The sequence below is a fragment of the Pseudarthrobacter adonitolis genome (genome assembly GCF_055412845.1).
In genome coordinates this window covers 1-56,523 of sequence record NZ_JBVAYW010000012.1, presented here as the reverse complement: position 1 = coordinate 56,523, position 56,523 = coordinate 1, and the positions used below count along the sequence as shown (strand labels likewise).

Below are 56,523 nucleotides of genomic sequence, written 5' to 3'. Positions count from 1 at the left end.
GCGATGGCCCATTCGGTTGCTTCAATGGGCCTGGCAGTTGTCCCGGTGAAGTGTGGCGCGACGTGGCGTGCGAGGAGTTGCATGCTGCGGTCTGTCTTTTCCCACGAGGTCCAGTCGGCGACATAGACCAGTAGGGTGCCGAAGCCGCCTGAGCGTTCCTGCAGTGTCCGGATGCCTTCGATGACGTCGTCGACTGAGCCGACGAGTGCGCCGCCCGATTCGACCCGGGCCTCAAGCATCTTGGAGCGCGGGATGTCGGGGCTGTGGACTTCGCGCCCGGCCACGCGTCCGAAGTAGTCGAAGATCCATCGGTCGTAGCCCTCCCGGACGTCGTTGAATGCCTCTTCTCGGGTTTCGGCAACGTGGACGGGGAGTGCGACCCGCCAGTCGTTCCGGTCCATTGTCTGTCCGTACTCTTCTGCTGCTTCGACGGCGTGGTTCCACTGATCCGCCAAGCCCATGTGTGCCGGCGCCCCGGGTGTGAGCAGGGCAAACGGCAGGGCGAAGGAGACCATGCTGAGCCCATAGCGGCCGGCGAGCCGTGGACTCGTGCTGGAGGTTCCGCTCGTTGCCATTGCCATTTCAATGCCCTGGGGGCTGAAGCGTGGAAGCTGCAGTTTCGCACCGCGGAGGGTGTACCAGTCCGTTTCGTCGGTGATTCTGTTTTCTCCGTTGACCAGTTCCATGACGGTGGGTAGCGCCTCGTCCAGACGTTTTCGCTGCGTCGGCTGGTCCACGCCGAACATCGACGCGTCGAAGGGGACCCCCGGGCCAACCCCGAGGATGTACCGTCCGCGGGTCAGGTGATCGAGATGGACGGCCCGTGAGGCGACATGGAACGGATTGTGTGACGAGAGTGGGGATACCCCGTTCGCGAGCTTGATCTGTCGCGTTCGCTGGGATGCCGCTGCGATCAGGGTCTCGGGGGCGCCCGTGAGGCCCCAGCCCATTGACTGATGCTCGCCGAACCAGGCTTCGTCGAAGTTCAGTTCGTCGAGCTTTTCCACAAGGTCTAGGCTCCGTTTGAGGGCAAGATGGGGGTCCTGCCCTGTTTCGTGGACAGGTGAAAGGAAGGCGCCGATGTTGCTGTGCATGATGATGCTCCTGTGTGGTCTGGGATGAGTTGGTCTGTGATCTTCAGTGACGACCGCTGAAGGGTCAGATGACCTGGTAGACGGAGTCCTTGAGCCGGCGAATTTCCGTGTAGTCCTTGTCGAGCTCTTCCTGACTGTCTGACGTGAGAAACACCCGCAGGGGCGTCGTCAGCAAATCAACTGTCTTGAAGATCCGGGACCCGGGCCGGAGCTTGACGCTGGCCAGATAGACGCTGTCCAGCTCTTCGATGTGCTTGACCACGTCTTGGTTGATGCCCTCGACGGTTCCTTCGAGGGCGGACGGTGCGTTGTAGACGGTCGCCGGCTGCCGCCGGGTGTAAATCCGTTGACTGGCCAAATCGTTGAATTCTTCGGGCCGAAGGAACGCCGCGGCGCTCAGGGCGGCTTGGTTGTGCCCGAGACAGACGTCGTGGAACCCCGGGTGCATGTTTCCGTTGAGCCGGGCACCGATCTCCACTAGGACGGGGCCGTCGTCCGTGAGGATCACCTCGGCATGCGCGGGGCCCCACCGGATGTCCAGAGCGCGGAGGACATCGAAGACGTAGTACGCCAGGCCTGGGCCGACGGCGTCCGTGGAATCAACCAGGATGTCCTTGTCGTAGATGTTCTGACCTGTCGGCAAGAGCTCCTTCTGGTATTTCCAGATGCCGCATACGTAGTTTCGTCCGTCACTGCTGACGGTGTCGACGATGTATTCGGGCCCTTTGAGGTACTCCTGAATCAGGACTTCTGTGTTCTCGTTTCCGAAGATATCGGGCGCCTTGAGAACTCGTTCGGCGGCTGCGAGGACCTCCAGCCTGTCAGCGCAGATGAAGACACCGTCGGTGGCCGCGGAGCTCAGTGGCTTGATAACGGCGGGATATCCGGTTGTCGCGTCTGCCCAGTCCGCCAGGTCCGCCGGGACGGATCCCTTGAACTGCCGCGCGCAAGGCACTCCCGCACGGCGCAGGGCCTCAATCATTTCGTACTTGTTCCGCCGGGCGACGGAAAGCGCGGTGCCGTTTGTGGGCAGTCCAAGCTTCTCCCCAAGCTCGTCCGCCAGTGCTACCGCTGATTCCTGGCCCGCAATGACGCAGACTGGTGCATACGCACGAAGACGGTCGAGCGCTTCGCTGTCGAGGGCCCCGTTGGTCAGAATAACGTTGTCGGCATATCGGCTAAGGTCCGGGGCCAGCATTGTCGACATCAATTCCGTGGTGCTTTGGACATGTACGAGCCGGGTCCCGAGCGGGCTGAATGCGTCCGCGAAGAAGTTACCGGCGGAATACCCGTCCACGACGATGGCTATCTTCGGTGCCGTTGATTCACTCACAGCGACCCCGCCGTCTCGACCGTCTTGCCTGCATCGGCCGTTTCTTTGATGAACCGGGCAAGTCGCGCGATTCCGGCCCTGATTGCGTCCGGCTGAAGGTTGCTGATGCCCAGTCGCATGGCCTGCTTTCCCCCGCGGTTTGTGTAGAACATGCGCATTGGGGCCCAGCTGACCCCGTAGTCGCGGGCCGAGCGTTCCATGCACGCCATGTCCGCCTCGAAGGGGACCTGCAGGACAAGGAAGAAGCCCCCTCTCGGAGTGTTCCATGTGACCCCGTGCTGACCGTGGTCTGCCGGCGGAAAGTGCTCAGACAATGCGCTGACGGCGGTGTCGAGTCGTTCGATGTACACGTCCCTGGACGCCTTCGTCGCGCTGCGAAGGTCATAGTCGTGGGCCTGCAGCAGGCCACCGATAACGGCCTGGGAAATGGATGAAGTGCCTACGCTGAACATCGCCTTGGCTGTGGAGAGTTCCTCGGCGAGGAAACGCGGCCTTCCATCGACGCCAGGTACTATCTGGTCCGCGACGAGGAACCCTATCCTTGCGCCGGGAAATGCCGACTTTGCGAAGGACCCCAGATAGATGACGCGCCGGTTTTCATCGAGGGATTTGATCGTGGGCAGTTCCTCACCTTCCCGGGCAAACAGGCCATATGGATTGTCCTCGAGGATGATCAGGTCTTCTTTCTCGGCGAGATCGAGAAGCTGCAGGCGCGTTTGGGCAGGAATCACCGTGCCAGAAGGGTTTGAAAAGTCCGGGATCAGATAAAGGGCCCTGGGGCGTCGACCGGTTGCCCGCACTCTACGCACCGCTGTTTCTACAGCGTCCGGTTCCAGGCCTTCAGGTCCCTCAATCACTCCTTCGACCGGGATGTTGAGCATGCGCGCTGCCCCCAGAACGCCGACGTAGGCAGGGGAAACGGTGAGCAGCACATCGTCCGGAGATACGAAGATTCCTCGCAGGGCGATAAGCAATGCCTCCTGGAAGCCGTTTGTGACCATGATCGACTTCGGGTCGGCGTCGATAGCTTCATAGCCCTCGAGCATCCGCGAGATCTCGGGAAGAATGAATCCGTTGACGGGACCGTAGTGGAACATCCTGCGGGTGATGGCAGCCTCGGACATTCCCGATGCCCGCAGATGCTGCAGATAGCGTTCGATGTGGTGATTGATCTGCGCCAGATCGTAGTCGCCGTCGTAGGGCGCCCCTGAAGAGAAGGAGAGGGCGTCGGGGAACGCCATGGCGGTTTCGCTCAGAATCCGCATTGAATCCATTTGCGGGTCGAGGATCCCGGGGTGGAGGGATTCCAGCGTCAAGCCCTCGGTGACTGCCGTGTGTGCGTGCTCGCCCGCGGCGGTGTGAAGGTCAGTGGTCAATGTTTCGTGTGTCATTACTGATTTCCGTCTTTCGTGGCTTGCGGCATCAGAGGTACTTGGCCGCGGGGGCGGTGTCGGAAGTTGGGCGTCCGGCAGCCGCCAGCTGGGGTGCCAGCGACCCCTTTCCCGGAGCCCAGACGACGACACTCAAGTCGGCGACGACCCCGGCGATGATGTAAGGCTCGTTGTCCAGAACGTTTTGCAGCTGATCGCGATCATCCGCTTCGTAGATCAAAAGTCCCGCGTTTTCCTCCGGCAGCGGGCCGGCCAGCAGGAGGACTCCCTGCTCGGACAAATCATGGAGGTAGGCAGCATGGGCGCCGTGGTGGGCCTGCCGTTCAGCCTTTGAAACGTTGTAGCGGAGTGTTACGGCAAAAAATGCCATGGGTGGTCCTTTCAGAGAGGAGGCGCAGTTACATGTACAGTCCGCCGTTGATGTCGATCGTTGTTCCGGTGGTGAATCCGGCGCTGGCGGAGCTGAGGTAAAGGACGCTGCCGACGGCTTCCTGCACGGTTCCCATGCGACGCATCGGGAGTTTGGAGAGGACTGCGTCTTTCTGGGACTGCTCCCGGCGTTCCCAGGCGCCGGCAACACGGGCAGTCGTGATGGGTCCGTGTGCCACGACGTTAAGTACGACGCCGGTTTCTGCCAGTTCGTAGGCGATCTGCTTAGTCATGCCGATGACGGCTGCCTTTGCGGCGACGTATCCGGCGTTGTTGAAGTGGCTGAACGTGCGGCCACCGGCGGAGGCAAAGTTGACGATCCGGCCGTAGCCCGCCTTGACCATTGCGGGCGCGACGGCTTTGATTGCCGTGAATGTGCTGATGACGTTTTCCAGGTAGGCGGATTCGAAGTGGTCCTGGGTGAGGTCGTCGTATCGAATGACCCTGGTGTCTCCGCCCACGCCGTTGATCAGTATTGTGGGCAGGTGGGTGACAAGCATCTCTGAAAGCAGTGCTTCTGCGGCGGCGGTGTCGGTGATGTCGCCGACGATGACGTGTACTTTAGTGCGGGTCCTGAGCCGCTCCGCCAGCGCGGATACGGTTTCTGCGTTCTTGTCGAAGAGGACGAGCTGGTGTCCGGCATTGGCGAGCTCTTCGGCTACTTCCTGAAGGATGCCGCCTGCTGCGCCGATCAGGAGTGCTGTCTGGGTGGGGTTCATGAGGTGGTGCTCACTTTCTCGTGTGCGGTTGAAATCCATTGGCGGAGTGTTGCGCTCGGGGTGAGCCCAAGGCCGGGTCCTTGGATTGGTTTGACTGTGTACTCGTTGCGATCAACCTCGTTTCGTGGGATCGTCAGCGGGTCCGGGAACCATTGATCGTGTTTTCCCGCTTCGACTGTTGTGAGTCCGGTGACGGAACAGGCGAGGAGACGTCCGGCGGACCACAGGGGTCCGATCTCGCCTACGTGAACGCCGAGTTGGGACTTGAGGCCGAGAGCTTTGGCTGTCTTGAGCATGCGTAGGGTAGGGAACATCCCGCCGCATTTGCTGACTCTGATGTTGACGTAGTCGGCGGCGCCGCTGACCACGGCCTCGCGGAGATCCGTCTCGGAAGAGCAGGATTCGTCGATCATGACGGACATGCCGGATTCTCTGATGGCCCGCATCGCGTCCCAGTCCCGCGGCGCAACGGGTTCTTCGAGCCACGCCACCCGGGCGGTGGCTAGCAGGGACGATGCCCGAACGGCTTCGTCCTGGTTCCAGGCGCCGTTGACGTCGACGGAAAGCTGAGTCGCGGGTCCGAAGGCGTTCCGGATCTGGGCGACTCTGTCGGCGCTGTCCCGGACATCCGAATTGGCTTTTATTTTGACGTGCCGGATCGATGCGATGGTGTGCGCGCTGATGCCTCTGAGTTGGCTGTCCACATCGTTGGCGAGGTCCACGACGAAAGACACCGGTACTTCCCGCTCTGTCGTGCGGAGCAAGCACCCGTACTCCGGAACTGCATGCAGTGCCTCTATTGCGGTGTGATTGTGGAGGCGGCAGAGGAAATCGAACGTGGCGATTTCCAGAGCAGCCCTAGCAGCCGGCATGGAGCCGCCGCCGAGCAGAAGGCCGGTATCCAACGCTGCCAGGGAACGCATCGACTCCTCGAAACCGCTGAAATCGATGGCCGCGTTGAGGTCGTCAAGGTCAACGCGCTCCAGTGCGGTGACAACTGTTTGAAGGGTTTCGCCCGTGACGTAGTTTCGGGGCGCCCCTTCGCCCCACCCCGTCACTGTTCCGGAGGAAAGCTCCACGAGGACGGATGCTGTTGATCTTCGGGAGGCAGTGGCATGGACGAAGGGCCGTGCCATCGTGATCGTAGCCATGGATGTGCGCATCGACTCGATCAATGCGCCACCAATGATGACTCGATGGCCGGAGCGGACGAGATGGCCTTGTACAGCCATTTCCAGTACTCTCTGCGTGAGCCTGAGAATTCGAGGTAGTGACGTCGTTCGGAATAGGTGGTCGTTTCGAAGGTTCCATGAAGGTCTTTGAGGACTTTCTCCGCGGACGCAAGGTCAATTATGGGATCGGAGAGCGGCCTGACGTAGTGGACCGGGTGTTTGCAGCCGGCGGACTTTCCGATATACATGTCCTCAAGGGCGACCATGGCCGCGCGGGTGCGCATGGTGATCTGCCGGAGCATGTGATGGTCATTGGCCATCATCTCCAGGTAGCGGCCCTTGTCTGTGTAGTCCTCGTCGGCCAGGCCCAAAGGCCAGTAGTCGGTTCCGGTGAGATTTCGGGAATTCCCGAGAGCTTCTGGATCCAGGCGTGCCCGTTGCTGGCCCAGAGCCGGGGTGCAGTAGATGATTTGGTCTGCTTCGGGCAGTCCCTCGACGGCCATCGCTGCGACAATGCTTGCTCCGAAACTCTGGCCAAGAACTGTCAGGGGCACTTCCTCGGTTTGGCGTCGCGCTTCTATTAGCCCGTGCCGATAGTCGTCAAGGGCGACACGGGCGGAGGGCATGTCGCCGGGGGTGCCTTCACTTCGTCCTGATCCGTGCCGGTCGAGGGCGACCGTGACGACACCGTGTTTGGCAAGGGCCGGTCCGGTTTCCAGCAGCCAACCGGCGTGGCTCTGGATGCCATGGACGTAATAGAGAACACCGGTTACTGGAGTGTGCGGCAACGGCCGCCAGGTGTGGAGGGCCAGTGAAGTGCCATCCGATCCGCGTAGCGGCGTCATTGAGTAGCGTGATTTGGTCATTTGTGATCCTGATATCCGTTGGTTAGGGGAGTAGCCAGGGCTGCATGGCGGCGCTGTCCAGGTAGGTGAGTACGTCGCTGTTGCGCTGGATCCAGTAGTGCTTCAGTTGCGCCGGCGAGGCCCCGCCGAGCCGGCGGCTTTCTTCTATGCGGTTGAACGCGCCCGGCTTCACCAGGCGAAGGCTGATGGGCGTCAGCCGTTCGGTACGGCGTTTTTCCGCGTACTCCACGTTCAGACGTTGAAGTTCGGCCTCAACGTTGGCCGCGAATCTTCCGGGGGTGAGCGGGAAACTGTCGTCCCATTCGATGAGGATGGTGTATCCAGGTGGAGTCCCCCAGACCGGGACGCAGGTGAAGAGCTGCCGCGAGGACCAGAAGTTGCCGCCCGCGTTGCGGACGGCCGTGTGGATGTCCTCTTCGGTCAGTTTTTCGCCGGTGAAAGAGCTGCCGAATCCGGCTCTTTCGGCGAATTCCAGGCGGGGCAGTTTGCCGATGCGGTCCAGTACCCGGTAGCGGTCTCCGAGGTCGTACCGGTACAACCCGCTGGCCTGGCTCATCACGACGTTGTAGGTGCAGCCGACTTCTAATTCGCGGTAACTGACCGTCTCCGCGTCGGGGGCAAGATCGGATCCATCGTCCTCGGATGAAACCGGTACGAACTCATACACACCCAAATCGACGGAGAGCGGCCCGGCGGAGGGATGCCCGTCGATCGGGATGGTGACGATTCCTTCTGTCCCCGTTGAACTGAAAGGAAGCTTCGCGATGCCGGGGGTTACTTCTTCCAACCAGGTCGAGTAGAGCGCGGCGGACGCCGAGTTCCACGACACGACCAACTCGATGCCGGGCCAGAGGTCTGCGAGTCGCAGCCCCGTTCCGTTGCTCCGCATGATCTGAGCCAGTGTGCTCGCGCGGTCGAAATCCGGAGTGTCGACGCGGTGTTTCCCGTTCAGGATTCCGTGTCGGATGTCGGAGACGAGGTCTTCGCTCTTGTTGGCCAGCACGTCAGCGAGCCCAATGATTTTCGATGGATTGAGTGCCACGATCGCACGAACGTCCGACCTCGCGAGGAGCCGGAGTTTTCGGTAGAGGGACGATCGGTAGTCTTCATCGTCAGAACCCTTGAACCAGGCCTCGTGGTACCACGGCGGCAGCCAGTCACCGCTGCTGACGGCTGCCGGACGCTGGCTGATCGAGTATTGCTGGGTTGCTTCAAGTCCGTTCGGGACGCTGGACCGTTCCCAGGACAGGTCAAGTACAGAGGCATTCCTGGAGCGTTCCGCCCCGATGTGTTTGAAGTACAGTCCCCACTGCGAGTACAAGGCCCGTCCGCGGTACACATCACGCCAGTGCCTGGTCGTGGGTACCAGCTTCGGCTTTCCTGTCGAACCCGAGGTTTTCAGGAGGGCGTAAGGGGTGCTTTTTGTAAGAACGTTGATATCACCGTCGACGATTTTGTCAATGTAGGGTACGTAGTCGGGATAGCAGAGGATCGGGACGGCCTTTTTCCAATCCTCAATCGAGTGCACCGACGACAGCCCGTGTTTTCGCCCAAAATATGTATCCTGCGACTGATCGAGAATGTCTTTGAAAACGGCGTCGGCCGCGTCTTCAGGGTGCTCGCAGAGCTGACGCCGGTTCTTAAGCCCTTCTTGTGATTTGCGCAGAAATGAATCGGTGATGACCGACGTGTTTGCGCGCTGCTGTTGCAGGGCCTGCGTGATTGAGGTCGTGGTGGCCAGAGTCACTGTTTGTTTTCCCCTTATTAAGTCTGTGTCCCGGATCTGGGATCAGATTTTCGCCTCGTCCGGTACGGCATTGAAGTTTGGTATTTTCACGAGAAGTTTGAAGCCGATCGCCCCCGCGACTCCGACGACGAACGTCGCAGTCCAGAGCACTGGGTAGCCAAGGCTGTCCGCCACGACTATTCCGAGCGGGCCACCGACCATGAATGCGGCATTCCAGGCGAAGAAGAACGATCCCTGGTAGCTGCCCATCTGACCGTCGGGGGCTCGTTTCGCCAGGAAAGTTGCCGACATGGGGGCCCAGAGAACCTCGCCAAGCGTCCAGATGAACAGGGCAGAGGCGAAGGTGACCATGTCATTGGCCAAGGCATTGAGGCCGAACCCGACTCCCAGCAGCAAGGCGGCAAGGGCGAGGGGAGACTCGTCGGACCATTTGCCGACCAACCGTGGAACCAACGGCAGCAGCGCGATGGACAGTACGGCGTTGATCGCCAGCACTATGCCGATCCCGACTGACGTCAGACCTTCGGCGCGCATATGCAGCGGCAGACTCGAATTGACCTGTAAGTAGACGCTCGCCAAAAGGAAGCACAGAACCAGGAATCCGAGCAATACAGGCGAACGGTATGGGGCAATGATTCCCTTCGCGATGCCCCTAGGCGACAGCGTGACGCCCCCGTCGCGACGGATGGGGAGATCTTGCGGTAGCGCCCGGGCGAACAAGGCATAACAGAGGCTCGAGCCGGCCCAAACAAGAAATATCCCTTGCGGGAATACCTCGAGCAGGACTCCGGCCAGGACCGGGCTCAGAGTCATTCCGACGTTGAAGCCCATCAGGTACAGGCTGTAGGCGCGGGAAAATTCATCCTGAGTCACCATGTTGGAGATGAGACCGGCCCCGGCCGGACGGTCCACCGTCGACAGGAAGCCCGTGATGAAGGCGAGCACCCCGACTAGGGTGGGATCCTGAACAAGCAGGTAGAGCAGCGCGGTGCCGATGGCTACAGGCTGAGCGCAGAGTATTACACGCCGTGGACCGACGGCGTCGGCGATGACACCTCCGATCAGGCCCGCAATGAGAACACCTGCGCCGAATAGGCCGACGAACACAGCGGTATGGTCGGTGGTAAGAATGTTGCTGTCCTGCATGTAAATGACCAGGAATGCTGGTGACAGGATGCCGATACGGTTCAGTATCTGGCCGGTCCAAAGGAACCAGTACGGTCGGGGAAGGTTCATCGCAGGCGCCCGTGATTGCCGTCGGTATCCGCTGCAAGCAAGACCCGGCGGATTCGTGCCAAGGAATGAGTTTCTTTGGGAGTTCTGCAGGTGCGTGGTCCGGCGAACCGAAGATTCATGGGGGACCACCCCAGGCATAGGAACAGTCCCTGCACGAAGCTACCGAATATGAGCTTGATTCCCCAGTTCCGGATCCGAAGCCGCTCGCGCGCTGGAACGGAGAACCTGCCAATGACGGCGAATGTCGCAGCGAAACCTACGAACGAGACGATTAGTGACATGGGATCTCGTACCTCTCCTGACCAGGCTGATGCTTAGGGACGTTTCTTGACCGTTTCTCGTGGCGCGGCATTTCAGAGACGGCCATTGCTGACTGCAGTTTCGGACACGCTTTGAGTTTGCCCTTCTGACCTGCTGAGGAGTTCGCGACGAGTTCCGGTCCACGAATTTGGGACGCTCACCTTGATCCGACCCTGACTGATGAGGATCGACAGGATCACTACCGCGCCGCCGACAACTTCGTTCCAATGAATGACCTCCCCGAGAACCAGGATTCCGAGAAGCACTCCTCCGATCGGAGTGAGATAAGTAACCGTGGACGCCGCTGTCGCGCCCCAGGCGTTGATCACGTTCGTGTACCAGATGTAGGCGATCCCGGTTCCGACGGCGCCCAGAACGAGAATGCTGATGAGAGTCGGTGGCGTCAGGTTCACCGGGCCCAGACCGATGAAGGGGGTGAGTGCAAACATCACCAACGCACCCATACAGATTTGGCTGGAAGCAACTGTCGTCGAGTCGAAGTCATGACCGCGGAAGAATCGGCGGGTGTACGTGAAACCAAGGCCGTAGCAGGTTGTTGCGCCGAGACAGGCGGCCTGCGCGAGGAGGAACTGGGACGACTGCACTTGTGCGAACATCTGCCAGGGGGCTACGACCAGAATGATGCCGCCGGCGGCGGCGAACATCGCGGTCATTTTCAATCGGGTCAGGCGTTCTTCCGGAAGGACAGCCAACGCGATGAGCATCGTAGCAATGGGCGTCGTCGCGTTGTAGATGCTCGACAGCCCGGACGGAAGGTACTGCGCCGCCCAGGAGAACAGGAGGAAGGGCGCCACGCACATGAGGACACCGATTGCTGTCAGATGCAGCCAAACCTTCAGGCCGCGGGGCCAGCGACGTTTGGTGAAGAGCATGATCAGCGCGAGAACGATGGCGCCGCCCAACAGCCGTCCGAGAACTACTTGGGCCGGCGACATTCCGCCTACCGCTACTTTGATGAACAAGAAGCTGGCTCCCCAGACACCCGCCGCTGCGACATATTGAACGCCTATCGGCAGACCGCGTGGTGATGTTCCAAGTGACGCGTGATCGGTCATGGAAGCCTCCTTGGCTGTTGCTTCAAGACTTCGCCATGCCGCATGATGAAACAAATACATAAACTAGATGACTGCATGAAGGAAACTCATGAGCGCAACATTGAAGCAGCTGGCCGCATTCGTAGCTGTGGTTGAGCAAGGCGGATTCGGTGCCGCCGCGGACGAGCTTCTGATGAGTCAATCAGCGGTTTCCCACACACTGGCAGCCATGGAGCGTTCTGTCGGCGCAACCTTGATCAATCGCTCGCCGAAGATAGAGCCGACGGGCATCGGACGCATGATCCTTCCGCATGCACGTGCGGCCCTATCCGCCGCCCGCGCGGTCAACAGCCTCATCGACAGTTATCAGGGTAAGAAGCTCAGAGGGGCAGTTCGCGTGGCAGCGTCCCCCACCGCTTCTCATCGGCTGGTTCCACGCCTGCTGTCGCTGTGGCACGAAGTTCTTCCCGATATCGATATCCGAATCCTGGAGGGCGGCGACGATGAGCTGGACGAATGGCTTGAAACCGGCGCGGTGGACTGCGCCGTCTTGGTTGACCCGGAAGCGACGGCTTCGGGAAGTGTCGAGCTGATCAGGGACTACTTTCAGGCCGTCCTCCGCACGGACCATCCGTTCAGCGCGTTAAGAAGTATTGAGCTTGCCGAGCTCGTCGAGGATCCCCTGCTGGTATCGTCAAGCGGTTGCGAGCCTCAGATCAAGAAGATTCACAAGATGAGCGGCGTCCGGTTCCACCCCTCGCAACGGGTGCGGGAAGTGTCAACCCTGCTCAGCATGGTCGAAAGCAACCTCGGCGTGGCAATAATGCCGTCGTTGGCTGCAAGTATGCTCCCTGAGAGCCTCATGATGGTTGATCTCGAGCCCAAACTGGAACGCCGACTGGTCTTTGCCGGTCCGAAGAATCGGCCATGGCACCCGTACGTGACACGAATGAGGGACATCGCGGCGGAAAACACCCCGGCAAACATCGTTCCGGCTCAGACGCCACGGTTGCTCCCGGCGTCGTAGCGGCAAAGCAAACGAACGCGCAGCCTTAGCCCTGCACCGATTAGCGATGGAAGACTATCCAGGCGGGAAGAAAGGAGTCCCTCGTAAAGCTCTACGACGCCGCAGAGGACCTGGAATCCATCGCGTTCGACTTGATGATGCAGGCCGAAAAGCTCCAGAAATCCTTCGATCACTCACCGACACCGAAGCCGAGGATCTTCGCGGATACTAAGACGATATTGAGTAGGACCTGAACAGACGTTGGCAGGGTCCCGAGTAAGTAGCGCCGACCAGGATCCCCAGTTGCAGCTTGACGCTCTGAACTCCGAAGGCTGCCTGAAGATCTACAAAGACACCGCGACCGGGACCAAGGCCGACCGCCCCCAATGGAGCCTATGCCTGAATGATCTGCGCCCGGGAGACACCTTGGTGGTCTGGAAAATCGACCGGCTCGGACGAAACCTGCGCGACCTCATCGACATCGTCACCACCCTTGACGGCCGTGAAGTCGGGGTGCAGTCATTGACCAACGGGATGGTGGGCACCACCACTGCGCACGGCAAACTCGTCTTTGGCATGTTCGCTCTGATGGCCGAATACGAAGCTGCGCTGATCCGCGAACGCACCCAGGCCGGGCTTATCGCTTGATAGCGAAGCTTTGGGGGATTTATGGGCTGCCGGGACCGACAGACTCATCGCCTGCAGAAAAGTGCCTAACGTTTTTGAGCCGCCAAATTCTGGCTCCCACGAGGATGCGATGTGGGAGCGTGCCCAAGCCGCCTGTCCCAAACAACCCCATTTAGGGCGCTCCCCCGACCGCTTTCAAAGGCCGATAATGACCTTATGTATCGCGCAGGCTGGCAACTCAAAACCGGAGGACTCCTGGAAGCGGTTCTCCGGGGATACACGTTGCCAAGGATTGATCAGCCGATTCTCGCATCGGCGAAGGAACCCGCTTTCAGACGTCGTGCTGTCCTTGTGTGAACCAAGGTCAAGGCGATGGCAGAGAGGGCGAGAAGGCCAGCTCCGATGAGGGCAGGTGCCTGAACGGAAACATCGACCAACGTTGCCCCTCCTGCCGACCCGGCAGCAATTCCTGCGTTGAAGGCAACGACTGCAGCTCCGGATGCGACCGTCTGTTTTCCCAGGGATCGATCGAGAATTTCTGATTGCATCAGGGTAGGGAGTAATCCGAAGCAGCTTCCAGCCAATGTCGCGGTCACGAGCAGGATTGCTGGGCCGGGCAGGAGGGCGGTGACAAGGAGAACGACCCCTTCTGCGACCAGAACGATCACGGCGCGCTGCAGGCGGCGCTTCCCGGCAAGGCGGCCTGAAAGTGCGGTCGCGATGATGACGGCACCTCCATATACGGCGAGGACGAGGGACGGTTGGACGGCCTCATTGGTCGCCAGGGGCGCCAGGAACGTGTAGTAGGAGAAGTGGCCGGCCAAGGCCAAAGCGAAGATGACTGCGATGGCCACGATTCCGCCTTGGAGACTGCGGGTCTCGGCAGTCTCGGTCGGCTGATTTCTCGGCGCCGGGTGAGGGGCAAAGAGCACGGAGGCGAAGACTCCGCAGGATGCCAGCGCGATGGGGATGCGCCAATCTATGGATCCGAGCGCTTCTGATGCTGGAACACCGATGGCGAGGGCACACCCGTTCCCCAGGAGTACTCTCGCGACCGCTTTGCCTGTGTTGTTGGGCGCGGCCGCGGCGGCCAGGGCAAGGACCAAGGGGAAGAATGCGCCGTGGGCGGCTCCGTGGATTGATCGGAGAACCAGGTAGGAGGATATGTCTGGTGCGGCACTGGTTGCCAGGCCGAGGACTGCGAAAATGGCGCCGGCAAGGATGGTTGCTTTCCGCAGGTCGAAGCGTTGAGCGAAGCTGGCAAGCGGCAGGGCCAATACCGCTGTACTGAGGGCGTAAAGGCTGGACCCTGCAGCAGCTGCCCCGATGTCTGCATCGAAGGCAGCCGAGATGTGTTCGACGGCTCCTGCGGGGGCCATTTCGACGGTAACGGCAAAGAAGAGTGCGAGGGGTAGGGCCCATGCGGTGAAAGGCTCTACCCCCCGCGTCTCAAATGGCACGTTCACTTTCCGGAAGTTCCGGGACCCGTGCCGGTAGGTGTTGGGTGACCGTCTCAGGGTAAGTCCGGATACTCAGCACAGCTGTTTCGGAGACAGCTCTCAGAATGCTGAGCTCATGGGCCGGCGCCAGAAGGAGTGATCCGGCTGCCAGGGGTTGTCCTTGTATTTCGGCCTCACCGGAGAGCACAACCAGGGCTTCGTGCACCCCTTGTTCCCCGAAGTTCAGAACTTGCTCCGGGGCAAGGGTCCAGTGTTCGATCGCTTCGGTTTCGCTGTGAAGCATGCCGCGGCGAATCAGGCAGTTCCAGTAGTCTCCACGGTCCAGGGTGCTGATGATCATGGCGCCGGGGTCCTGAGCTCGACGGTGAACAGTTCGACGTCGGAGGCCGTGGTGAGGGTCGCGGGGGAACCGTTCGGAACGAGGAACGATGTCGGTGCTTCAATGTCCGCAGTGGACCCAGCGAAGGACAGTGTCGCCGTGCCTTTGTTCAGGAAACCTGCGATCTCGGTGCCTTCCTTTCCGAGATTGAGGGTCTGCCCGGTGGCGAGGGTATGGCGTTCAATACTGGCCAGGGGTCCGTCGAAGGCGCCGTGGGTTTCGACACGGGGGGTGGTGTTGAGGTCGTGGATCTGTGCTGGCATCGGTGAGCTCTCTGTGTGGGTGGTGCCTTCGAGAACGGTTTGGGTGTGGGGCGTGAGGGTCTCGATGACCCACCAGTTCAGGGTCGAGTGCCCGGTGTTCCGAAGACCGTGGGTATTCCCTGGTGTCGTCAGTGCCAGTGTCCCCGGGCGGACGGGGTGTGGTTGCCCGTTGAGGAAGAACTCCCCGGTCCCGTTCAGGATCAGGTAGATCTCCTCGGTTCGGGAGTGGAGGTGTTCACCGCTGACGGCTCCCGAAGGCAGGGTCGCCCATTCGATGGCCTCTGTGGCGGATTCAAGTTCGCGGCGGGTGTAGAAGGCTTTCCATCCGGTTGTGCCTTCTGCCCCGTGGACGCCGAGGACTGTTGCATGGCCATGGGGTGTCCTGGGCTTGGGTGGGAATTTGGTGAGAACGCTCATGCTGCCGCCTTTTCCAGGACCGCGACGTCGGCGAGGATACCCAGAGCTGCTTCGATGTCGGCCGGGGTGAGGTCGTTCACGAACACGGCTTTTCCGATGCCGGTGGGCAGAGGCAGGCGCTGGAGCCCGTTGCGGTGACGGGTGGTGTCGACGAGGGCTGTGACCAGGACATCCAGTGTCATGGACGGGTGGACGACGGGGAGCCCGAGTGCGCGCATGACGGCGAAAATTCGGGTCGCTTCGCCTTCTGCGACCAGTCCGCGGTGCACGCTGATGGCGGTCGTGAGCGCCATGTCCAGGCAGACTGCTTCGCCGTGGAGAAGCTCGGGAAGGGCGGTCATTTCCACGGTGGGGGAGAAGGTGTGACCGTAGTCGACCAGCCGTTCCAGTGTCTGCTCCCACAGGTTGGGTTCGAGTTCTTCGAGCATGCCGGCGATGGCCCTGTCGATGATCTGCTGTTCAGCTTCCGTGTGCTGCTGGAAACGACGGGCCAAGGCGGATGCACCGTGTTCTTCGAGCAGCGAGAACAGTTCGTTGTCTTTGACCAGGGCGATCTTGAGGATCTCCGCGAGTCCGTTGGAGACGTGACGCTGATTCAGGGAGGTCAGGAATGAAGTGTCCAGGAGGCTGCGCGAGGCTGCGAAGTAGGTGCCAATTTTGTTTTTTCCGGAGTGGAAGTTCACCCCGGTTTTCACTCCGACACTTGCATCGACTATCCCGATGAGGGTTGTGGGGACCCGGACGAAAGGGGTGTTCCTGCGGTAGATGCTGCAGGCGAAGCCCACGATGTCGGTCAGCACTCCGCCGCCGATGGCGATGACGGGTTCACGCCGGCGATCGAGTTTGAAGGCCTCGATGGCTTCCAGGACGGTTTCGACTGCCGTCCAGCGTTTGTTCGTCTCACCGTGGGGCAGAACCAGGATGCGGTACTCGGAGAGATTGGCGGCCGCGTAGTCCCGGATCTTGTCACCGTAGAGGTCATTGACAATGGTGTCGGTGACGATGAGCCGGCGTGAGCCGTGTTCGCCATCGACAAGGGTCGGATTCGCGGGGTCGAGGATATCGAAGGTGGTTTCGACGCGGTACTGCACGTCCTGCTGGGCAGAGACGGTCCATGCGCGGTTGATGGTGGTCATTTCAGGCCTCTCGAGAAATTTTGAGTCGTGCGGGGAAAGGATTGCGGGATCGCAGGGCATTGTTGGCCGGTACTTCAACCAGCCGCCACAGCAGGTAGGCGGCGCCAAGGCTGACGGCGAAGGCGGCCAGGACTACACCGGTGGCGGCGAGGGGTTGCAGTGGTTCCGGTCCGACGACGGTTCGTGTGGCGGTCAGGACGATGTCGTGCACCATGTAGAACGCGAAGGACAGCTCTCCCAGGCGCACGGCTGTGCGCGAGGCGAAGATCCGTGGTGGGGCTTTGTCCTGCGCCGCCGCTGTGACGAGCACCAGCACGGGGAGGACGTAGGCAGCGTCCATTTGCCAGGCGATCGGCAGGAACAGGCTGAGGACGTAGCCGATGACGGCGACCAGGGTGGCCGGTCCCAGTGGGATTGAAGGCAGAACCTTTTCGTTGACGGCCCGGGCTGCGAGCATGCCCAGGGCAAATTCCAGGAACCTGACCGGCGGCAGTGCGTACACGGCCCAGATTTGTGGGATGGACGCCCCATACAGCGGTGACTGCAGGTGGCCGGGTCCGAACACTTCTCCTTGAGGAAGGAACCCGGCGACCAAGGGAGCGATCGTGATCAATCCGATCAGTCCGGCTCCGATGGGGAGAAGCCTTCGGCGGGGGATCCGGTTCACGAGGGGCAGGACGAACGGGAAGGCGAGGTAGAAGAACAGCTCGGCCGAAAGTGACCAGCTGGGGTGGTTGATGCTGAAGAAGGCTGTGTCGGCCGGGATCCAGGCATGTACCAGGAAGAGGTTCGCTGCTGCCTCGCCGGCCGTGGCAGCTCCGAGGCCGCCGATGGCGAGGGCGATAAAGAAGGTCACCACGTGGTTGGGGACGATCTTGGCGCCCCTTCGCCAGATGAACCGTCCGGGGGTGTCCCCGGCGCGGGCTGACCACATCAGGACGAAGCCGGAAAGGATGAAGAAGAACGTCACACCGAACCAGCCACCATTTTTGAGGATGAACTGCAGCGGTTCAACCGCGGGTGCGTCGCCGATGAAGAACCGGCTCAGGCTGATGTGGAAGGCAAAAACGAGCAGGGCGGCGTAGAAACGGAGTCCCGTCAGCGCATCGAGTCGACGCCTGGTCGTAGGAAGTGTGCTGGTCGGTTCATGCAAGAGGGATGCTTTGGGCATGGGAGAACACTCCCTTCGGGTCGTAGGTGGCGCGGGCGCGCTTGAGGCGGGGCAGATTGTCCTTGTAATAGAGGTCGAACGAGGTCAGGCCAGAGGTGTTCCAGGTGCTGTCGTCCAGGTCCGTGTCGGCGTAGTTCACGAAGGCGCCGTCGGCCGTGGAGTTCAGGGAAGGGACACCACCGGAGGAGGCAAACATGCCTTTGTAGGTGTTGCGGGTCCAGTCAACGTTTGCCTGGTCATCCGCCGGGTTGTCCCAGATGGAGACGACCTGGAACTTGATGATGGAGTCGCGTTGCGGGACAGCGGTGGCGTTCGAAGCGGTGGAGTTCACCGCCCCGCCGTAGGAGGCGATCATGAGCAGCGCCCCCGGGTTGGTGATCGTGGGGTCATTCAGGCCCCGATATGCGGCGGCGATCGCTTCCGGGGTGTAGTTCTGGCGCAGGTAGGCGGACTTTCCCTTGAACCGGCGTGTTGAGTCAGGTCCGGTGAACCCGGTCCATTGGGTGGCCTGCAGCCACGGCACGAGGCGGCGCTGGGTGACTTTCGCGGCAGGGATCTCGGCGGAGATGGCCGAGAGGTACCGGTCCAGGACTCCTTCGGCATCGGGTGTTCCGGCGTCGACGATGGTGTCCATGGTGATGGAGCCGTTGGAGCGATGCCAGGTTTTCAGTTGGGCGAAGAGGCTCACCTCCGGTGTCCCGGGCGTTGAGTGGGCTTCGTGCCACTGTCCGTGGTTGTTCAGCAGGCGGGTGAACGAGGCTTCATCGATGCTGGCCCAGTCCCATGAGACTGTGCTGAGCCAAACATGCCGGGGTGGTGCGGGAAGGGCTTTTTCGGGGCGGTCTCCCGTCGCGCCGGGGGAGCGAAGCCAGTAGCGCGTGGCGATGCCGAAGTTTCCTCCTCCGCCTCCGGTGTAGGCCCACCACAGCTCGTGGTGCTGGTCCCGGGGATCCCGGGTGCCCCGGCTGACGGTGACGGATCCGTCCTTGCGGACGTGGACCGCTTCGACAGCGACCAGGTGATCCACGACGAGACCGTCGCGGCGGTTCATGGATCCGTAGCCGCCGCCAGCGATGTGGCCGCCGGCCGCGACTGTGGGGCAGTTCCCCGCGGGGACGTAGACGCCCCACTGCTTGTAGAGCAGCTGGTAGACCAGGCCCAACTGGGCTCCGGCACCTACCTCAAAGGCGTTCATCGAAGGATCCCACCGGACCTGGTCCATCGCTGTGAGATCGATAATGGATTTCACGTCAGCGTTGGAAACGAAGTCTTCGTAGCAATGCCCTCCGCTGCGGGCCGAGGGGTGCAGCCCCAACCGGAGGGCTGCGCGAAGCTCCTCTGCCACTTCGGCGGCGGTCCGCGGGAAGGCGATGCGCTGGGCATTGCCCCTCCACCTCAGGTTTGTCCCCTGCTGCAGATCCTCGAACTGCTCCGAGGCCGAGGTGATCACCCGGTAGGGCGAGGTACTGGCTTCCGCCTCAGCAGGCAGGGCGCGGGAGGGAACGCCACTCAGTGCCATGGCACCCATCAGGGCACCCCCGGCACTGAACATGGTGCGGCGGGACGCGACGAGACTCAAACGAACGCTCCGATCGCGATGGCAGTCCGCCGTGCGGCGGCGTCCTTTTCATACGGGAGGGCGCCGTCGGGCATATTGATGATTTCGAGCTGCAGACCGAAAGGAGAATCGAGATAGACCCACCGGTCCCCGGCGATGGGCCCGGCAGTGATGGTTTCAGGCTCCCCGCGGGAAGAGTATCCCCTGACGTTCCTCAAGGACTCAATGGACGCGTCCACGTCGTCTGCGTGGAAGGCGACATGGTGGCCGCCCAGGTCACTGTTCGCCGGGCGCAGCGCCGGCGAGTGGCCGTGGAGGACCGCCAAGGGCAAGCCCTGGTCGCCGGAGAGAACGACCCCGGTAGCCCCGAACGCGGTCAGTGGTTCTGCCTCGCTGAAGCCCAGCGTTGAGGTGAGCTCGCGCTGAGCGGCGGAAAAGTCGTGCCGGTTCAACGCCACCGCCCCGATGAGCCGATGTTCCGCGGCGTGGTGTACGGCCAGGTGGATGCCGGAGGGCAACATCACTTCGAAGTTGCGGGCGGGCTGATCGAGGGGACGCACGATGGCGTTCTCGTTGTACAGCCTGGAAATGATGCGTTCAGGCGTCGGGGTCTGGAGAATGAGGAAAAAGCTGCCTGCCGCTCCCGGGGGAGTGTCCCAGGAGCGGCGCTCGGCGCCGGCGTACTCGAAAAGTTCGAGGTTGGTGCCGAGAACATTCATGGCAGCGACCCTCAACGTGCAAGTACCGCGGGCCCCCAGCTTCGCTGCCATCCATCCAGGCTCCCGATCGGTGATCGGTCCTTCCAGATAGCAGAGCTCGCCGCCGAGGGCGTTCGTTAGATCGTGGATGGCCTGATCAAGCGATCCGATGGTGAGACCGAAATGGTCAATGCCGCGGATTCGGGCACGGTTCATGATTCCCCCTGGATGTGATGCGATGCGTTCAGGCACTTTTGGTGCCCTGGGTTGGGTTGGTGCAGGTCTAGATGTTGGTTCCGCCGGTGGCGTCGATCTTCTGTCCGGTAACCCACCGGGCTTCATCGGATGCGAGGAACGCCACGATGCTGGCGATGTCATCTGGCTGCCCGACCCGGCCAAGGGCGCTGCTGGAGGCGACACCGGCCTGTGCTTCCTCATTGCCGCGAAGCCATCCGGCGTTGATGTCGGTGTCCACAACTCCAGGGGCCACGGAGTTAACGGTGATCTCCCGGGGGCCAAGGTGTTTGGCCAGAGTCAAGGTGAAGGCCTCGATGGCGCCCTTGGTCAGGGCGTAGCCAATGATCTCCGGGAACGCGATCCGGGTGACACCTGAGGAGATGTTTACGATGCGTCCTCCGTCCGGGATGCGCGAGAGGCCTTCCTTGACGATGAAGTATGGGGCGTTGACGTTGATGGCCTGCTGGGTAAGGAAGTCCTCGCGGCTGAAGTCTTCGATGGGTCCACGGAGAGTCACGCCGGCATTGTTGACCAGAACGTGGATGGGCTGGCCAAGGACACCCGCGCCTGCTGCGGCTTTGTCGAAGGAGGCCCAGAAGTCCTCGGCCGCGGTATCCGCAGCGAGGTCAGCCCGGAACGGGAAAGCCTTCCCGCCCGCGGCCTCGATGGAGGCCACTACCGAGGCTGCGGCGTCCTGGTCCCGTCCGTAGTGAACCGCGACGGTCCACCCCGCGGCGGCTAGTCGTGTGGAGATTGCTGCGCCGATCCCGCGGCTGGCTCCGGTAACAACGGCAATGTGATCTTTGTATGTTTCGGTCATGAGTGAGATACTTCCATACGGATAGCGATCACTACAAGAAAGATTTCAGAATCTTTCATGTGGGGGTAACCACAGAGAGCACGGGCTCTCGCACATGAGACTGGAATATACTTCCGGCGTTGGGGGCTCTACGAGAGTTATCAACGAAAGGACGATGGTGTCGGGAAAAGCAGGACAGGGACGAAAATTCAACATCGAAGAGGCTCTGGAATCGGCGACGCTGGTCTTCTGGGACAGCGGCTACGAGGGTGCTTCCCTCGCAGAGCTCACCAAGGCGATGGGGATCAATCCGCCGAGCCTCTACAAGGCTTTCGGATCAAAAGAGGATCTCTTCTTTTCCGTTGTTGACCACTACAACGCCACCCATGGCAGCTTCATGTCCGTCGCCTTCAACGAAGAAGACTCCGGGCTTGAACTCATGCGGCGGCTCCTCATCGAGGCCGCTGACCACTACCCCTCATCAACGTTCCCGGGAGGGTGTCTAGTGATCAGCTCGGCCGTCGCAGTAACGGCCGCGAACCGCCACGTAGCAGAACGACTGTCCAAAATGCGAAACGACAACATCCTCGCCATGGCCGAAGCGCTGACCCGTGATCGCGACACCGGCATCATTGCCCAGGACACGGACACTCACGCAATGGCATCTTTCGTCGGCGCAACGCTGCAGGGAATGAGCCAGCAAGCCCGCGACGGTGCCCCCAAAGAAGACCTACTGCACATCGCCAACTACGCCATCACGGCAATCGGCGCCCACGGCACAGGCCAAACCCTTCAGCACATATAGCACCTGGACGGTTCTACCCCGCCAGGCCGGCACAAATGAGCCTGACAGGCTTCCGCAAGCTAACAATCGGCCGCCACTTGGGCGCCAGATAGATATAGCGCAAGACGTCGCTTTACATCAGTTTAAGCGACGTTTGAGTAGCCTGCTCAGAGACCCTCCACCTGTGACAGAGCACCATTGGAGAACTAATGTTGGAGACTTGCTTGTAGCTCGAATGGGTCGAGTTAATTTCGGCGCGAAAGGCAGCGATTAGTGCACTCACTAGGATCGAAATCAGCCCTCAGCTGTTGGCGCGGCAGGTTGCGTGGTTCACTCCGGAGCGCCAGCCGTTCATAGTCCCGAAGGACGCCGCGGACAACTTTGGGGTAAATCCGTTGCTTGGCAAGCTCCCTGCAGAACTCAGGGATACCTTCGAAATTTACAGCGTTCCCCAGGGTCTGGCCTGTGTCCTTCTCAGCGAAGAGGAGTTCGATCCCTTGGGGCGCTCCGTCCGGTCTGATTTGATTCGTCGGCAGGTTAGCTTGCACGTGCACTCACGCCTGCCGTTCGAAGCTCTCCGTCTGGTGTTCGGGAAAAGGTTGCCAGGCAGGGTGACGGGCATCGTTTCGTGTGGTGGCCGTCCTTGTTGAAGGGACACGAGGAGCAAGTCGTTGGCGACTACCTTCGTCACGGCCGGCGTCCCAGTAGGCATTCTGAGATCCCTGAGAGGCTCTCGGAAGCGGCCCACACAATATTGCCGGGAGCCAGAGCCCTGGTCGGAACATTCCCACACTCCAGCGGACCGAATTGTTTTGGAACAGTAATGGCAGCCGCCGGAGTAGCAGGCGCGGCCGATACCTGGATGCTCCAGGAACCCTTTGAGGATTGGTTGTCCACTGTGGCTGTTCCAGGCGGAACAGACAAGGAGCCTGGTACCGTCCTCGTCTGGCGTTCGGCGCATGGAACAGTGCAGCATGCCGCGGTCACGATCGGTGGCGGCTACGCCATACACAAACCCTCGCAAGGGTGGATGAGCCCGAGGAAGGTCCTCACGGTCCGGGAAGTCATTGCCAGTGCGCGTCAGCCCGGCCGCCGGCTACGGCGCTACACATTGTCCGTTGAGTGAGTCGTCTGCAACTATAAGCCTGCTTACGTTACGTAACGTCGATTATCGGCGTTTAAAATCACCGGAATCCCGGGGAGAAGTGCCGATCGGCGACACCCCTGCCGGCGTCGGTTTTGCCGCGCATCCCGGGCCGGGGCGACAGGTGGACCAGCCCGTAAGGGTTTGGTCCGAAGCGTGGCTCGTCATCGGGCGGCTTCGGCGCCGCGGTCGTCAAGAAAAACGGTGGAACCGGCCAGCTACACCGGCAATATCGGCCTGACAGCGTGAACGTCGGCCGTGTACCCGGCGCTGGCACCGCACCCAAGACACATCCGCTGACCCGCTGAGGCTGTGCCGAGGCGCGGTGTGGTGCGTCGTGAGGCGCCAACTACACGAGAAAGTCCTATCCGCAGGTTGTTTGTTGTTGTCTTCGATTCCGGCAGCCATCCATAATGTGGATGTGGGCATGTCGCTGCTCTTCGGTGTCGTGACTTCCAGCGCCTTGTTGCTGGGGGCCTTCGTGGGTGTGCGTTTCGAGTTGCCTAAGCGCGTTCTGGCTATGATTTTGTCCTTCGCGGCGGGTGCCCTGATTACCGCCCTGACTTTCGAGTTATTCCAGGATGCCTTCGAGCGCGGCGGGATTTGGCTCGCAGCGACCGGTTTTTTCATCGGTGCCGTGGTGTTCACGGTCTTGAGCGCGCTACTCGACCGCTGGGCACAAGCCGGTTCGCGCCCGGTTCCCGCGGATGAATACCGGGGCAGTCCCAAGCTGGACACTGACGCCGCCGCCACGGGGCGGGCGCCGTCGGCGGCCTCCACCCGGGGTGCGGCGGGTCTGGCTCTGCTGGCAGCCGCCACGCTTGATGGAGTGCCGGAGAATCTCGCGCTCGGTGTCGCGCTGGGCGAGGGTACCGGCGGTTTGGCGCTGCTCGCCGCGATCTTCGTCTCCAACCTGCCCGAGGCCTTGGTCGGAGCGGCCTCAATGCGCAGCCAAGGCATGTCCACGTCCGCCATCATCGGGCTCTGGGGTCTGTGCTCGGTGGTGCTGGTCATCGCCGTAGTGGTCGGTGCCGGCCCGCTCTCCGGCAGCAGCCCGGAGACTATCTCGTTGCCGCTGGCCTTCGCGGCCGGTGCGGTGATCGCCGCTCTGGCTGACACTCTGATGCCGGAGGCGTTCGAGCATGGTGGACCGGCAGTGGCCTTGAGCACGGCGGCTGGTTTCGTGCTCTCATTTGTGTTGTCCCTGGCGTAAGGAGCCAGGACGTTTCGTGTGGCACGGGACGGCGGGGAAAGGACTGCCGACGCGACTCGCCGAGCATTGCCTGTCCATGATGCGTTTGGTTCACCGTTCAGACGATATCGGGCGCGCTTGCAAGGATGTAGTCGGCTGCTGCCGGCCCTTTCATCACCAAATGGTTGTGCGCAGGTTGAATACGATGGGCTTTCAGCGCCTCCCAAAGGGCCTCGGGCGCTTGCGGGTCTTGCTTGTTCAGCAGACACCAGCTGGTGTAAACGCCGTAGAGCTCGTCATGGCTAAGGCCTGACTCAGAGTCCCGTTCTTCACTGACGGCCTGGACGAGGAACCTCTCAAAATGGGAATGGCTCATGGCAGCTTTTCCTTCCTCAATACACGTTCAGATGCGCGCGCCTTGGGTCCGCCCCATCTCCTCTTGGAAATCTTACTCATAGCCCAAGGGATGCATACCGCTGCAGCCGCCGTGCGAGTTGTGCGTTAGCCGCCCTCCTCGAAGAACAGTCACAGGACCGTGCCGAGGGAATTATTCGCGGATCCGCGGCAGAGGGCCCGGCCCGTGCCGGATGTCCTCGAAATAACGGGCGTTGACGCCTACGCCGAAACTTCGAGGACGTTCCCCGGACCCTACGGTTGCGGCGGCGGCGGAGGTCACAGCCACCTAGGTAAGATCGAGGTTAAGGTGAAGCCTTGGGGGCGAGTCGCGCCTCAAGGACAGCGTGTACACGCCATTCCAAGGACTTCAGAACTTGGCGCTGGTTGCCTTAGGCAACCAGCCTTACATAATCTCCACTATCAGCGCGAAATAGGCGGGATCAAGACGACGGATTGGCAGTCACGAAAGTGAAAGAGTTTTCTTTCATTTAGGTCATCCCTGATCCAAATAATGAGGCCATCCTTAGTCCTCTGCTCCACTGTTCCGACAAGGCCCCGATTCCCCGACGTTCGCAGTGCCACGACGTCCCCGGGGTCGAGGCGTGCCCAAATCAGCAGCGGATGTTTTCCGGCGTCATCGCATCGCTGTTCTGCTTTGGGGTCATCTTCTTGCGTTGCCGTGACGCGGCCTCCAATCGCTACCGGCATCAGGACTTCTTCACAACAAATCGATTTCCCGGGTTTGGCCGTAAGCGACTTCGGGGCTGAGGGCGATCGTAAATGTTGTGTAGTCGACCCTGGTGACGAGAATGCCGTAACCAGTTGCTTTCTCACGGAGCAGCGAAGTGGCCCGCTCTAGATGTCGGTCTCGTGAAGCCGGGTCCTCGACCCTGACAGTGATTGTTGAGGTGGCGGTGGACATTTTCGCTCTTTCTTTAGGTCGGGGTGGTTCTCCACACCACTTTTGGCGCAGTTGGGGCAGAGAAACACTGCTGGCTCTTCGACGCTCATTATCGATTTGGGATGTCCAAGGTAATCGTGGACATCCTGGCTTCGAGGGCATCTTTTCCGCCCCGAAAAGTTGCCTCAGGCAACCAGCTTTACATAAGGTCCATTATCGGCGCTTTAAGCACGGCAGTAGCAGTGAGTGCTCGTCACTTCGCCGAATCCCGTTGTCTGTGTGAATTCGTCGGCGTAGATCGAGAGCAGGCGCTGACAGCACGTCTCGGAGCTGGATGATGTCCGTGGGGCTGTCATGGGGCCCAGTGGACAGCCGCACCCTCGGTCCTAACTGGGCCTTGGAGCAGACGCTGGGGCGGGTTGCGCCCTACCTGTATCCTAGCGCGTTGCTGCAGATGAGAAGCTCAGGGCTCCCCCGGACAGGTTGGCGTATGGTCTAGCGGCCAACTTGCGAGGACCAGACCGATGCCCCGAGTTCCTTTGAAATTGTCCACGCGGCGTCGCGGAGTTCGCGGACTGTGGCTTCGCTTGCCGGCCACTCGTTGGCGGGGATTACTACCGACAACACGGCAATGACGTTCCCGCTGTCACCGTAGACGGGGGCCGCGACGGACGCCTCGCCGATCACTGCTTCCTCGTACTCCAGCCCGAGCGCATTTTTCCGCACTTCCTCAAGCTGCGAACGCAGGACTGCAGGGTCGGTGATCGTATCGCCGGTGAATTCGGCCAGCGGCTTGCTGAGCACGTCATGTTCGAGCTCAGGGTTGTAGGCGAGCAGCACTTTCCCGAGGGCAGAGGCGTGGGCGGGCAGGTTGAGGCCTGTTTCCGGCATTTGCTCGGTGCCGTCGGGGCGGCGGTCGTGGTGAATGATCAACACCTCATCGAGAAGGTTCACACCTAACCGGCTCGCGTAGCCGGTCGTCCGCGACAACTCATGCATCCACCGCATGGCGCGGGAGCGGACATCCAACGTGTCGAGATAGACGCTGGAAAGTTTCAGCAGCGCCGGACCAAGTGCGTAACGGTTTCCTGAGCTCTCCTGGGCGACAAGACCGTGCGCCTGAAGGGACTTCACGAGTCCATGGACAGTGGAAGGCGGAAGCTCCAGCGCGGCGGCCAGTTCGGAGATTCCAAGGCGTCTGGCGCCTTGGAGGAGCCCGAGGATCTTCGCCGCGCGGTCAATTGACTGGATCACAGCCCCACTCTCCCATCATCGGTTGGCTTCTCCGTTCGACATGTCAATTTAGCCCCTTGACAACCAGGGAACCTAAACGGCATGATTCGATAATATCGAATCCGAGTCGACAATGTCGAATCCGACTCTTCGTCTAATTTCATCCACCGTTCAAAGGAGAACTTTCGTCATGGACGAAAACCGCATGTGGCAGCGCCTCGCTGCAGAGTTCCTGGGGACCGCGTTCCTCGTATTCGTCGGAGTAGGATCCGTCCCCGCCCTCGCCATCGCCCGCGGCGACCAGCCGTTCACCGGTTCGGAGCTGGGCTTCATCTCCCTGTCGTTTGGTGCAGTCGTCATTGGCACCGTCTACGTCTTTGGCTACATCTCGGGAAACCACATCAACCCCGCAGTGACCGTGGCGCTTGCGGCCACAGGGAAGTTCCCGTGGCGCGACGTGCCGGGATACCTCGGAGCCCAGGTGCTGGGCGCCGTAGCCGGCTCCTTCGCGATCATCGCAGTGCTCGGCCAGAAGGCCAGTGAGCTGGGCCTCGGAGTGGCCGCATACGGTGACATCCCCATCTGGCAGGCATTCACTGCTGAGTTCATCGGCACTTTCATCCTGGTCTTCACGGTGTTCGGCGTGATCCACCGCAAGGCCGCACCGGGCTTTGCCGGCATCGTCATCGGCTTCATCGTCTTCGCCGCAATCATCCCGGTCGCTCCTGTCACCGGTGCCTCAATCAACCCCGCCAGGACGACCGGGCCGATGCTCGTACAGTCCCTGATGGGCGGAACCGTCCACTGGGAACAGTGGCCCGTGTACGTTATCGCCGAACTTGCCGCGGGCGTCGCCGCCGCATTGTTGTTCGGGCTCATCTCACGCACCCAGGCTGACCGCACCTCGCTCACCGAAGCGCTGACGGAACAGGAGTCCCGGGCATGAACAAGCTGATCAACTCCCCGCAGACGCTGCTGGCGGACGCACTGCGCGGTGTCGCCGCAGCCCACCGTGAATTGTCCGTGGACTTCGAAAACCGCATCGTCTTCAGCACCGCACCACGGGAGGGACGCGTCGCACTGGTCTCCGGAGGCGGCTCGGGCCACGAACCGCTGCACAGCGGGTTCGTCGGCGCCGGAATGCTGGACGCAGCCTGCGCCGGTGAAATCTTCACCTCACCTACTCCGGACCAGATCCTCGCCGCAGCGACCCGGGTGGACACCGGCTCCGGTGTGCTCTTCGTGGTCAAAAACTACACCGGCGACCTGCTCAACTTTGAAATGGCAGCAGAACTCGCCCAGGAGCAGGGAATCGAAATTGCCACAGTCATCGTCGCCGACGACGTCGCTGTGGAGGACTCCACCTGGACAGCAGGCCGACGCGGTGTCGGCACCACGCTGATCCTGGAAAAAGTTGCAGGCGCAGCAGCTGCCCGCGGCTGGTCCCTTGAAAAGGTACACGGGCTCGCCGAACGAACCGCACACACGGGACGGTCAATGGGGGCAGCGCTCACCAGCTGCACCGTTCCAGCCGTAGGCAAACCCAGCTTCGACCTCCCCGAGGGCGAAATGGAACTCGGCGTCGGTATCCACGGCGAACCCGGACGCAAACGTGTCCCGGTGATGTCGGCCGCGGAACTTTCGCACGCGTTGGTCGAGTCGATCACCACCGACTATGACTTCGGCGGCAAACCGGTCATCGCCCTGCTGACCGGTCTCGGAGGAACCCCCCTGATCGAGCTCTACGCAATGTTCGCCGAGGTCTCCGACCGACTCAACGAGCGCAACATCACGGTAGCCCGCTCGTTGGTCGGAAATTACGTCACCAGCCTCGACATGGCCGGCTGCTCCCTGACCCTGGTCGCGTCAGACGACGAAATTCTCGATCTATGGGACGCACCGGTGAACACCCCCGCGCTCCGCTGGAAGGATTGACATGTCAGAAACACTCACGATGGACGCGATCCAGCAGTGGCTGCACCGCTTCGCGTCGGAGATCACCACACAGGCGGACTGGTTGACCGAGCTGGACTCGGCAATCGGAGATGCCGACCACGGGACAAACATGGTCCGCGGCACAGCCGCAGTGGTCGCCAAGCTCAACGGCGGGGCGACAGGAACCGTACAGGAGTTGCTAAAGGCCGTCGGAATGACCCTGGTTTCGAGCGTAGGTGGAGCCAGCGGATCACTGTATGGCACCTTCTTCCTTGAAATGGGCCGAAACAGCCCCTCGGGCGAGCAACTGAACGCATCCGAACTGGAGAAAGCACTGCGTGCCGGTGTGGACGGGGTCGTCGCCCGCGGTCACGCGGCAGTTGGCGACAAGACAATGATTGATGCCCTCGAACCGGCCGTCACGGCACTCTCCCAGTCCCTGGTTGACGGTCTGCGACTGCATGATTCGATTGCTGCCGCCGCCACAGCGGCGACGACCGGCCGGGACTCCACCGAACCACTCGTTGCACGCAAGGGCCGGGCGTCCTATCTCGGTGAACGCAGCGCCGGCCACATCGATCCAGGAGCCGCCTCCTCGGCGATCCTCGTGGCTGCCCTGGCTGCCACCGTCGGGGAAGGGACCGCACGATGATCGGCATCGTCCTCGTCTCACACAGTGAAGCGCTGGCAAACGCGGCGATGGACCTCGCACTGCAAATGGTTCACGGCGCTCGGCCGCCCATCCGTATCGCCGCCGGTGCTGCCGGTGGATTCGGTACCGATGCAACTGCAATCGCGTCCGCAATCGATGACCTCGCCACAACGGACGGCGTGCTCGTGATCACCGACCTGGGATCAGCGATCCTCAGCTCATCGCTGGCCTTGGAGATCCGCAGCAGCACCCACCAGGTCGTGATCAGCGACGGCCCCTTCGTCGAAGCAACGACAGCTGCCGTGGTCGCCGCCGCCGCCGGCGGTTCGCTGGCCGACATTGCCGCTGAAGCGAGCAACGCCCTCAGCGCAAAGAAGACACAGAACGCCACCGGTCAGGACGCTTCATCCGCCGAAGACACCGACCCGGGAAGCCCCGTCGTCAGCGCTGAGGAATGCCTGATCAATCCGATGGGCCTCCACACCCGCCCGGCATCGCTGGTCGTGCAGATGGCCGGAGAGTTCAGTGCCGACATCGAGCTGACAAACACCTCCTCCGGACGGGGGCCGGTGAACGCATCCAGTGTGATCGGGCTGCTGTCCCTCGGCGCAAGCAAGAACGACCGGATCCGGATCGATGCCAGCGGCCCCGATGCCAGCCAGGCCGTGAACGCAGTGAAGGAACTCGTCCTCCAAGGATTCGGCGAACTTTCCTAGCCTCCTTCCTGACCCGCTTTTCATCCCTCTTTCCACTGTCCCTAATTAACAGAACCGGAGTACTTCCATGCCCACAGCCGTGCGCCGACACATCATCAACAACCCCCACCGCGTCATCGACGAAGCCCTGGACGGATTCGCCCTGACGTATCCGGATCTGGTGACGTTCAACAACGAACACAACCTGATCTCCCGCAAGATCCTGACACCCGGCAAGGTCGGACTTGTCTCAGGCGGAGGCTCCGGCCACGAGCCACTGCACGCCGGATTCGTCGGAAGCGGCATGCTCGACGTCGCCGTCTGCGGCGCCGTGTTCGCCAGCCCCACCGCAGACCAGGTGCACGCAGGCACCAAACTCGCCAACACCGGTGCAGGTGTCGTGCAGATCGTAAAGAACTACACCGGCGATGTACTCAACTTCCAGATCGCCGCTTCACTGGCCGATGACGACGGCGTCCCTGTAGAGCAGGTCCTGGTTGACGACGACCTCGCCTCCGATAACGGCAGCGACGGTCCCGGACGCCGCGGCACTGCCGCCGTCGTCACCGTCGAAAAGGTATGCGGCGCCCTCGCAGAGCGGGGTGCCGACGTATCCACCATCGTCACACGCGGCCGCGACGTCGTAGCCCGTTCACGCAGCCTGGCGATCGCCCTGGACGCAGGCGCACATCCCGGAGAGTCCACTGCAGCGTTTGAGCTCGAACCGCATGAGGTCGAATTCGGGGTGGGCATCCACGGCGAACGTGGCATCGGACGCATCGCCTACGCTCCTGCCGATGACCTGGTCGAGCAGCTCGTCACCCCTTTGGTGAACAGTCTGCAGGTCAAGCGCGGCCAGTCGGTGATTGCCATCGTGAACGGCCTCGGCGGGGCCTACCCGCTCGAGCTGTCCATTGCTGCCCGCCACGTACACAACCTGCTCAACGGTCGCGGCATCAGCGTCGCACGTTCCCTGGCCGGCACCTATGTGTCTTCCCTGAACATGCACGGCCTCTCCGTCACCCTGACCGTTGCCGACGACGAACTGGTCAGCCTGTGGGATGACGCAGTCCGCACAGCGGCCCTCACTTGGTAACAAACACAACGAATAAAGGAAACACCATGACCAACCTCATCGACGGCACCGCTGCCCTGACGTGGATCACCTCATTCAGCGAACGATTCGACTCGACCCAGGCCTACCTGACAGAGCTGGACCGGCTCGCCGGTGATGGCGACTTCGGCGCCAACATCGCCTCCGCCCTGGAACGCACCCGGGCAGGTTTGCCGTCCGCCGCCGAAGCGACCTTCACCACCGTGTTCCAGGCCGCAAGCCGCGGCTTCATGGCCACCGGAGGCACCAGCGGACCACTGTTCGGGATGTGGTTCCGCGACATCGCCAAAGGCACCAAGAATGACGCAGCAGCCGTCATCGACATCGCCCAAGGCATCGCCGCGGGCCTGTCGACCATCCAGAAACTCGGCGGCGCCCGTGTCGGTGACAACACGATGATCGACGCGCTGGAACCGGCAACTGTTGCCCTCACCGCGGCCGCCGAGCGCGGCAGCACCCTGGGCGAGGCGCTCCTGGAAGCAGCCCTGGCTGCCCGGGCCGGCGCCGAGTCCACCGCCGGTCTCATCGCCGCCCGCGGCAGGGCTACCTACGTCGGGGAACTCGCGCGGGGTGTGCTCGATCCCGGCGCTGTCACCATCGCGCTGTTCTTTGAGGCCGGCGCTGACACTGTCGGCGCAGCCCGGGCCTGGCAGCCGTTGGGCGCCACGGCCTAGTGCGGCAGACGGCGATCACGCAGCCCACCGGTGGTTCTGACACGGGTCGGCAGCAGCACATCAAGTCCGGCAGCACGTTACTCCTGGACCGCGGCATCGCACTGGAGCTTGTACACGCTACGGAAGTGGCTGCGATCAGTGCGCAACGGTGGATCGGCGGCGGCGATAAGAATGCTGCCGACGCAGCGGCGGTTGATGCACTGCGCGCTTACCTTTCCACCGTCGATATCGCCGGACGGATTGTCATCGGCGAAGGAGAGAAAGACGCGGCACCGATGCTGTACAACGGCGAACTGGTCGGTACGGGGCGGGGACCCTCGGTTGATATCGCCGTGGATCCCATAGACGGAACCAGTCTCACCGCAGCCGGGCTGCCCAATGCGCTGTGCGTGATCGCCGTATCCGGCCGCGACACTATGCTCGACGCCCCCGCGACGTTCTATATGGACAAGATCGTCACGGACGGCGCCGGGTACGGTGCGGTCAATCTCGACAACTCCCCTGCCGATAACATCCGTGCCCTGGCGGAAGCCAAACGGAAACCAGTAGGGCAGCTGCAGGTTGCCGTCCTTGACCGTCCCCGCCACGGGGCCCTGATCAAGGAGATACGGGCCAGCGGGGCCATCACCGTACTGATTCCCGACGGCGACGTTGCGGCCGGCGTTAATGCCGCACGCGATGATTCCCCCATCGACATGGCGATCGGAGTGGGCGGAAGTCCTGAAGGGATACTGACGGCACGTGCCGTCAAGGCACTCGGCGGTTACATGCAGGTACGGCTGCACCCCCGGGATGCTGAGTCCGCCGAACCCGCGGACAGCGCCTCCCGGGTCTGGGAGGCGGATGACCTGGTTCGGGGAACCAACGCCTCGTTCATTGCGACAGGCCTGACCGACGGCGACCTCCTGCGCGGTGTGCAACGAAACGGGAACACGATCCGCACCGAAAGCCTGATCCTCAGCAGCGCAACGGGAACGATGCGCAGGCAGCAGTCCGACCACTTCACTGGAAGGTATCCGGCATGACCTGGAAGAACCACTGCCGTATCGGGTTGGGGTTGGCCGCCATTGGCCGCCCCGCCTACATCACCGCCGGCCGCAGAGGGGACCTGGGAGACGAATCACAACGGACACGAGCGTACCTGCAGGACCGGGCACACCGGCTGCTTGATGCAGCTTGGGATGCCGGCGTGCGGTACTTCGATGCAGCCAGATCCTACGGGAAGGCCGAAAATTACCTTGGATCCTGGTTGGCCGGTCACCCCGGGCGTCGCAGGGACCTCGTCATCGGATCTAAATGGGGTTACGAGTACATCGGCAACTGGAAGATGGACGCCGAAGTGCACGAACGCAAGGTGCACTCCCCTGCCATGTTCGAGCGGCAGTGGCCCCAGACGGTGCAGGCACTGGGCAGCACACCCGACTTCTACCTGATTCACTCGGTAACCCCGGACAGCCCGGCGCTGACGGACACCCACCTGCTGGAGCGGCTCCGGCTACTCGCTGACACCGGTGTGCGCATCGGGATTTCCACCAGCGGACCGGCCCAGGGCGACGTCATCGACTATGCCACGGCTGTGCCGGATTCACCGTTCACAGTCGTTCAGGCAACGTGGAACGTACTGGAGCAATCAGCGGCACCGGCACTGGAACGGGCCCACGCCGTGGGATGGTTGGTGGTCGTCAAAGAAGCACTTGCCAATGGTCGTCTCACGGACGGGGGTCCCATACAGCCGATGAATGACCTGGCCTCAGCAGATGGGCAAACCACTGATGCGTACGCGCTCGGCGCCGCCCTGGCTCAGCCGTGGGCAGACGTTGTCCTCAGCGGCGCCGTCACGCCTGGACAGTTGAAGGCGAATCTGGCGGCCCGTACCCCCACGGAGATCGGGAAAATTACCGATCTGGCGATGGAACCGGGCGGATATTGGTTCGAGCGGGCAGCTCTGGCCTGGACGTAGGACCGTCCTCCAAGGTGGCCCGCCAGAGCCGCATTGGAGGACCGTGAACGGTCGATGACCAGGTCCTCGGAGGCGAATCCTGCCATCATCCTCAGGTTGATGCGCGCAGAATAAAGAGCGGGAACTCTGGTGCCTTGCGATTTTCGTCTTAGACCCCGACCGCCGCGGCGCGAAGCTCTTCCAGGATGCGTTATCCGATCGTTCTGGACCGCCGCGGATGAATCTCTCGGAGCCAGAGCGCGTGATCGGGGTTCGGCTCCTAGTTCCGATCGCCAACTAGATCCGATGCTAGAAGCACACTCGTAGGACGTTCGACATTTTGGCTGCGCTGCCCGCTCACTGCATCCTGCCAAGCCAAAGTACACCCAAACCTGACGTCAGGAAGCCCCAACAAACACCGTCAGGATAGGTTCCAAGAGTCGATTCCTGCACACTCATGCTGGGCAGTCTCAGATGCAAATCTGACAGAAGAGCCCAACATACGGACATCAAGGGCCCACTCCCCTGGGTCCGCTGCCGCCCCGTCACTAGGTTTATTCACCACCGAAGGGCCGCGGCCAACGACTGAGGTGCGACCGGGAAACCCTCAATTGGCGAAGCTCCGATCAAATAGCGGTTGACCGGAGCTTCGGTTCATTATGCATACCTGAACCTTAGAAATTCCTGTGAGGGACCGGATAGCTGCAATGTCCCCTGTAAACATGATCTAAGCGGCTTGCAGCAAATGTCGATCGGCGAGGCCCTTCTAGTCAGTTTGTATCAACTCGGAGTCCGGTTCGGCCCATTCGAGCGCGGCGACGATGTGTCCCTCGTTGGGTAGTGCTTTCTGTTCGGCCGGGGGAAGTTTGTCGAACGTGTAGGCGGCGACGGCCATAGGTGATGTGGAGCGCCCGAGGCTGTAGCGGACGCTGCGGTCGTTTTTGGTGCCGCAGATGAGGATGCCGATGGTTTCGTTGTGGTGGTCGCGCCGGAGCATGTCGTCGACGAGGGCGACGTAGAAGTTTAATTTGCCGGCGTATTCGGGCTGGAACTTGCCAGTCTTCAGTTCGATGACGACGTACCTGGACTGGTCAATGTTGAAAAATAGCATGTCAACGTAGAAGTCGTCCCCGTCGACGTCGAAATGAACCTGACGACCAACGAAAGCGAATCCAGGACCCAGTTCTCGCAGGGTTTCGGTGATCCTGCTAGTCAGGGCATTTTCAAGATCGCGTTCGGCCACTTCGCCGGAGAGACCGAGGAATTCGAAGTTATACGGGTCCTTGGCCAGCTGCTGGGCTAGTTCCGAATCTGGTGCAACAAGCTGTTGCATAAAGTTCGAGGGCGCCGCCCCGGTCCGTTCCATCGACCTGTTCATCATCATGTTCAGCAGCACGTTTCGGGACCATCCATACTCCACTGCTGCGGAGGCGTACCAGGCACGCTGCTCTGGGGTTTCCGTTTTGTCCAGCAGGACGGTGATGTGGCCCCATGGCAATTGTGCAACAGGCTGTTGCACAATTGGTTCCGGCCAGGCCGCCGCAAATCCGCGCATGTAGAAGAGGTTGCGGCGGGAGAGGCCCTTCATGTCCGGGAACTCAGCCCGCAGATCATCAGCCAGCCGGCCCATGACCCCACTCCCCCACCCCTCGACGTCCTGGCGTTCCAGCACTGTCCGGCCGATGTACCAGTACAGCTCAATGAGCTGGGTGTTGACGGTCCGCAGCGCCTTCGTGCGTGCGGCCCGGACCCGGTTCTTGAGCTCGCCGAGGAGATCAATGTAGCCGGTGGGGAGAGCGAGGTCGCGGGCGTCAGTCATGGGTTTGATCCTATCCATCGAGGATGCCTGGCACGGCAGCGGCCGTTCTTGGGTTTTCTGGGGCCCCCGGTGCGGCGCCGGAGCCGGTCTTCCGTGCCCTTCTTCATGCCTGCCGGTGGCGGGTCTCAGGATAAGGTCTCGTCGGATTCCGGCGGAACGGGCCCGGCTTTGGCTCCCAGTTCGGCCAGGAACTCAGCAAACCGGGAATCCGTGGAGTCCCTGAATGACGGCCGGGGATCGGTATGTTCGGTGTGGCAGTTGTTCAGGCCCCAGGATTCGGAGCGTATCCGTTTGATCATGGGCCAGAACGTACTGTCGTGCCATGAAGCAGCATCGTTCCCGGGGTCCTTGTGGCCGTAGTAGGCAGCTTTCCACGCGACCCAGCCGGCGGTGAGTTCTTCAACGACCGCGCTGTGACGGTACCAGCAGGCATAGATCCGCGAATTCTCGGTAACGCCGTAGCGTTCGTTGATCCAGGCCACCCATTCGTCCAGGGCCTCCATGAGCTTCACGGACTTTTCGCCGTCGAGCTCTCGCCAGTTCCACGGGGCGGGTTTCTTCTTGGGAGGGGCTTCCAGAAGGTCCACAACTGCGGATCCCAACGATTCCATGTCTTCCCTGAGCCCGGTAATCGTTTGGTCGTGGTCCAGGAGAACATCCTCGACGTTGCCCAAACGCTCCGGTACGGTGTGTTCCCCCGCAGGCTTAGGTTCTTCCGGCGGGGTAACCGGTTCCATTTCGCTCATACGGATGATCCTTCCGTCCGGCGGAGGGCGGCAGCCTGGACTTTGAGCATCTGGGCTGCCGCTTTGTCTTCCTTGATCTGCGCGGAATCAGGGCGGTCCCACCACGGGGTGAGCGTCACCCTGGCAGGCGCAACGTTGCTGTAGTGCATGAAGGCCTCCCCCACCGGAAGCTGCTGGATTTCGCTGCCGCGGATCACAGGCCGCTCTTCTTCGCTGATCGTGCGGGAGGACCCGTTCCGGCCCTGGGACGTGGAGATGCGTTCCTTGCGAGTGGTTCCCGCTGCGCGGGCAATCTTGTCGAGTTCATCGAGTTCTTCCAGACCCGGCAGGAACAGCCGGATCGAGGACGTTCCACGGATGGCAGTGGCGGCCTCGGCACCCCACCGCTGCCGGTTCTGGGCGAAGGACTGGCTGAATCCGATGATGCGGATCCCGCGGCCACCGGAGTCCGAGAGGGCGCCGGCCATGTCCGGGATGGCCGCGACGTTGGGTGCCTCATCCAGGACCATCGTCAGGACCGGCCACAGCCGGCCGCCCGGCATGCCCTGGGAAATGCGCTGGGCCTTGCGGAACATGAAGTCAGCGAACATAGCCACCAACGGGGCGACTGGGGAGCGCTCACCGTCCGTGAGCAGGTACATCGTGCTCGGTTTGGCCAGAAACTTCTCCATGTCGAACCCTTCGCCTTTTGGCGGGCTCAGGATGTGCATCGCCTTGGGCGAGGACAGCGGTTCGAGCAGGCCTGCAAGGGTCTCCTGAATGGAGTCCACAGTTTCCCCTGCACGGGATTCTGTCAGCGCCCGCAACCGCGAGGTGAACGCTGCAGGGGCCTTGTGCTGAGTGAGGATGTCCAGCGGCTCAGAGTTCGTGAAGTCGTCGGTCCACCTCACCACGTCCTCGACACTCTTCCCGCCTAACGCTGCTGCGTGCAGGAACCGGCCGAGCACGGCGGCTGCCTTAGAGTTGAAGAAGTCCCCGTTTTTCACATCCCCCATGGGCTGGGCCCCGGCCCAGGCCTTCCCCCGGGCCAGCGCTTCGTCCGGGTCCTCGCATCCGTCGATGACGTTCCACCGGACTATGTTGTCCCAGCCGGAAATGTCCTGGAGGTCAAACACGGAAACCTCGCCCTTACGCTGCCGCGCTACGGCGGTGAGCATCAGCAGGTCATTCTTGGTGGACGTGGCGATGACGGCACCTGGTGCGTCCAGGACGATGCCAACGGCCAGGAACAGGGTCTTGCCGGAGCGCTGCGGGGCGAATACCCACATCGAATCCTCATGCTGGACATAGAGAGTCTGCCCGTCGAGCTTGCACAGCGCGACGATCATTTCCTCCTCAGTGGCATCCGCGGGGAGTTCCAGCGACTGTTTGGCCTTAGCCAGCGCAGCTTTCTTACCCATCCGCTTCTCCAGGTCCTTGTAGCCGGGCAGCCCGTCATCACGGGACCGTTTGGAACCGAATTTCGCGCTGAGGAAGGCCGCACCAACGATAGACAGGACTGCCAGGACGACCAGAATCCAGGTGGAGGCGCCGGGCCAGGCGAACCCGCCGGCCTTGACCTTCGCCCAGAGCGCTTCAACGTCCGTCCAGGGCATCCCGGTAGGCGTGATCATCTCGCCAAAGAACGCGGACACCCATCCCAGGACGACCAGGACAACGATGATGACGGCCAGGCCGATCTTCATCACCGAATCTGTGGACATACCCTTGCCGGTGCTCATGCTGCTTCCTCCTGTGCGCTGGCTTCCACATCGTTCATTGTGGCGGTGGATTTCATGGCCTTGTCCGTGTCGGTCAGTTCAATTTCGAGGGCGCTGCGGACGTGGATGGCGATGAAGGGGTCCTTGCTGCCGATCCGCATCATGCAGGTTCCCTTGGTCAGGGACGAGATATCGGCCGCGGATCCTGCCGGGAGGTTGAACATCCGCTCACATGCCCAGGCGTCATCGGATTTCTGCTGCTTGTACAGCAGGACCGTGCCGCATTCCTTGAGCATGGCGATGGCCGGACTGTCTTCGGGAATGTCGGAAATGTGGTGGAACGCGAACATGCACGAGAGCGACAGGGCGCGGGAAAGCTTGGTGTTCCGCCGGGTGACCTTGGCGACCGAGCCCTGCACGGTGTGCCAGGCTTCCTCGATGACCAGGACGGTGGGGACCGGTTCGGTCTGCCGGTAGAGGGTGTTCGCCAGCCAGGTGTTGATGATCGTCATGACAATGGCCAGCGCCGGCCCGTCTTCCGGGAGCAGGGACACATCAAAGACGGTGAGGCCTGCGTTGAGGGTGATTTCCTCGCTCGTGGGACCGTCGATCAACCCGGCCAGGTCATCCTCAATCATGCGTTCGAGTTCAAACGCGGGGTCCTGGCCCCACTGCCGCAGTTCCTCCACCGTCAGGTTTGAGGCCTCGGCGGTGTCCTTGTCCGGTGAGTACAGCGCCGTGAGGACGTGCCGGACGTGCGCAATTTCCCCGGCAGCGGCAGCGGCCCGCAGTGCCTGCTTGTGGGCCATCCGGACGGCTTTGCCTTCCTTGGGCAGCAGCGGCCGGCCAAGGGCCTCTTCCACGACGGCGCGGACGAGCATGGACTGTCCTGCAGGGGTGGAGAGTGCGGTGTCGTCGTGGTTGTCTTCGTGGAGGCGGGCGGCGATCCGGGGGTCCAGGATGTTGATCCTGGCCCCGCCGCCGCCGACCATGAACTTCACCGGAGTAATGTCCAGCCGTTGGGCCAGGGAGGTGTATTCGCCGCCGTTCTGGTCCAGCTGGTACTTCTTATCGATCACCACGACGCGGCGGCCCAGGATCAGCTGACGCAGCACTGCCCAGGTTTTGATGCCCGAGGACTTGCCCTGGCCGAGGTCACCGATGAAGCAGACGTTCGGGGATTCGAGCTCGTTGCCGTAGGACGTGAACGGGTCATGGACGATCATCCACCCGGAGCCGGCGTCGATCCCGAACGCCAATCCCCGGTGCGAGGTGGGAGGGGAGGCGATCGCCATGTGTGAAAATTCCATCTGCCGCGTCGAGGACAGCACACCAGGTGCGGCAGGGTCGTAGAAACCCAGCCGCGACGCCTGGACGTTTTTGTGCTCATGACTCCACTGGATGGAGGCAGCGGCCTGGGCCTCTGCCCTTTGCCGGAGATTATCTTTCCTGCCCTCAGCCTTCTTCTTGGTGGACCCGGACCGGCGTCTGGCCTCCAGGGCACCTTCGGTGGCCACCACTGCCGCGTTGTGCGCGGAGACCCGTGCACTGCGGGCCTGGGAACGCTTGGCGCGGCGGGATTTGCCGGTCAGGGCCCAGGGCATCCGCAGGCCTTTGATGAGTTTCTGCGTGTTCATCGGATTCCTCTCGTGAAAGGCATGGTGGTGATCAGGGCCAGATCGTTGCGGTGATCCATCCAGTCAATGAATTCAATCCCGGCGTCCGCTGCGGCCGCCTCGATCAGGTCAGCGGTGGCCAGCAGCTCATCCTCAGACTCCACGGAGTACGAGATATACAGCGCATAGGACGCGCCGTGGTGACCGGAGCCCGGTTTCAGGTCCCGGAGCCGCTGCCAGGAGGCGCCCATCAACACCTCTTCGGAACCGTCAGAGAGCTTCCCGGATTTGCGGACGTCGTTGTCCTTGGCAATATCCATGGCAGCGTCCGTGCGGGCCTTCCCGCGTGCCTTGCGGGCATCCTCGAGCTCCATGACCATGGACACCGAATGAACGACCGCCGGCTGGATGCCGCTGACCAACGCCTGGAGCGCCGAGACCGGGACGGCTTCGGCGCTGAACGCCGAGGCCGGCACGTACCCGGTGCGGGTATGCCAGTGCCCATTGACCACCACTGAGGACTCAGAGCTTTCCCCGTCCAGGTGCTGCCAGCAGTCAGCCAGGTCAGCGCCCTCGTGGTCGTCAATGTCGTAATCCGGGTCCTGCAAATGACGCAGCAACCCGGCCATCTGTCCCGGTCCCAGGGTCCGGTAGTCCTGAATGGAACCCATCATCTGCGCCTGGGACAGGGCCGAACGAATCTCCTGATAGATCGCCAGCCCGAGGCCGTTGTCACCATCTCCGAGCTTGTCTGCTTTCAGTGACAGGGTGGCGGACTTGGGAATCCGGAACGTCTCGTAGGTCCGGTGCTGTTCAGAACGAGACTGGAGTGTTTGCACCAGGTCCCCGTAGGAGGCAAGCAGAATCTGCTTCACTCCCGGGGCCTGGCGGTCCCGGATCCAGATCAGGTGATCCGTGGAGTCCATCGGCACCGCACGGGACAGCGACTGCACGTGCGAGACCAGGGACTGCCGGCGGGCCAGACGTGCCAGGAACTGGCCCCTGGCCACGTACGCGGAATCCTCCCGGTTCTCCTCCCGGATACCGGAAGAGGAGCCCATGACCTCCACGGTGACGGTGTAGTACGGGACTTTGATAGCGCCCTGATGCCGGAACACCGTCATCGGCCCGCCCGGGGTAACGACGGTGAAGGCCCGCACGTCCCCGACCATGAGCGGGACATTGTTCTTGTGCCGGACCGGGATCTCGATCATGCCCTTCTCGTCCGCCCGGGCACGGTCGGCCTTGCCAGCCTTAACCATCCGTGTCTGATCCCGGAACTTCACCGGAACGAACGTTGCGCTCTTGTTCTTCTTCCGGCTGCGCTGATGCCTGGCCTCCACATACAGCGCACCCAGGGAGCGGTGCCCAGTCAATTTGCTTGGTGTCGTCAGGACTACCCCGGCGCCGACCACCACGGCCGCGATCAGAAGACCCACCCAGATCAGTGCCGCCGAGGCGACAATGGCGAGGACGCCAAGACCCACCGAAATACCCAGGCCAATCCATTCGGGCCCGGTCCGGTTCCCACCGAACAGGCCACGGCGTGAGACCTCACCGCCGACAACGACCATTCTTCCCATGACTGCCTACTCCCCTGCTTCTTCTGTTACTTACCGGCCACTGATGTGGTCGGTATCGGGAGCCATTGAGTTGACGCCCTGGCGGCCGCGCATCGCGGCCTGCCGTGCGCTCTCCCGGCCAGCGAGCAGGAACGCTGTCGCCCCGCCGGCGGCGACCTTCGCGGATCCCCGCGTCACCGACGCGGTGCCTCGGCCGACAGCTGCAGCACCACCGCGCAAGGACTGAGCCGCCTTGCCCGAGGCAGTGCCCGCCCGGTCATCACGCTGCATCTCGCCGAGGGTGCGGGTGTCCGGTGCGGCTTCGCTGCCTGTGCCCTGTCCCCCGGATTCCTGGCCGGCAGAGCTCTGCCGTGCAGCTGCACCGGCACCGCGCTGGCCACCGGCGCCGACACCGGCACCAACAGCGGCCGTACCGCCGCCAGGGCCGTCATTGCCCGCGCTGCCGGGGTGTGAGGACCCGCCGGGGCGGCTGCTCCCGCCGGAGCCGGACTGGCTCTGCGCGGTCCGGCGTTTGCGGATCATTGAGCTGATGGCAGCGCCCGCACCGGCGACCATCGCTGCGCCGGCGATCGACGGGCGGTTAGCTCCCAGGCTTGTGGCCGAGGAGGGTAGGATCGGTACGAACTTGAACAGCAGGGCCGGTGAGAAGGCCAGGACCACCATGGCCGCGGCTGCAATGAATACCGACGATGCGTTGATCATTGCGTCATCCGTTCCCTCGCCCTGGAACGCGGGTCGGTTACTGATGAAGCTGAACAAAGCCCCCATCAGCAGGAGGATCAGCGGCTTGGACAGTGCAATACCGAGCCACAATGACCCGGTTTTAGCCACGCGTGCACGGTACTGCGGGTGGATCATGAAACCGATCATCAAAGCCAAACCCACACCCAGCAGATACAGGGCGAGCGGCTGGAGGGCGAACAGCCCCAGCAGCGCCCACGCCCCGATGAACAGCAGGCCGAACAACAGGACAGCGGCCAACGGGCCGAACACGCCGGTGGACTCGTAAGAGGCGAACCGGGAAATCGTGGTGGCGAAGTCCATGATCTGATTCGACGTCCACGGACTGATGGCCCCGGTGAGGCCCATCAGCGCGTTATTGCCCATATACGCCAACGCCGGGCCAAAGATCGCCAACAGGATCGACAGCGGGCCGAACCAGAACAACGACTGCCGCACCGTATCGAAGTCAATCTTCTCGTCCGAGAGATCCTTGAACAGCTTGAAATACATCAACGCCAGGATCACGATCCCGATCCCGGAGAAGATCCCCCACATGTCCCGGAACGCATCATCAACCTCAAACGAGGACACCTTCAAGAGGTTCATCAAAACCTCATTGGTGGCTGTGACGCCGGCCTCTTTGGTCGAATTCGCGAACTTCTCAAACCCGTCCTTGGCATTGGCAATGAACGCCACCGTATCCACCGCACCCAAAACAAACTGCCCACCAGGCTGCATACCAACGGCCGTCCGAAGGGCAACGCCAGCAAGCGGCTGAAACTTCTCCCACGCTGCCTCAGCTATGCAAAAACCAGTGGTTACCGGACGGGCACCTTCGTTGGCCAGGGCAGCACAAAACTGGCTTTTGCTTACCTCGGGTTTGTAATCGAGGGACTGTTCCGGGGTGGTCAGAAAGCTGTTGAAGGCCCGTGCGGACATGCCTTCGCAATCCTGCCCAACCATCGTTAAGCTCATCGGATTCGGCTTGCAGAGGTTCTTGGCCATCTCCTGGTTGAACCGGTCGCGGATGCCGTCCCGTTCGGCGGGCGGTAATCCGGCCAGGCGTTTGAGCTGATCCGCATTCAGCTTCTCGAATGCGTTCACTTCGTCCGCTGCCTGGGCAGCTCCCGCGGTGCCAACACCGAGGCCAAGGAACAAGGCCAGGAACGCGGCCATAAGACGCAGACGGGTGCTAGCGCGTAGCGTTCGCATACTCGACCCACCCCTCCTTGCTCAGATCCTCGAAGTACCGGGCCACCAAGGGCTCATCAAGTGGCGGTATCTTGCCAGTGGTAGTACCCCCGACACCTCCTGAGGGGCCTTTGTCTTTCAACCGGGACACCAGGTCTGCGTCATTGACACCTGTCACGACGTTGGAGATTTTCCAGTCGCCCTTCCAGGTCAGCTCTATGGTTCGGGTACCGAAATACGCTTCTGGCAAGGTGTCGCTGGTTCCGAGGGCACCAAAGAACACCTGCACTAGGGCAGTCTTCTTTGGCTCACAGGACACGGTCCGGTAAAGGCCGCCGGCCTTGACGTCAGCCTGATCCATCCACCCGCCCCCGAAAGTTTTTAGCGCCGTACCTTGGGCTTTGGCATCGGAGATGATCGTGCCGGGAAGAAGGACCGTCTCCAGCCACGGGCCGGGGACGGCAAGAGAATTCAGGGTGGCCTTCTGGGTCCCCCAGGTTTCCAGATGCACGTCAACCAATGTTGGTGTGTAGTTGGCGGCTGCCTGGGCTGCGGATTCGCAGGTACCGGTGTAACCGATGGGGGTCCTGCCGTCGCTGGCGGTTTTGGTGCCGCCCTCTCCGATGTTGATTTTGGAGACGGGGAAACCGAACTTGCCGGCAACCATGCCGTTATCGGTACCCGGTTCGGGCTGTGCAGCCTGGTCACTCGGTCGGAGGTTGATGAGCACCACGGCAACCGCCACGATGATCACCACCGCGGCGATGGCCACCAGCGCTTTCCAGTTCTTTTTCATGAGTCGCATTCCATTCAGTGTCGGAAGTTCCGTGCGAGTTGGAGGCCAAATAATGGGGCCTCCAGCCCTCCGATTAGGCTCCTGCTGCGCCCGCGACGGCGAGGAATGCGCCGATGAGGACGCTGGCGCCGGCGACGCAGCCGAAGGCGATACCGCTGCGCTTGGCACCTGTTGCCCCGTCGGAGATATCGTCCACGCGGCCGTCCTTGCGTGCGATGCCCCACTTTGCGAGGTTCCAGATGAACGCTGCCGTGACGCCGAGCAGTGCCAACGCCCACAGGCCGCCCATAACGAGCTGAATGGCGCCTTTGAACTGGACACCGAACACGTCGATGCTGGGAGTGACGCCGTCCAGGGGGTTGTCCGGCGCGGCGGCAATGGTGATTTTGGTCAGGATGTTGCTGAGCATGATCAGTGGTCCTATCGGTTGGTGTTGCTGTGGGTGGTGGTGGAGAGGTTGTCGACCTCGAGCAGGCCGGCGGCGATTTCGGCCGTGGCACGTTCGAAGGCGCGGCGGGCGGGATCCCCGACCAGCTGCCAGTCGATGATCGAGCCGTTGTCCAGGGCAGCGTCATAGGGAATGTCGATGATCGTGCGTACGGCTGAGCCGAGCTGTTCGCGCAGGTCCGCCTGATCAGCCGCGGAGACTTTCGCTCCGCCGCCCTGGGTAACGATGACCACGGCGTTATCGACCAGGGACTTGTAGTGCGGATTCCCGGTTCGCTCACTCATGGATTCGAGCTGTTCGATCATCCGCAGCGCCGAGACAACAGCGTTGCGTTGAAGCCTGGTGGGGATCACGAGCTGGTCCGTAACCTCGATGGAGGCCAGCCAGTTCTCGGAGCGGGTGTTGTTACCCGTGTCCAGGACGATCGTGTCGTAGAACCGGCTGACCACGGTGTGGATCCGGTTGAACTCGTCCGCGCCGATGGACTTCATCCGGTCCGGGTCCTCGTCCGAGGCCAGGACGGAGAACTGGTTCTTGCCCTGGTGACGGGTGTAGTAGGTGAAGTCACCCTTCCGGGCCTCAATGGTTTCGAACTTCGCCAACACGTTCAGCAGGTCCCACACCGTGCGGGTTGAGCCGTTCGCGTTGGTCCGGACACCGAGGGTGCCCATCATTTCGTTGTTGTCCCAGACAATGGCGTGCTGGCCCGAGTGGATGCCGAACGTGGAGCCAATACCGACACTGCACATGGTTTTGCCGACCCCGCCCAGGGGCTGGGCGACCATGATCCGCATCGGACGCGAATACACGCGCTGGATCGCAGACAAATCAGTCCGGCGCGCCAGTTCAGCTGCGCCGACCTTGGGCTTGACCAGGCCGAACGTGATCACCCGCAGGAACGCCTGCCAGCCGGTAGCCGGCGGCAGTTCATCGTTCATGTTGTCCTTCTGCAGCACTGACGCGCTGCGGCGGCCACTGACCAGAGGAACAGTCTGCGCCGCCGGTGAGGCATCACGTGGGGAGTGCCCCGGCTCCCTGGACGGCTGAACGGGCACAGTCCCCTCCGTGTCAGGTACTGCGCTGATCACAGGCTCAGGAGCCTCCTGTGTGGTGTCCTCAGACACCGGTTCCGTGGGATCGAGAAGGCTGATAGGGGCGCGGGACTTCCGCTCCGCACCTGACCAGTTCGTGCTCATGAGTTCTTCCTTTCACTCGTGGTGTGCTCACTTCGGGAAACATGTGGGGGCCAGAGGTCCATCGCGTTCAGGAACAACAATGGCTCTGGCCCGACAGTGGACGGAGCCGGTGCGCCGACCGACGCTCCGGATACAGCAAGCGGACCCGTGAACAGCGGAGCTGTGCCGAATTCATCGAAGCTCACGCTGTTGTGCCCGTTCACTGGGCGGTCTTTGGGCTGATGGAGGTGACTAGCCAGGGATCGTCCTGGCCTACGCGGTGCAACATCATGTACCAGGGGCCGGCGTTGGTATCGAAGGATGCCGTGACGGTCATCGGGTTCTCTGCCTCACGGCTGATCGAGGGACCATCCGTGACCGTGGTGATCGGCACCCGGGCCGGGTCGATGTACTTGGCATCTACGGCGTACTCGGCAGCCAGCAGCGGCTCCAGATCGGAAAACCACTTCGTCTCCGGGACGTCGGGACGGCCGAAGAGCTTCATGGCTTTGGCGGCCGTCTCTTTGACCTTGACCTCAGCGTTGGCATCCCACGTGACATTGGGGCCTTGATAGTGCTCGGTGGAGTGATCGTGGCCGTCGTCGGCCGAGTGCTCCGCCTCAGCCTCTCCCCCGTCTGCAGCGGCTGTTCCTGAGGCTGCGGGGGCCGTGCTGGCAGTGCTGGATGCTGGTCCGCCGGCGCAAGCCGCCAGCAGGAGCGTTGTAGCCAGCAAGGCCGGAGCGAGTGCGAGTCTACGCATCAGAGGATGCCTTTCTCTTTGAGGATCGGTGTCGGATCGATGGTGGCGTTGATCGGGATCATCGGATTCGGGAGCGCCCCGGCAAAAAATTCCATGTGCAGGTGCCGGCCGGTGACATTGCCGGTCGCGCCTTCTGTGCCCAGCGGTGTTCCGGCGGCAACGGTGTCGCCTTCCTTGACCCGGACCGAGCCAGCCTCCATGTGGTACATGCCGATCGTGAGTTTGCCGTCCGTGGTCTGGCCCGTCACGCCCGTGCCGAAGAGGCCATCGAGGTTCCGGACTTTCACGATTTTCATGTCCGTGATGGCGACGATGGTTCCGGGGTGGCCTGGGGTGGCGAAGTCGATCCCGTAGTGGAAGTTGGCGAGCACTCCCCCGGCCGTACCCGCAGGAGCTGCGCGCGGCCCGTAGCCGCTGGTATTGATCGCGTCACCCATCGGCCTGACCCACTTTCCGGCAAGGTCCCCAACGACCTCATTACCGGCAGCGGGGCACACGCCCGAAGGATCCACCAGAGCAGCTGCTTCGCCACCGAGGGCTTTGACGAGTTCCGTAGCCTGGGAACGGAACTGGGTGTAGTGGTTCGGATCCGAGTTCCGCTGTACCCGGTGGATCGCAATGGTCGGCTCCAGCGACTCCCAGCCCTCCAGGCGCTGCAAGGCTTTGAAGAAGTTCGTGGCACTGATGTGAGGATCCATGCGGTCCTCGTAGGAACCCCACGCGCCGTTATCGCGCTGCTGGAACAAACCGCGGGAATCCGGGCCGGCACCGTCACCGAAATTAATGGCACGCAGCGTGGACTCACCAATGGAAGCCTGAACACCGATCAACTGAGCCGCGACCGGAAGACCCAGATCCGAGGCCGCTTTCATGATCGCCGCGGCATTTCTCATCTGCTCCGGGTCGAACCCAGCCACAGGACTGCCCACAACAGGCGCAGCAGATGACGCCGCCGCCGTCCCTGGAGCCACGCACGCCGAGGCGGCCTGCGCCGGCGTTCCGCCATCGTCCACGACCACGACCACGAAACCCAGCGCAAGGGCACTGGCCGCGGCCATCGGAACGATGACCGTACGGAACGCCTTGCCAGCAACGCCCATTGCCGCCGCAGCAGCGGCGGACCCGACAGCCATCAGGACCAAGACCTAAGCGATTGACGGAACCAGGAATCCTTAAGCCACAACGGGTCGGCGGCCTCCACGGTCAAAACCACGCCAGGACGGCGGCCACGCAGCACCAATCCGTGGCGGGCGTCCCCAAAGACCTGAACGACCGGAAGATAAGTCAACAGCCCCGCAGCAGTGAGGTCCTGTAAAACGTCATCCATGGAGTCATCCGAGCCCGTCCGTCGGGCAAGCTCGTAGCGCCCAGTGACACAGGCAGCGCGGCCCTCAATAAACTCGTTGTCATCCATCGAGTTCGAAAGTGCCTGAACGAGTTTGACGGCCTCGGGCCAGTACCTCTGGTAGCCCTGCAGGGCCTTGATGAAGTTCGTTGCGCTGATGGCGTGGTCCATGCGGCCTGCGTAAAAGCCCCACGCGCCGTTGTCGCGCTGCACACGCAACCCCGACTCCCCCAAGGCCACCATGACGCTGATCTGGCCGTTTACCGACAAGTCCAGTGCCTTGCCGGCGCCCATGATGGCTACGGCGTTCTTCGGCTGCTCTTGGGTGTAGCCCTCAACCTTGGTGTTGTCGTTCATGACGACGGAAACGGCCGGGCCGCAGTCGGCCGCAGAAGGTGTCGGTCCGAAGGGCAGAACGATCGACGGGATCAAACCCAGGAAGAGCGTCGACGCAATCACCGCAGTGCCGATCAGAAGTCCTTTTGCCTTCACTGTCGCTCCCCCTCTCGGCTGTTCTGGCGGACACCTGCAATCACAAGCATCATTTTTAAAGTGATGCTACCATCACCAAAAGTATGTTGATACTTCTTGAGGGCGCGGCGGTGGGTGAGAATTGACGAATGCCCCGCATCTACAAGCCACTCCCCGGACAGCCGAAAGAGGCCGCAAAGGCTTTGAGTGTTTTCAACGCCAACACCCTGCGGGCAGCTGTTATCCGAGACCTGGCCCAGCATCTTGGCGGCGACACGACCGGAAACATCGCAAAGCGCATCGGCGTGGACTACCGGCAGGTCTACGCACATATCAAGACACTTGAGGCCGAAGGGTTGGTCTCCGCTGCGGGCGAAGTCGGTGTCCGCAACGGGCAGCGCATTCACTACTCCATAGACCTGGGCAGGTTGCGGGAGTGCGGCCTCGCCTACATGAGCTATCTGTCGGGAGAATAGGCGTCGAATGTCGCAGCGCCCGAGAATGAAGCCCACGCCGAGATTGCTTGGATCGAAGCCGGGAGCGCCGGGAGTTAAGCATTCGGGGGCGGCGGCTTGAGTGCACGTCTGAGGTGCGCACGCTGCGGGGGTGTAGCCCCTACTACCCCCCAAGCCTGTCGTAGGGGCTACACCTTTGATGCCACTCAATGTGCATGGTCAGGCCGTAGTGGGAGCCTGGAGCATGTCATGCTCCAAAGTCTACTGAAAAAAATTCAGTAGTGAAAATTTTTCAGTTGGGCGGGCTTTTTTTCTCGGGCCTGGGCGGAAGGTTTCGGAGAGCTTCGGTAACCGCACGAAGAGCGTCCACGTTCACTTCTCCCAGAACCCGCGCGGCGAAGTGCTCTACCTCTGCAATGCGGTAAGCCTCTATCAGTCTGAGTTCGGCCTCCACCCGCTCCGGGATGGGACCGCTGCGCTGAAGCAGGTAGTTCTCGTCAACGTCAAAAAAGTACGCCAGTGCCTTCAGGAGCTCCGGATCCCAGCGGTTATCAGGAGAGCCGGCCAGCAGCCGGTGCCAGCGCGTTCTTGTGAGCGTGAGCCCCTGCTCCGCCAGTCCCTGTCTAACATCTTCGTACGTGAAACTGTCGGCGTCCTTGGCATGAACGATGTCCAGAAGAAGCTGGATTTTCGATGCGAGAACCTCTTTATCGCTGCGAGGATCTATGGGGTTGTCGGTCGAATTCACGCGTGATCCTGCTCCCGGCCAGCGAGGGCGGCCACATCCCGGGGGCAGCGCTCTGCCAGTGGTAGCGAAGTCACAGCCCTCCTTTTTAATTCCGTCATCGTTGAGGCCACTTGTCAGACCTTGGCGGCTTCGTGGGATGCCACGTGAAAGATCAGCCGACAATGAGAGTATATGAGGCTCCGAATGCGACTACGCCGGTTATGAACCCGGCAATGACCTGAGGAGCTGAGTGGTCTCGGAGATAAACCCTGGACCAGCAGACAAGCGGGGCCGCCACAACGAACGGAAGCCCCAGCCAGCCGAACATCAGTACAGCTGACACGGTCGCGCCGCCCAACGTCATTGCATGGCCCGATATCTTCCAGATCGGACTGACCAGAATGAGCGCCACAATCCCGCAGAGAATCCCGCCAATTAGCCCCCAGACTGGCTGGGGCGCGCCCATGAGCGAGAGGATTGCGCAGCCAAGCAGCGACGAGCCCAAGGTCCAGAGCATGACCGGGCGGCGTTGTTTCTTGTCTCCAACATGGTGGTCCGTCAACTGGCCCCTCTTGGCAAGCAACAGTACGACTGCAAATGGCACCAGGCAGATGAAAAGGGCAGCGATAATGCCCGACCAGATAGAGACCATCCACTGGTCACTCAGCAGAGAAGCCAAAATCAGCAGGAGGGACAACACCAGGGGCGGCTGCGCAATCTCGGTTGCGGACCGGGCCACACGCCCAATGGCTGTGGAGGATCTCTCCGCGGTGGTTAGGGTCGCGGTTTCTGCTGTCACTGAGGTGCCTTTACCGGCAGCACAGATTCCAGAGAACCGACGCCGCCATCAAATCGGGCTTGGACTGCGTCTAGGACACGGCCGGCAAGCATGGGTGTGGATCGCCCCGAGAGAGCGACCTTGTGATCGCTGGAGCGAATAACGAACTCGTACAGGCGGACGGAGGGGTGCTTCGCATAGAAGCTGGTCACAATGGCCGCCAGCCAAGCCGCACGGGAGAGTCCCCAATATGCGCTGCCCAGCGTGGCCGTAAGAAAGACCAAGGCGGCCCGGTCCCAAAGCTGCAGGCGGCGCCAAACCTTAACCACCGGCGGGATGCCCAGCCCGAGAGAAGTCAGCAGAACTCCGCCGTAGAACAGCGGATTGAACAGGACGTACAGAACGTGGTGGAGAGACGGGCCGCCCACATCGGTGTGCATGGCGGTCATGTAGGCGATCTCTTCTACCGACGCGAGTGCGACCAGAGCCATGCCGGCTGCAACAACCCGGGAACTCACGCGGACGGGCAGGCTTTCCTGAGGCCGGAGGCAAATTCGAAGAACAGAAACGGCCAACAACGCCAAAATGCCCATGTAGACGCTGGCGTAGACGAAGACCGGCAGCTGCTGGACATTCTCCGGCACGAACTTGGACGAAGTCGGAATGAAGCGCTGGCAAAGGAACGGAATGGTGATCGCAATTGCCCCAATGCCAGCTGCAAAGGGTCGGTGGCTGAAGCGTGAGCGGTAGCTTTCATCCGGAGAGTAGGCAGCGAAGATTCCCTCCCTTACCAACCAGACGGCGCTTGTGACACACAAATTCCGAACGAGGTGCAGAAAGTTGATGCCGCCAAGGGCACCATCAATGGTTTCTTCGGGTACGACGACACCTGTAAAAAAGAGGCCGAGGACACCGATTCCGATCGCACCAACAAAGGCCGTTGAGGACCCCCAGCGAGCGACAAAATATAGGCGAAAAGCAAATACTGTTGCCAGGATCCAGAACGCAGCGGCGATCATAGGCCAAACGCTCTTTCGGCCTTCGTGGCCTCCTTCACGGGCGTGGCATGCAGGACCCGGGCCAGACCAAAGGCCAAATGTTCGGCGGCAGCTTCCGCCTCGTCCAAAGGAACGTCCACTGCACGGCACATCCAGCTGACACCGTTCCGCTTCCCAATACCGGAGAAGAAAGACCCCGCGATAAGCCCGTCGAGAGGCTTCCCCTTATGGCCCAAGAGGATGTGGCTCAGCTCATGCAACACGACGTGAACACTCCAAGCCTTGGCACCCCGCAGGTAACGGACGATGCCATGGCTGGGAGTATCGATCCACTGGCCGGTGACACCTTCCCCAAGGCTGTCCACTGTGCCTTCCTCGAAGACCAGACGTTTGCCGTACTTTTCTTCAACCGCAGTCACCAGGTCGCCCAGATCCGGGTACTCCGGAAGGTTCAAAGTCTCGATGACGTCCGAGGTCAGTGTGGCCTGTTCCATGTCCCTACGACTCCGGTATTCCACTGAAAAAATTTCAGTAATAATGTGTACTATGACATCAGTGCCAGAACCGCCTTGGCAAGGAGCCACCCTACCAAGCTTCCGAATACACGTGCTTGTCACAGGAGGGCAAGGAATCCCCGATGACTCGAGGCCTTACGCAGGGCGTGACCTCGACACGCCGAGGCAATGGTCAGCAGGTCAGGCTGCCGCGTCGCCGGGCACTTAAAGTGCAGGGCCGGTCGGCGGGGCATAAGTACGGTGGGGCGCGACACGCGGGCCCGTTTTCTGTAAACAAATCCCCGGACACCCCTCAAGGAAGTGCTACTTTCGACTGAGTCGATAGCTGTAAACAGAAACTCGTAGCGTCGACATCGAGTAGGGCCAGCGATGAAGCAGTCACGACCTATCGGTTTGTGCGAGATTCAAAGGACATGACAATGAGCGCAGTAATCAATCGTGGAGGCGGACGACCCAGCAAGGGGCTCCGCAAATACATTGGCTTCCGAACGCCGGCTAAGACCGCGGAGGACGTTCAGATGATCGCCACCGCCAAAGGTATGACCGTTACTGACTACGTTTCCTCTGCCGTCGACCGGTCGCTACGCGAAGACTTGGCAATGCTGGATCATTTCGCGCACCAGGAGGAACTTCCTATCCGCATAGCCTCATAAACAGAAGAAGGCCCGCACTAGGCGGGCCTTCGAAGCTGAAGATTCACGATCCGGGAAGCTTGCCGGCGATCAGATCGTAAATCGTATGGAAGACCTTCACAGGCCTTCATTTGTGTTGCAAAACCGATCTTGCAGGATCGGCCCTTAGCCATTCCCTCGACAGGAACAGAATCATCGTACAACAACACGCTCTTGGGCTGCCAGCACCAGACGAAGCTGGCGTGTCTCGCCAGCAGCCCTACTTGGCCAGCGCCGCTCAGGCCTGGGCCGCCCTGACGCCTCTTCTCGCAGGTCAGCCCCGCATACGTCTCTCCAAGGACGGCGGAAATACGTACCCACAGAAGCACGAACGGGACCTGACTGTGGCGCTCCCCACGTTCCCGGCCGCGGTACGGATCTTCGGAAAAGACGGCACCTGCGCCGCGATCTTCCTCGACTTCGACTCCTCCGTCGCCGGCGTCGACTGGGTGCAGGCCGACGTCCGCGCGGTCCAGGCCTGGCTGCACAACTGCGGGGCCCGTTGGATTGAGGACTACTCCCCCAACGGTGGCCGCCACATCTACATCCCGCTGGCGCAGCGAGTTACATTCTCCGAAGCGCGTGATCTTGTCGAGGCTCTGAGCACCCGGTACCGGACCCTGGACAAGACCCCGCACCAGAACCTCCTCCACGGCTGCATGCGCACGCCGGGTTCCCAGCACAAGCGAGGCGGCCACCAAGAACTCGCAATGAGTCTGAACATGGCCTACGACGTAGCCCGCCGTCCCAACTCAACATCCGTGTGGACTGCGATGAACGCTGAACTAGCAGGCGAGATCGGCGCCGTCCGGGCGTTCCGCCTCGAGCAAACGTTCACGTCGGAGGCCGGCGAGACACCCGAACTCCAGCATCCGGCTGGCCGGATGTCTAGGGTTATGCAGCTGATGGCTCAAACCGGATTGTACGACTCGAACCGGTACGCGTCTGACTCGGAGGCTCGCCAGGCAATCATCACAGGGGCTGCGGCCGCCGGGATGAAAGTGACCGATGTGGAACGTCGGATGCTACAGGGGACCTGGCCAGGGCTTGCCTCCTTTTATGCCCGTTATGCCTCCCGGCACAGGGTTCCTGCCCTGCGCCGGGACTGGCTGAATGCGGTCAGCTACTTGAAAGACACAGGATCCAGGGACGGGAAGAACAATGACCGTAAATCCCCCACAAGCCAGCCAAATACACAGCCCCTTGGGATACAACGGACTTCGATTTCTACGAATCCCGATGCTGAGCATCGGTTTATCAGGACTTGGAGAAATGCACTCAGACTTAGAGAGCACGCCTACACTGATTCGAGGACAGGGCTGGCGCGAAGAATGGTGTTGAGGTCACTTGGGGAGGCTGCACACATGACAGGCTCCCGATTCGTTGAATTCGGTGCCCGGTCCATTGCGGTTGCCACGGGTCTCGACCACACGACTGTCGGATCCCATTTGAGGGCGTTGCGCAGCGAGAGCGACACCTTGGTGACCCTGGTCGAACAGGGCCGCGGCACTAAAGGGGATCTCTACATGCTTTCCGTGCCGGAGGAGATAAAGACGGCGGCCGAAGACCTAACCTGGCGGAAGGGAAAGATTCATGCCTTGAGGCCGGTATTCCGGGAGCTTGGACTGCCTGCGGCCTTCGTCTACGAGGCGCTGGAGAACTCCCCCGGACTTTCCACGGCCGAGCTCGTGAAGTTGACCAGGCTCTCCCGGACAGCTGTCAGTGAAGCGCTTGAGGTGATGGCCGCGTGGAAAATGATCGCTCGGGACATTACACAGGCCTGGTCGGTGGTTGCTACTACGTCGTTGAAGGATCTCGCCGAGCACTTCGGAGTGCTGGAAGCCGTCGCGGCGCAACTGCAGCGCTACCGGATCGAGCGGATCCTGTGGAAGGAGTGGCTGTCCAAGAACGTCAATACTGTCGCAGAGCTCCTCTCCCCCGGTGAAGACTATCCGTGGGAAATATATGAGGGCCCGCCGGATGAGTGGGCCCTCGCAGACATGGCGTTCCCCAGGGGCAGGTAGGAGTGCATGCGGACCAGACCGTGATGTTGGGTGTTGCAATCGCTGGCGGTAGCCTAATAGTTCATATCGTCGGCGCTGATCTAATAAATACGTCATGACAGATTTATTTATAGACGGTGGAATGCCCAGACTATAGCGGTGCTGGTGCTGTGGGCGTCAGTTCATCGCGAGAAACTGGCCCGCTCTTCGACCGTCTCGTGGTCCCCCTTCTGCAGATGCGCCGCAGAGCCGATCTTGAGGCTCTCCACGGTGCTTCTTCGGTGCCAGTCAAGTCCGCCGTTCCCGACGGGACGCGCTCATCCTGGTACGGGCAGGTCTTCCCAAACGTGGCGAATCTCCCCTTTTCCTCCCCCAGCAGCAGCATTGAAGCTTTTCGGCGCCCTGGTTGGCTGCTGAGCCCTATCCTCAGGGGCCGGCAGAGGGAATAATAAATAAATACGTCATGACAGATGGATGGACAGATAGAGGGATGGATGGATAGATTGATTGATTGGCGGTGGATGGATCGTCGCATGGAGCGTAGCCGGGCGAGGTCATTGCCGGCACAGACTTTCGCTAAATAAATACGTCATGACAGATTGATGGACAGATTGACGTATGTCTGTCCATCAATCATGATTGATGTAATTGAGAGGAATCGGATGAAAGTAACTGCTGTAGGCAACCGGAAGGGCGGCGTCGGCAAGACGTCCGTCACCCTTGGACTCGCGACGGGCCTGAGGCTTATCGGAAAGAAAGTCCTGGTCATCGACTTGGATCCCCAAGCAAACGCCACGGATGCACTAGAAGGAGCCGGGGAGTTTGACATTTTCGACGTCCTTTACGGTGGCGAGGCGGGCACGCTTGGTCAGGCGATTACACCCACCTCATGGTCTGGCATAGATCTCATTCCGAGTTCTGAGTCGCTCGCTCGGCTTGAAACAGAAGCAATCATGACGCCAGAGTTGCGACTAAAGACGGCAGCTTGGGGTGCTGAGGAGCTGGATGTTTATGACCACGTTCTGATCGATCTGCCACCAGCGCTCGGGCGGCTGACTCTGAATGGGCTGATCTGGGCTGACCGAGTTGTCGTTGTCACTGAGCCAGCAGCCTTCTCCGTGAAGGGAGTGACGGAATTCTTGGAGACGGTCAAGAAAGTACAGTCCTTGCCGCACCTGAATCCAGAGCTGGAATTCCTCGGGATCATTATTAACAAGACCAGCTCACCGCTGACTGGCGAACACATGTTCCAGATTGGTGAACTCGAGGCGGAATACGGCACGGATGTCCGGGCTCCGCACCTTCCACTTAGAACGGCGATGCAGGATTCCATCAGCAGTCGAGCGCCGCTGACAAAAATGAACAGCAGGGGAGCGAGCGTTATGACGGAGAAATTCGTGGCTCACGCTCGGTTCCTGGACGGGAAGAAGTAGATGGCTGTGGAGCGAAAGTCTTCCATCCGTAAGGCGCCAACGGCAGACGTTGTTGATGTCCTTACGTCCCGGACGGAGCCGGCCCTCCAAGCGGAGGCGGAGAGAGGACTTGCACCGCAGCTTTCAATGTCACAAGCAGCTGGGATGCGAGGGCCGGGGCCGGGTCGTCCCAGAAGCAAGAGAAGGATGGAGCCATTCTCATCCAAGATTGAAATTGAACTTCGGGATGAACTGGATGCCTACATTCAAGAGACTGGCATCACAATCATCGATTTCATTGACGAAGCCATACGGGATCGCCTGAAAAAATAATTCCATCAAGACGGAATTATTTAATTGCCCCGCGGCCCTGGCTGTAGATCGTCTGGCCAAGGAATCTGGGCGCGATGGCAGGGTCCGGAAAAACATGCGCGGGTGATCATGTGGGGGAGCCTCGTTGGAATACGTCCTGCAGTTGGCAGAACCTGCCCGGACTGCTGTTCCTGTTGCCAATGCTCTGCCTCGCCATATACGTATTCATCACTAATCCGGTCGGAGAGGCGAGTGCGCAGTGGGCAACCCTGTTGGGTGCAGTGCTGATGGCCATGGCGGCCTTTTACCTCATCTGGGAAATGATGGTCGTGTACCGCGGTTGAAAAGAGCGCGTCCGGCGAGGATCGCCTGATCCACTCCGAATTACCGGGGCTAAGACCAAGCTTCCCGAGTGAACCGTGCCGGGTTTGATGCCGCTTCCTTTTTTGTGAAGGATTGCGATTATGCCCAAGCGATACCCCCAGGATCAGCGTGAGCGTGCCGTGCGGATGGTCCTGGACCATCTC

53 protein-coding genes (1 of these 53 only partly in view) are annotated in these 56,523 nt (G+C 61.5%); 17 read left to right on the top strand and 36 right to left on the bottom strand.

All coding sequences use genetic code 11. From position 1 onward, the window contains the following. The 10 genes from ACZYZ4_RS13010 to ACZYZ4_RS12965 form a co-directional block, all read right to left on the bottom strand. Positions 1-1,094: the 5' portion of an LLM class flavin-dependent oxidoreductase gene (locus tag ACZYZ4_RS13010; protein ID WP_463861481.1), read on the bottom strand. The gene continues 16 nt to the left of window position 1, outside the view; 1,094 of the gene's 1,110 nt are visible here — the first part of the coding sequence; the start codon lies at positions 1,092-1,094; its stop codon lies off the left edge, out of view. Positions 1,095-1,158: 64 nt separating this feature from the next. Further along, on the bottom strand, positions 1,159-2,427 hold the full coding sequence (locus ACZYZ4_RS13005) for an ATP-grasp domain-containing protein (RefSeq protein ID WP_463861479.1): 1,269 nt from the start codon (positions 2,425-2,427) through the stop codon (positions 1,159-1,161). Beyond that, on the bottom strand, positions 2,424-3,668 hold the full coding sequence (locus ACZYZ4_RS13000) for an aminotransferase-like domain-containing protein (protein WP_463861477.1): 1,245 nt from the start codon (positions 3,666-3,668) through the stop codon (positions 2,424-2,426). The genes ACZYZ4_RS13005 and ACZYZ4_RS13000 overlap by 4 nt, the downstream gene beginning before the upstream one ends. Positions 3,669-3,849: 181 nt before the next feature. Then, on the bottom strand, positions 3,850-4,188 hold the full coding sequence (locus tag ACZYZ4_RS12995) for a YciI family protein (RefSeq protein WP_463861475.1): 339 nt from the start codon (positions 4,186-4,188) through the stop codon (positions 3,850-3,852). A 28-nt stretch (positions 4,189-4,216) separates the two neighbouring features. Then, on the bottom strand, positions 4,217-4,966 hold the full coding sequence (locus ACZYZ4_RS12990) for an SDR family NAD(P)-dependent oxidoreductase (protein WP_463861473.1): 750 nt from the start codon (positions 4,964-4,966) through the stop codon (positions 4,217-4,219). Further along, complete coding sequence (locus ACZYZ4_RS12985; protein WP_463861471.1) at positions 4,963-6,117, bottom strand: enolase C-terminal domain-like protein; 1,155 nt, start codon at positions 6,115-6,117, stop codon at positions 4,963-4,965. The genes ACZYZ4_RS12990 and ACZYZ4_RS12985 overlap by 4 nt, the downstream gene beginning before the upstream one ends. A 20-nt stretch (positions 6,118-6,137) precedes the next feature. After that, positions 6,138-7,004 carry an alpha/beta hydrolase gene (locus ACZYZ4_RS12980; RefSeq protein WP_463861469.1) on the bottom strand — a complete coding sequence of 289 codons (867 nt, stop codon included), beginning with the start codon at positions 7,002-7,004 and terminating at the stop codon, positions 6,138-6,140. Positions 7,005-7,026: 22 nt separating this feature from the next. Next, positions 7,027-8,751 carry a GH3 auxin-responsive promoter family protein gene (locus ACZYZ4_RS12975; RefSeq protein WP_463861467.1) on the bottom strand — a complete coding sequence of 575 codons (1,725 nt, stop codon included), beginning with the start codon at positions 8,749-8,751 and terminating at the stop codon, positions 7,027-7,029. 42 nt (positions 8,752-8,793) lie between these two features. Beyond that, positions 8,794-9,987 (bottom strand): MFS transporter, encoded by a 1,194-nt coding sequence (locus tag ACZYZ4_RS12970; protein WP_463861465.1) that lies wholly within the window; start codon positions 9,985-9,987, stop codon positions 8,794-8,796. 353 nt (positions 9,988-10,340) lie between these two features. Next, complete coding sequence (locus tag ACZYZ4_RS12965; RefSeq protein ID WP_463861463.1) at positions 10,341-11,363, bottom strand: DMT family transporter; 1,023 nt, start codon at positions 11,361-11,363, stop codon at positions 10,341-10,343. Positions 11,364-11,451: 88 nt separating this feature from the next. Between ACZYZ4_RS12965 and ACZYZ4_RS12960 the strand changes: the two genes are divergently transcribed. Then, positions 11,452-12,369 carry a LysR family transcriptional regulator gene (locus ACZYZ4_RS12960; protein WP_463861461.1) on the top strand — a complete coding sequence of 306 codons (918 nt, stop codon included), beginning with the start codon at positions 11,452-11,454 and terminating at the stop codon, positions 12,367-12,369. A 240-nt stretch (positions 12,370-12,609) separates the two neighbouring features. Continuing rightward, positions 12,610-12,996, top strand: a complete 387-nt coding sequence (locus tag ACZYZ4_RS12955) for a recombinase family protein (protein WP_463861459.1) — start codon at positions 12,610-12,612, stop codon at positions 12,994-12,996. 275 nt (positions 12,997-13,271) lie between these two features. Here the strand turns inward: ACZYZ4_RS12955 and ACZYZ4_RS12950 are convergent, their stop codons facing one another. The 8 genes from ACZYZ4_RS12950 to ACZYZ4_RS12915 all read right to left on the bottom strand — a co-directional run bounded on the left by ACZYZ4_RS12950 (position 13,272) and on the right by ACZYZ4_RS12915 (position 21,114). Beyond that, complete coding sequence (locus ACZYZ4_RS12950; protein ID WP_463861457.1) at positions 13,272-14,435, bottom strand: MFS transporter; 1,164 nt, start codon at positions 14,433-14,435, stop codon at positions 13,272-13,274. Beyond that, positions 14,425-14,775 carry a hypothetical protein gene (locus ACZYZ4_RS12945; RefSeq protein WP_463861455.1) on the bottom strand — a complete coding sequence of 117 codons (351 nt, stop codon included), beginning with the start codon at positions 14,773-14,775 and terminating at the stop codon, positions 14,425-14,427. The genes ACZYZ4_RS12950 and ACZYZ4_RS12945 overlap by 11 nt, the downstream gene beginning before the upstream one ends. Further along, the gene (locus ACZYZ4_RS12940) at positions 14,772-15,494 is read right to left on the bottom strand and encodes a cupin domain-containing protein (protein ID WP_463861453.1); all 723 of its coding nucleotides are present in this window, start codon (positions 15,492-15,494) and stop codon (positions 14,772-14,774) included. The genes ACZYZ4_RS12945 and ACZYZ4_RS12940 overlap by 4 nt, the downstream gene beginning before the upstream one ends. Beyond that, positions 15,491-16,630: a sedoheptulose 7-phosphate cyclase gene (locus tag ACZYZ4_RS12935; protein ID WP_463861451.1), complete on the bottom strand. Its 1,140-nt coding sequence runs from the start codon at positions 16,628-16,630 to the stop codon at positions 15,491-15,493. Before ACZYZ4_RS12935 ends, ACZYZ4_RS12940 begins: the two co-directional genes overlap by 4 nt. Before the next feature lies 1 nt (position 16,631). Next, positions 16,632-17,801, bottom strand: coding sequence for an acyltransferase family protein (locus tag ACZYZ4_RS12930; RefSeq protein ID WP_463861449.1), 1,170 nt, complete (start codon positions 17,799-17,801; stop codon positions 16,632-16,634). Then, on the bottom strand, positions 17,776-19,380 hold the full coding sequence (locus ACZYZ4_RS12925) for an FAD-binding oxidoreductase (RefSeq protein ID WP_463861447.1): 1,605 nt from the start codon (positions 19,378-19,380) through the stop codon (positions 17,776-17,778). Before ACZYZ4_RS12925 ends, ACZYZ4_RS12930 begins: the two co-directional genes overlap by 26 nt. After that, positions 19,377-20,273, bottom strand: a complete 897-nt coding sequence (locus tag ACZYZ4_RS12920; protein ID WP_463861445.1) for a hypothetical protein — start codon at positions 20,271-20,273, stop codon at positions 19,377-19,379. The genes ACZYZ4_RS12925 and ACZYZ4_RS12920 overlap by 4 nt, the downstream gene beginning before the upstream one ends. Positions 20,274-20,340: 67 nt before the next feature. After that, positions 20,341-21,114: an SDR family NAD(P)-dependent oxidoreductase gene (locus ACZYZ4_RS12915; RefSeq protein WP_463861443.1), complete on the bottom strand. Its 774-nt coding sequence runs from the start codon at positions 21,112-21,114 to the stop codon at positions 20,341-20,343. A 154-nt stretch (positions 21,115-21,268) separates the two neighbouring features. Between ACZYZ4_RS12915 and ACZYZ4_RS12910 the strand changes: the two genes are divergently transcribed. Beyond that, complete coding sequence (locus ACZYZ4_RS12910; protein ID WP_463861441.1) at positions 21,269-21,898, top strand: TetR/AcrR family transcriptional regulator; 630 nt, start codon at positions 21,269-21,271, stop codon at positions 21,896-21,898. A gap of 1,544 nt (positions 21,899-23,442) precedes the next feature. Beyond that, positions 23,443-24,234: a ZIP family metal transporter gene (locus ACZYZ4_RS12905; protein ID WP_463861548.1), complete on the top strand. Its 792-nt coding sequence runs from the start codon at positions 23,443-23,445 to the stop codon at positions 24,232-24,234. Positions 24,235-24,331: 97 nt separating this feature from the next. Here ACZYZ4_RS12905 and ACZYZ4_RS12900 read toward each other — a convergent pair whose 3' ends face one another. Then, positions 24,332-24,589: a hypothetical protein gene (locus ACZYZ4_RS12900; protein ID WP_463861439.1), complete on the bottom strand. Its 258-nt coding sequence runs from the start codon at positions 24,587-24,589 to the stop codon at positions 24,332-24,334. A 1,416-nt stretch (positions 24,590-26,005) separates the two neighbouring features. Beyond that, complete coding sequence (locus tag ACZYZ4_RS12895) at positions 26,006-26,764, bottom strand: IclR family transcriptional regulator (RefSeq protein ID WP_463861437.1); 759 nt, start codon at positions 26,762-26,764, stop codon at positions 26,006-26,008. A gap of 169 nt (positions 26,765-26,933) precedes the next feature. Here ACZYZ4_RS12895 and ACZYZ4_RS12890 point away from each other — a divergent pair, with 169 nt between their 5' ends. From ACZYZ4_RS12890 to ACZYZ4_RS12855, 8 genes are all read left to right on the top strand, one after another. After that, positions 26,934-27,689 (top strand): MIP/aquaporin family protein, encoded by a 756-nt coding sequence (locus tag ACZYZ4_RS12890; RefSeq protein WP_463861435.1) that lies wholly within the window; start codon positions 26,934-26,936, stop codon positions 27,687-27,689. After that, on the top strand, positions 27,686-28,678 hold the full coding sequence (gene dhaK / locus ACZYZ4_RS12885; RefSeq protein ID WP_463861433.1) for a dihydroxyacetone kinase subunit DhaK: 993 nt from the start codon (positions 27,686-27,688) through the stop codon (positions 28,676-28,678). The genes ACZYZ4_RS12890 and dhaK overlap by 4 nt, the downstream gene beginning before the upstream one ends. Position 28,679: 1 nt before the next feature. Beyond that, positions 28,680-29,330 carry a dihydroxyacetone kinase subunit DhaL gene (gene dhaL, locus ACZYZ4_RS12880; protein WP_463861431.1) on the top strand — a complete coding sequence of 217 codons (651 nt, stop codon included), beginning with the start codon at positions 28,680-28,682 and terminating at the stop codon, positions 29,328-29,330. Further along, a complete protein-coding gene (locus ACZYZ4_RS12875) occupies positions 29,327-30,046 on the top strand; it encodes an HPr family phosphocarrier protein (RefSeq protein ID WP_463861429.1) in 720 nt (239 codons plus the stop codon). The genes dhaL (ACZYZ4_RS12880) and ACZYZ4_RS12875 overlap by 4 nt, the downstream gene beginning before the upstream one ends. A gap of 67 nt (positions 30,047-30,113) precedes the next feature. Continuing rightward, positions 30,114-31,121 (top strand): dihydroxyacetone kinase subunit DhaK, encoded by a 1,008-nt coding sequence (locus ACZYZ4_RS12870; protein WP_463861427.1) that lies wholly within the window; start codon positions 30,114-30,116, stop codon positions 31,119-31,121. A 26-nt stretch (positions 31,122-31,147) separates the two neighbouring features. Next, positions 31,148-31,813, top strand: coding sequence for a dihydroxyacetone kinase subunit DhaL (gene dhaL, locus ACZYZ4_RS12865; protein ID WP_463861425.1), 666 nt, complete (start codon positions 31,148-31,150; stop codon positions 31,811-31,813). A 59-nt stretch (positions 31,814-31,872) separates the two neighbouring features. Further along, positions 31,873-32,838 carry a class II fructose-bisphosphatase gene (gene glpX, locus ACZYZ4_RS12860; RefSeq protein WP_463861546.1) on the top strand — a complete coding sequence of 322 codons (966 nt, stop codon included), beginning with the start codon at positions 31,873-31,875 and terminating at the stop codon, positions 32,836-32,838. Further along, complete coding sequence (locus ACZYZ4_RS12855) at positions 32,835-33,773, top strand: aldo/keto reductase (protein ID WP_463861423.1); 939 nt, start codon at positions 32,835-32,837, stop codon at positions 33,771-33,773. The genes glpX and ACZYZ4_RS12855 overlap by 4 nt, the downstream gene beginning before the upstream one ends. Positions 33,774-34,518: 745 nt before the next feature. Here the strand turns inward: ACZYZ4_RS12855 and ACZYZ4_RS12850 are convergent. The 12 genes from ACZYZ4_RS12850 to ACZYZ4_RS12795 form a co-directional block, all read right to left on the bottom strand. Continuing rightward, positions 34,519-35,571 carry a PDDEXK nuclease domain-containing protein gene (locus tag ACZYZ4_RS12850; protein WP_463861421.1) on the bottom strand — a complete coding sequence of 351 codons (1,053 nt, stop codon included), beginning with the start codon at positions 35,569-35,571 and terminating at the stop codon, positions 34,519-34,521. 125 nt (positions 35,572-35,696) lie between these two features. Beyond that, positions 35,697-36,317: a DUF4913 domain-containing protein gene (locus tag ACZYZ4_RS12845; protein ID WP_463861419.1), complete on the bottom strand. Its 621-nt coding sequence runs from the start codon at positions 36,315-36,317 to the stop codon at positions 35,697-35,699. Further along, entirely contained in the window at positions 36,314-38,038 is a 1,725-nt protein-coding gene (locus ACZYZ4_RS12840) for a type IV secretory system conjugative DNA transfer family protein (protein WP_463861418.1), read from the bottom strand. The genes ACZYZ4_RS12845 and ACZYZ4_RS12840 overlap by 4 nt, the downstream gene beginning before the upstream one ends. Continuing rightward, positions 38,035-39,654: a putative type IV secretion/conjugal transfer ATPase gene (locus ACZYZ4_RS12835; protein WP_463861416.1), complete on the bottom strand. Its 1,620-nt coding sequence runs from the start codon at positions 39,652-39,654 to the stop codon at positions 38,035-38,037. Before ACZYZ4_RS12835 ends, ACZYZ4_RS12840 begins: the two co-directional genes overlap by 4 nt. Further along, complete coding sequence (locus ACZYZ4_RS12830; RefSeq protein WP_463861414.1) at positions 39,651-41,216, bottom strand: hypothetical protein; 1,566 nt, start codon at positions 41,214-41,216, stop codon at positions 39,651-39,653. The genes ACZYZ4_RS12835 and ACZYZ4_RS12830 overlap by 4 nt, the downstream gene beginning before the upstream one ends. Positions 41,217-41,246: 30 nt before the next feature. Beyond that, positions 41,247-43,151 (bottom strand): hypothetical protein, encoded by a 1,905-nt coding sequence (locus ACZYZ4_RS12825; protein WP_463861412.1) that lies wholly within the window; start codon positions 43,149-43,151, stop codon positions 41,247-41,249. Continuing rightward, entirely contained in the window at positions 43,132-43,926 is a 795-nt protein-coding gene (locus tag ACZYZ4_RS12820; protein ID WP_463861410.1) for a hypothetical protein, read from the bottom strand. Before ACZYZ4_RS12820 ends, ACZYZ4_RS12825 begins: the two co-directional genes overlap by 20 nt. A 73-nt stretch (positions 43,927-43,999) precedes the next feature. Continuing rightward, positions 44,000-44,335: a hypothetical protein gene (locus ACZYZ4_RS12815; protein WP_463861408.1), complete on the bottom strand. Its 336-nt coding sequence runs from the start codon at positions 44,333-44,335 to the stop codon at positions 44,000-44,002. 11 nt (positions 44,336-44,346) lie between these two features. After that, positions 44,347-45,570, bottom strand: coding sequence for a MinD/ParA family ATP-binding protein (locus ACZYZ4_RS12810; protein ID WP_463861406.1), 1,224 nt, complete (start codon positions 45,568-45,570; stop codon positions 44,347-44,349). A gap of 199 nt (positions 45,571-45,769) precedes the next feature. Further along, a complete protein-coding gene (locus tag ACZYZ4_RS12805; RefSeq protein ID WP_463861404.1) occupies positions 45,770-46,309 on the bottom strand; it encodes a hypothetical protein in 540 nt (179 codons plus the stop codon). Next, on the bottom strand, positions 46,309-47,442 hold the full coding sequence (locus ACZYZ4_RS12800; protein ID WP_463861402.1) for a M23 family metallopeptidase: 1,134 nt from the start codon (positions 47,440-47,442) through the stop codon (positions 46,309-46,311). Before ACZYZ4_RS12800 ends, ACZYZ4_RS12805 begins: the two co-directional genes overlap by 1 nt. Then, on the bottom strand, positions 47,442-48,146 hold the full coding sequence (locus ACZYZ4_RS12795; protein ID WP_463861400.1) for a hypothetical protein: 705 nt from the start codon (positions 48,144-48,146) through the stop codon (positions 47,442-47,444). The genes ACZYZ4_RS12800 and ACZYZ4_RS12795 overlap by 1 nt, the downstream gene beginning before the upstream one ends. 128 nt (positions 48,147-48,274) lie before the next feature. Here ACZYZ4_RS12795 and ACZYZ4_RS12790 point away from each other — a divergent pair, with 128 nt between their 5' ends. Further along, positions 48,275-48,601: an ArsR/SmtB family transcription factor gene (locus tag ACZYZ4_RS12790; protein WP_463861398.1), complete on the top strand. Its 327-nt coding sequence runs from the start codon at positions 48,275-48,277 to the stop codon at positions 48,599-48,601. A gap of 271 nt (positions 48,602-48,872) precedes the next feature. On the opposite strand, the gene ACZYZ4_RS12785 is transcribed toward ACZYZ4_RS12790, so the two are convergent. The 4 genes from ACZYZ4_RS12785 to ACZYZ4_RS12770 all read right to left on the bottom strand — a co-directional run bounded on the left by ACZYZ4_RS12785 (position 48,873) and on the right by ACZYZ4_RS12770 (position 51,577). Beyond that, positions 48,873-49,328: a hypothetical protein gene (locus tag ACZYZ4_RS12785; protein ID WP_463861396.1), complete on the bottom strand. Its 456-nt coding sequence runs from the start codon at positions 49,326-49,328 to the stop codon at positions 48,873-48,875. A 151-nt stretch (positions 49,329-49,479) separates the two neighbouring features. Beyond that, complete coding sequence (locus ACZYZ4_RS12780; RefSeq protein WP_463861394.1) at positions 49,480-50,106, bottom strand: phosphatase PAP2 family protein; 627 nt, start codon at positions 50,104-50,106, stop codon at positions 49,480-49,482. Continuing rightward, a complete protein-coding gene (locus tag ACZYZ4_RS12775; RefSeq protein WP_463861392.1) occupies positions 50,103-51,104 on the bottom strand; it encodes a hypothetical protein in 1,002 nt (333 codons plus the stop codon). Before ACZYZ4_RS12775 ends, ACZYZ4_RS12780 begins: the two co-directional genes overlap by 4 nt. Continuing rightward, positions 51,101-51,577, bottom strand: coding sequence for a hypothetical protein (locus ACZYZ4_RS12770; RefSeq protein WP_463861390.1), 477 nt, complete (start codon positions 51,575-51,577; stop codon positions 51,101-51,103). The genes ACZYZ4_RS12775 and ACZYZ4_RS12770 overlap by 4 nt, the downstream gene beginning before the upstream one ends. Positions 51,578-52,017: 440 nt before the next feature. On the opposite strand from ACZYZ4_RS12770, the gene ACZYZ4_RS12765 reads away from it, so the two are divergent. The 4 genes from ACZYZ4_RS12765 to ACZYZ4_RS12750 all read left to right on the top strand — a co-directional run bounded on the left by ACZYZ4_RS12765 (position 52,018) and on the right by ACZYZ4_RS12750 (position 56,340). Next, positions 52,018-52,251: a hypothetical protein gene (locus ACZYZ4_RS12765; protein WP_463861388.1), complete on the top strand. Its 234-nt coding sequence runs from the start codon at positions 52,018-52,020 to the stop codon at positions 52,249-52,251. Between the two features lie 242 nt (positions 52,252-52,493). Further along, a complete protein-coding gene (locus ACZYZ4_RS12760; RefSeq protein WP_463861386.1) occupies positions 52,494-54,293 on the top strand; it encodes a MarR family transcriptional regulator in 1,800 nt (599 codons plus the stop codon). Between the two features lie 641 nt (positions 54,294-54,934). Then, entirely contained in the window at positions 54,935-55,705 is a 771-nt protein-coding gene (locus ACZYZ4_RS12755; RefSeq protein WP_463861384.1) for a ParA family protein, read from the top strand. Between the two features lie 386 nt (positions 55,706-56,091). After that, complete coding sequence (locus ACZYZ4_RS12750) at positions 56,092-56,340, top strand: hypothetical protein (RefSeq protein ID WP_463861382.1); 249 nt, start codon at positions 56,092-56,094, stop codon at positions 56,338-56,340. Positions 56,341-56,523: the final 183 nt, after the last annotated feature.

Excerpts from the sequence above, each read along its gene's own strand:
- ACZYZ4_RS12970 (WP_463861465.1), bottom strand. The coding sequence starts at position 9,987 with ATGAACCTTCCCCGACCGTACTGGTTCCTTTGGACCGGCCAGATACTG.
- ACZYZ4_RS12930 (WP_463861449.1), bottom strand. The coding sequence starts at position 17,801 with ATGCCCAAAGCATCCCTCTTGCATGAACCGACCAGCACACTTCCTACG.
- ACZYZ4_RS12965 (WP_463861463.1), bottom strand. The coding sequence starts at position 11,363 with ATGACCGATCACGCGTCACTTGGAACATCACCACGCGGTCTGCCGATA.
- ACZYZ4_RS12945 (WP_463861455.1), bottom strand. The coding sequence starts at position 14,775 with ATGATCATCAGCACCCTGGACCGTGGAGACTACTGGAACTGCCTGATT.
- ACZYZ4_RS12920 (WP_463861445.1), bottom strand. The coding sequence starts at position 20,273 with ATGAACCGTGCCCGAATCCGCGGCATTGACCATTTCGGTCTCACCATC.
- ACZYZ4_RS12830 (WP_463861414.1), bottom strand. The coding sequence starts at position 41,216 with ATGGGAAGAATGGTCGTTGTCGGCGGTGAGGTCTCACGCCGTGGCCTG.
- ACZYZ4_RS12800 (WP_463861402.1), bottom strand. The coding sequence starts at position 47,442 with ATGGCTGTCGGGTCCGCCGCTGCTGCGGCGGCAATGGGCGTTGCTGGC.
- ACZYZ4_RS12940 (WP_463861453.1), bottom strand. The coding sequence starts at position 15,494 with ATGAGCGTTCTCACCAAATTCCCACCCAAGCCCAGGACACCCCATGGC.
- dhaK (WP_463861433.1), top strand. The coding sequence starts at position 27,686 with ATGAACAAGCTGATCAACTCCCCGCAGACGCTGCTGGCGGACGCACTG.
- ACZYZ4_RS12935 (WP_463861451.1), bottom strand. The coding sequence starts at position 16,630 with ATGACCACCATCAACCGCGCATGGACCGTCTCTGCCCAGCAGGACGTG.
- ACZYZ4_RS12820 (WP_463861410.1), bottom strand. The coding sequence starts at position 43,926 with ATGAAAAAGAACTGGAAAGCGCTGGTGGCCATCGCCGCGGTGGTGATC.
- ACZYZ4_RS12750 (WP_463861382.1), top strand. The coding sequence starts at position 56,092 with ATGGCAGGGTCCGGAAAAACATGCGCGGGTGATCATGTGGGGGAGCCT.
- ACZYZ4_RS12775 (WP_463861392.1), bottom strand. The coding sequence starts at position 51,104 with ATGATCGCCGCTGCGTTCTGGATCCTGGCAACAGTATTTGCTTTTCGC.
- ACZYZ4_RS12990 (WP_463861473.1), bottom strand. The coding sequence starts at position 4,966 with ATGAACCCCACCCAGACAGCACTCCTGATCGGCGCAGCAGGCGGCATC.
- ACZYZ4_RS12770 (WP_463861390.1), bottom strand. The coding sequence starts at position 51,577 with ATGGAACAGGCCACACTGACCTCGGACGTCATCGAGACTTTGAACCTT.
- ACZYZ4_RS12875 (WP_463861429.1), top strand. The coding sequence starts at position 29,327 with ATGATCGGCATCGTCCTCGTCTCACACAGTGAAGCGCTGGCAAACGCG.
- ACZYZ4_RS12915 (WP_463861443.1), bottom strand. The coding sequence starts at position 21,114 with ATGACCGAAACATACAAAGATCACATTGCCGTTGTTACCGGAGCCAGC.
- dhaL (WP_463861425.1), top strand. The coding sequence starts at position 31,148 with ATGACCAACCTCATCGACGGCACCGCTGCCCTGACGTGGATCACCTCA.
- ACZYZ4_RS13000 (WP_463861477.1), bottom strand. The coding sequence starts at position 3,668 with ATGGCGTTCCCCGACGCCCTCTCCTTCTCTTCAGGGGCGCCCTACGAC.
- ACZYZ4_RS12790 (WP_463861398.1), top strand. The coding sequence starts at position 48,275 with ATGCCCCGCATCTACAAGCCACTCCCCGGACAGCCGAAAGAGGCCGCA.
- ACZYZ4_RS12960 (WP_463861461.1), top strand. The coding sequence starts at position 11,452 with ATGAGCGCAACATTGAAGCAGCTGGCCGCATTCGTAGCTGTGGTTGAG.
- ACZYZ4_RS12840 (WP_463861418.1), bottom strand. The coding sequence starts at position 38,038 with ATGAGCACCGGCAAGGGTATGTCCACAGATTCGGTGATGAAGATCGGC.
- ACZYZ4_RS12810 (WP_463861406.1), bottom strand. The coding sequence starts at position 45,570 with ATGAGCACGAACTGGTCAGGTGCGGAGCGGAAGTCCCGCGCCCCTATC.
- ACZYZ4_RS12900 (WP_463861439.1), bottom strand. The coding sequence starts at position 24,589 with ATGAGCCATTCCCATTTTGAGAGGTTCCTCGTCCAGGCCGTCAGTGAA.
- ACZYZ4_RS12910 (WP_463861441.1), top strand. The coding sequence starts at position 21,269 with ATGGTGTCGGGAAAAGCAGGACAGGGACGAAAATTCAACATCGAAGAG.
- ACZYZ4_RS12845 (WP_463861419.1), bottom strand. The coding sequence starts at position 36,317 with ATGAGCGAAATGGAACCGGTTACCCCGCCGGAAGAACCTAAGCCTGCG.
- ACZYZ4_RS12995 (WP_463861475.1), bottom strand. The coding sequence starts at position 4,188 with ATGGCATTTTTTGCCGTAACACTCCGCTACAACGTTTCAAAGGCTGAA.
- ACZYZ4_RS12870 (WP_463861427.1), top strand. The coding sequence starts at position 30,114 with ATGCCCACAGCCGTGCGCCGACACATCATCAACAACCCCCACCGCGTC.
- ACZYZ4_RS12980 (WP_463861469.1), bottom strand. The coding sequence starts at position 7,004 with ATGACCAAATCACGCTACTCAATGACGCCGCTACGCGGATCGGATGGC.
- ACZYZ4_RS12825 (WP_463861412.1), bottom strand. The coding sequence starts at position 43,151 with ATGCGAACGCTACGCGCTAGCACCCGTCTGCGTCTTATGGCCGCGTTC.
- dhaL (WP_463861431.1), top strand. The coding sequence starts at position 28,680 with ATGTCAGAAACACTCACGATGGACGCGATCCAGCAGTGGCTGCACCGC.
- ACZYZ4_RS12890 (WP_463861435.1), top strand. The coding sequence starts at position 26,934 with ATGGACGAAAACCGCATGTGGCAGCGCCTCGCTGCAGAGTTCCTGGGG.
- ACZYZ4_RS12765 (WP_463861388.1), top strand. The coding sequence starts at position 52,018 with ATGAGCGCAGTAATCAATCGTGGAGGCGGACGACCCAGCAAGGGGCTC.
- ACZYZ4_RS12850 (WP_463861421.1), bottom strand. The coding sequence starts at position 35,571 with ATGACTGACGCCCGCGACCTCGCTCTCCCCACCGGCTACATTGATCTC.
- ACZYZ4_RS12755 (WP_463861384.1), top strand. The coding sequence starts at position 54,935 with ATGAAAGTAACTGCTGTAGGCAACCGGAAGGGCGGCGTCGGCAAGACG.
- ACZYZ4_RS12985 (WP_463861471.1), bottom strand. The coding sequence starts at position 6,117 with ATGGCTACGATCACGATGGCACGGCCCTTCGTCCATGCCACTGCCTCC.
- ACZYZ4_RS12855 (WP_463861423.1), top strand. The coding sequence starts at position 32,835 with ATGACCTGGAAGAACCACTGCCGTATCGGGTTGGGGTTGGCCGCCATT.
- ACZYZ4_RS12835 (WP_463861416.1), bottom strand. The coding sequence starts at position 39,654 with ATGAACACGCAGAAACTCATCAAAGGCCTGCGGATGCCCTGGGCCCTG.
- ACZYZ4_RS12805 (WP_463861404.1), bottom strand. The coding sequence starts at position 46,309 with ATGCGTAGACTCGCACTCGCTCCGGCCTTGCTGGCTACAACGCTCCTG.
- ACZYZ4_RS12815 (WP_463861408.1), bottom strand. The coding sequence starts at position 44,335 with ATGCTCAGCAACATCCTGACCAAAATCACCATTGCCGCCGCGCCGGAC.